This is a genomic window from Lentzea sp. NPDC058450, from assembly GCF_042721395.1.
GTDB lineage: Bacteria > Actinomycetota > Actinomycetes > Mycobacteriales > Pseudonocardiaceae > Lentzea.
This window is the reverse complement of record NZ_JBHXLO010000010.1, coordinates 1-57400: the sequence shown is the minus strand read 5'-3', so window position 1 is coordinate 57400 and position 57400 is coordinate 1. Positions and strand designations below refer to the sequence as shown.

Annotated in this window: 52 protein-coding genes, 2 tRNA genes and 1 riboswitch (1 of these 55 cut by a window edge); of the genes, 38 read left to right on the top strand and 16 right to left on the bottom strand. The window is 70.0% G+C overall.

Annotation, left to right across the window (positions count from 1 at the left end; translation table 11 throughout):
• The 3 genes in view from ACFWNN_RS17700 to ACFWNN_RS17690 are tightly spaced (at most 22 nt apart) and all read left to right on the top strand, a layout consistent with a single transcriptional unit that may run on beyond the window.
• Positions 1–817: the 3' portion of a M48 family metallopeptidase gene (locus ACFWNN_RS17700; RefSeq protein WP_382440989.1), read on the top strand. The gene continues 206 nt to the left of window position 1, outside the view; only the last 817 of its 1023 coding nucleotides appear in the window; its start codon lies beyond the left edge, outside the window; it ends in the stop codon at positions 815–817.
• A 15-nt stretch (positions 818–832) separates the two neighbouring features.
• A complete protein-coding gene (locus ACFWNN_RS17695) occupies positions 833–1609 on the top strand; it encodes a S1 family peptidase (protein WP_382440988.1) in 777 nt (258 codons plus the stop codon).
• Between the two features lie 22 nt (positions 1610–1631).
• Entirely contained in the window at positions 1632–2354 is a 723-nt protein-coding gene (locus tag ACFWNN_RS17690; RefSeq protein WP_382440987.1) for a S1 family serine peptidase, read from the top strand.
• A gap of 480 nt (positions 2355–2834) precedes the next feature.
• On the opposite strand, the gene ACFWNN_RS17685 is transcribed toward ACFWNN_RS17690, so the two are convergent.
• Positions 2835–3443, bottom strand: a complete 609-nt coding sequence (locus ACFWNN_RS17685) for a LysE family translocator (protein WP_382440986.1) — start codon at positions 3441–3443, stop codon at positions 2835–2837.
• Positions 3444–3591: 148 nt separating this feature from the next.
• Between ACFWNN_RS17685 and ACFWNN_RS17680 the strand changes: the two genes are divergently transcribed.
• Positions 3592–4326 (top strand): serine protease, encoded by a 735-nt coding sequence (locus ACFWNN_RS17680; protein WP_382440985.1) that lies wholly within the window; start codon positions 3592–3594, stop codon positions 4324–4326.
• A gap of 13 nt (positions 4327–4339) precedes the next feature.
• Positions 4340–4798: a GNAT family N-acetyltransferase gene (locus ACFWNN_RS17675; RefSeq protein ID WP_382440984.1), complete on the top strand. Its 459-nt coding sequence runs from the start codon at positions 4340–4342 to the stop codon at positions 4796–4798.
• On the opposite strand, the gene ACFWNN_RS17670 is transcribed toward ACFWNN_RS17675, so the two are convergent.
• Entirely contained in the window at positions 4752–5945 is a 1194-nt protein-coding gene (locus ACFWNN_RS17670) for an 8-amino-7-oxononanoate synthase (RefSeq protein ID WP_382440983.1), read from the bottom strand. The genes ACFWNN_RS17675 and ACFWNN_RS17670 overlap by 47 nt on opposite strands.
• A 43-nt stretch (positions 5946–5988) precedes the next feature.
• Here ACFWNN_RS17670 and ACFWNN_RS17665 point away from each other — a divergent pair, with 43 nt between their 5' ends.
• Positions 5989–7050 carry a hypothetical protein gene (locus ACFWNN_RS17665; protein ID WP_382440982.1) on the top strand — a complete coding sequence of 354 codons (1062 nt, stop codon included), beginning with the start codon at positions 5989–5991 and terminating at the stop codon, positions 7048–7050.
• On the opposite strand, the gene ACFWNN_RS17660 is transcribed toward ACFWNN_RS17665, so the two are convergent.
• Positions 7034–7867: a zinc-binding alcohol dehydrogenase family protein gene (locus ACFWNN_RS17660; protein ID WP_382440981.1), complete on the bottom strand. Its 834-nt coding sequence runs from the start codon at positions 7865–7867 to the stop codon at positions 7034–7036. The two genes, ACFWNN_RS17665 and ACFWNN_RS17660, sit on opposite strands and share 17 nt — an antisense overlap.
• An 81-nt stretch (positions 7868–7948) precedes the next feature.
• Between ACFWNN_RS17660 and ACFWNN_RS17655 the strand changes: the two genes are divergently transcribed.
• From ACFWNN_RS17655 to ACFWNN_RS17585, 15 genes are all read left to right on the top strand, one after another.
• The gene (locus ACFWNN_RS17655) at positions 7949–8455 is read left to right on the top strand and encodes a helix-turn-helix domain-containing protein (protein ID WP_382440980.1); all 507 of its coding nucleotides are present in this window, start codon (positions 7949–7951) and stop codon (positions 8453–8455) included.
• A 7-nt stretch (positions 8456–8462) separates the two neighbouring features.
• Positions 8463–9425: a threonine aldolase family protein gene (locus ACFWNN_RS17650; RefSeq protein WP_382440979.1), complete on the top strand. Its 963-nt coding sequence runs from the start codon at positions 8463–8465 to the stop codon at positions 9423–9425.
• Positions 9426–9453: 28 nt separating this feature from the next.
• A riboswitch (cobalamin riboswitch) is annotated at positions 9454–9588 on the top strand.
• 35 nt (positions 9589–9623) lie between these two features.
• A complete protein-coding gene (locus tag ACFWNN_RS17645) occupies positions 9624–11534 on the top strand; it encodes a putative cobaltochelatase (RefSeq protein ID WP_382440978.1) in 1911 nt (636 codons plus the stop codon).
• A 13-nt stretch (positions 11535–11547) separates the two neighbouring features.
• Positions 11548–12162, top strand: a complete 615-nt coding sequence (gene cobO, locus ACFWNN_RS17640) for a cob(I)yrinic acid a,c-diamide adenosyltransferase (RefSeq protein ID WP_382440977.1) — start codon at positions 11548–11550, stop codon at positions 12160–12162.
• 457 nt (positions 12163–12619) lie between these two features.
• Positions 12620–13996: a cobyrinate a,c-diamide synthase gene (locus ACFWNN_RS17635; RefSeq protein WP_382440976.1), complete on the top strand. Its 1377-nt coding sequence runs from the start codon at positions 12620–12622 to the stop codon at positions 13994–13996.
• A gap of 30 nt (positions 13997–14026) precedes the next feature.
• Positions 14027–15046: an SAM-dependent methyltransferase gene (locus tag ACFWNN_RS17630; RefSeq protein ID WP_382440975.1), complete on the top strand. Its 1020-nt coding sequence runs from the start codon at positions 14027–14029 to the stop codon at positions 15044–15046.
• Complete coding sequence (locus tag ACFWNN_RS17625; RefSeq protein ID WP_382440974.1) at positions 15046–15867, top strand: hypothetical protein; 822 nt, start codon at positions 15046–15048, stop codon at positions 15865–15867. The genes ACFWNN_RS17630 and ACFWNN_RS17625 overlap by 1 nt, the downstream gene beginning before the upstream one ends.
• Complete coding sequence (locus ACFWNN_RS17620; protein ID WP_382440973.1) at positions 15864–17120, top strand: cobalamin biosynthesis protein; 1257 nt, start codon at positions 15864–15866, stop codon at positions 17118–17120. The genes ACFWNN_RS17625 and ACFWNN_RS17620 overlap by 4 nt, the downstream gene beginning before the upstream one ends.
• Positions 17121–17221: 101 nt before the next feature.
• On the top strand, positions 17222–18589 hold the full coding sequence (locus ACFWNN_RS17615) for a M36 family metallopeptidase (protein WP_382440972.1): 1368 nt from the start codon (positions 17222–17224) through the stop codon (positions 18587–18589).
• Positions 18590–18711: 122 nt separating this feature from the next.
• Positions 18712–19488 (top strand): S1 family peptidase, encoded by a 777-nt coding sequence (locus tag ACFWNN_RS17610; protein WP_382440971.1) that lies wholly within the window; start codon positions 18712–18714, stop codon positions 19486–19488.
• Between the two features lie 51 nt (positions 19489–19539).
• The gene (locus ACFWNN_RS17605; RefSeq protein ID WP_382440970.1) at positions 19540–20253 is read left to right on the top strand and encodes a PIG-L deacetylase family protein; all 714 of its coding nucleotides are present in this window, start codon (positions 19540–19542) and stop codon (positions 20251–20253) included.
• 51 nt (positions 20254–20304) lie between these two features.
• On the top strand, positions 20305–21513 hold the full coding sequence (cobA, locus tag ACFWNN_RS17600; RefSeq protein ID WP_382440969.1) for a uroporphyrinogen-III C-methyltransferase: 1209 nt from the start codon (positions 20305–20307) through the stop codon (positions 21511–21513).
• An 82-nt stretch (positions 21514–21595) separates the two neighbouring features.
• Positions 21596–22507 carry a ricin-type beta-trefoil lectin domain protein gene (locus tag ACFWNN_RS17595; protein WP_382440968.1) on the top strand — a complete coding sequence of 304 codons (912 nt, stop codon included), beginning with the start codon at positions 21596–21598 and terminating at the stop codon, positions 22505–22507.
• A 225-nt stretch (positions 22508–22732) separates the two neighbouring features.
• Positions 22733–24463: an ABC transporter ATP-binding protein gene (locus tag ACFWNN_RS17590; protein WP_382441150.1), complete on the top strand. Its 1731-nt coding sequence runs from the start codon at positions 22733–22735 to the stop codon at positions 24461–24463.
• Positions 24460–26283, top strand: coding sequence for an ABC transporter ATP-binding protein (locus ACFWNN_RS17585; RefSeq protein ID WP_382440967.1), 1824 nt, complete (start codon positions 24460–24462; stop codon positions 26281–26283). The genes ACFWNN_RS17590 and ACFWNN_RS17585 overlap by 4 nt, the downstream gene beginning before the upstream one ends.
• A 241-nt stretch (positions 26284–26524) precedes the next feature.
• Here the strand turns inward: ACFWNN_RS17585 and ACFWNN_RS17580 are convergent, their stop codons facing one another.
• From ACFWNN_RS17580 to yaaA, 4 genes are all read right to left on the bottom strand, one after another.
• The gene (locus ACFWNN_RS17580; RefSeq protein WP_382440966.1) at positions 26525–27397 is read right to left on the bottom strand and encodes an MFS transporter; all 873 of its coding nucleotides are present in this window, start codon (positions 27395–27397) and stop codon (positions 26525–26527) included.
• Positions 27398–27478: 81 nt separating this feature from the next.
• The gene (locus ACFWNN_RS17575) at positions 27479–29029 is read right to left on the bottom strand and encodes a DEAD/DEAH box helicase (protein WP_382440965.1); all 1551 of its coding nucleotides are present in this window, start codon (positions 29027–29029) and stop codon (positions 27479–27481) included.
• Between the two features lie 231 nt (positions 29030–29260).
• Positions 29261–30232 (bottom strand): serine protein kinase RIO, encoded by a 972-nt coding sequence (locus tag ACFWNN_RS17570; RefSeq protein WP_382441149.1) that lies wholly within the window; start codon positions 30230–30232, stop codon positions 29261–29263.
• Positions 30233–30442: 210 nt separating this feature from the next.
• Positions 30443–31171 (bottom strand): peroxide stress protein YaaA, encoded by a 729-nt coding sequence (gene yaaA, locus ACFWNN_RS17565; protein ID WP_382440964.1) that lies wholly within the window; start codon positions 31169–31171, stop codon positions 30443–30445.
• Between the two features lie 58 nt (positions 31172–31229).
• Between yaaA and ACFWNN_RS17560 the strand changes: the two genes are divergently transcribed.
• The 3 genes from ACFWNN_RS17560 to ACFWNN_RS17550 all read left to right on the top strand — a co-directional run bounded on the left by ACFWNN_RS17560 (position 31230) and on the right by ACFWNN_RS17550 (position 32735).
• Positions 31230–32564 (top strand): hypothetical protein, encoded by a 1335-nt coding sequence (locus ACFWNN_RS17560; protein WP_382440963.1) that lies wholly within the window; start codon positions 31230–31232, stop codon positions 32562–32564.
• Positions 32565–32580: 16 nt separating this feature from the next.
• Positions 32581–32653: transfer RNA gene (locus ACFWNN_RS17555), tRNA-Gln, on the top strand.
• A 9-nt stretch (positions 32654–32662) separates the two neighbouring features.
• Positions 32663–32735, top strand: a tRNA-Lys gene (locus tag ACFWNN_RS17550).
• Positions 32736–32921: 186 nt separating this feature from the next.
• Here ACFWNN_RS17550 and ACFWNN_RS17545 read toward each other — a convergent pair.
• Complete coding sequence (locus ACFWNN_RS17545) at positions 32922–33677, bottom strand: SAM-dependent methyltransferase (protein ID WP_382440962.1); 756 nt, start codon at positions 33675–33677, stop codon at positions 32922–32924.
• Between the two features lie 86 nt (positions 33678–33763).
• Between ACFWNN_RS17545 and ACFWNN_RS17540 the strand changes: the two genes are divergently transcribed.
• Positions 33764–34726 (top strand): GNAT family N-acetyltransferase, encoded by a 963-nt coding sequence (locus ACFWNN_RS17540; RefSeq protein WP_382440961.1) that lies wholly within the window; start codon positions 33764–33766, stop codon positions 34724–34726.
• Between the two features lie 31 nt (positions 34727–34757).
• Here ACFWNN_RS17540 and ACFWNN_RS17535 read toward each other — a convergent pair whose 3' ends face one another.
• Positions 34758–35114: a VOC family protein gene (locus tag ACFWNN_RS17535; protein WP_382440960.1), complete on the bottom strand. Its 357-nt coding sequence runs from the start codon at positions 35112–35114 to the stop codon at positions 34758–34760.
• A gap of 135 nt (positions 35115–35249) precedes the next feature.
• On the opposite strand from ACFWNN_RS17535, the gene ACFWNN_RS17530 reads away from it, so the two are divergent.
• Entirely contained in the window at positions 35250–36995 is a 1746-nt protein-coding gene (locus ACFWNN_RS17530; protein WP_382440959.1) for a proline--tRNA ligase, read from the top strand.
• A gap of 72 nt (positions 36996–37067) precedes the next feature.
• On the opposite strand, the gene ACFWNN_RS17525 is transcribed toward ACFWNN_RS17530, so the two are convergent.
• Together ACFWNN_RS17525 and ACFWNN_RS17520 are read right to left on the bottom strand one after the other, a co-directional pair.
• The gene (locus ACFWNN_RS17525) at positions 37068–39611 is read right to left on the bottom strand and encodes a BTAD domain-containing putative transcriptional regulator (protein WP_382440958.1); all 2544 of its coding nucleotides are present in this window, start codon (positions 39609–39611) and stop codon (positions 37068–37070) included.
• A 44-nt stretch (positions 39612–39655) separates the two neighbouring features.
• A complete protein-coding gene (locus tag ACFWNN_RS17520; RefSeq protein ID WP_382440957.1) occupies positions 39656–39901 on the bottom strand; it encodes a hypothetical protein in 246 nt (81 codons plus the stop codon).
• Between the two features lie 705 nt (positions 39902–40606).
• Between ACFWNN_RS17520 and ACFWNN_RS17515 the strand changes: the two genes are divergently transcribed.
• On the top strand, positions 40607–43594 hold the full coding sequence (locus tag ACFWNN_RS17515; protein WP_382440956.1) for a BTAD domain-containing putative transcriptional regulator: 2988 nt from the start codon (positions 40607–40609) through the stop codon (positions 43592–43594).
• Between the two features lie 353 nt (positions 43595–43947).
• Here the strand turns inward: ACFWNN_RS17515 and ACFWNN_RS17510 are convergent, their stop codons facing one another.
• Positions 43948–44946, bottom strand: a complete 999-nt coding sequence (locus ACFWNN_RS17510; RefSeq protein ID WP_382440955.1) for a hypothetical protein — start codon at positions 44944–44946, stop codon at positions 43948–43950.
• Between the two features lie 119 nt (positions 44947–45065).
• On the opposite strand from ACFWNN_RS17510, the gene ACFWNN_RS17505 reads away from it, so the two are divergent.
• A complete protein-coding gene (locus ACFWNN_RS17505) occupies positions 45066–46025 on the top strand; it encodes an ABC transporter permease (protein WP_382440954.1) in 960 nt (319 codons plus the stop codon).
• On the opposite strand, the gene ACFWNN_RS17500 is transcribed toward ACFWNN_RS17505, so the two are convergent.
• Positions 45921–46328, bottom strand: coding sequence for a YjbQ family protein (locus ACFWNN_RS17500; protein WP_382440953.1), 408 nt, complete (start codon positions 46326–46328; stop codon positions 45921–45923). The genes ACFWNN_RS17505 and ACFWNN_RS17500 overlap by 105 nt on opposite strands.
• A gap of 4 nt (positions 46329–46332) precedes the next feature.
• Positions 46333–46890 (bottom strand): sugar O-acetyltransferase, encoded by a 558-nt coding sequence (locus ACFWNN_RS17495; protein ID WP_382440952.1) that lies wholly within the window; start codon positions 46888–46890, stop codon positions 46333–46335.
• Positions 46891–46912: 22 nt separating this feature from the next.
• Here ACFWNN_RS17495 and ACFWNN_RS17490 point away from each other — a divergent pair, with 22 nt between their 5' ends.
• From ACFWNN_RS17490 to ACFWNN_RS17475, 4 genes are read left to right on the top strand one after another with little or no spacing between them, the layout of a single operon-like run.
• Entirely contained in the window at positions 46913–47860 is a 948-nt protein-coding gene (locus tag ACFWNN_RS17490; RefSeq protein ID WP_382440951.1) for a glycosyltransferase, read from the top strand.
• A gap of 11 nt (positions 47861–47871) precedes the next feature.
• Positions 47872–48378 (top strand): DUF4442 domain-containing protein, encoded by a 507-nt coding sequence (locus tag ACFWNN_RS17485; RefSeq protein WP_382440950.1) that lies wholly within the window; start codon positions 47872–47874, stop codon positions 48376–48378.
• A complete protein-coding gene (locus tag ACFWNN_RS17480; protein ID WP_382440949.1) occupies positions 48330–49283 on the top strand; it encodes an aminotransferase class V-fold PLP-dependent enzyme in 954 nt (317 codons plus the stop codon). The genes ACFWNN_RS17485 and ACFWNN_RS17480 overlap by 49 nt, the downstream gene beginning before the upstream one ends.
• A 55-nt stretch (positions 49284–49338) precedes the next feature.
• On the top strand, positions 49339–50076 hold the full coding sequence (locus ACFWNN_RS17475) for a hypothetical protein (RefSeq protein ID WP_382440948.1): 738 nt from the start codon (positions 49339–49341) through the stop codon (positions 50074–50076).
• Positions 50077–50115: 39 nt separating this feature from the next.
• On the opposite strand, the gene ACFWNN_RS17470 is transcribed toward ACFWNN_RS17475, so the two are convergent.
• Positions 50116–50544 (bottom strand): ferritin-like domain-containing protein, encoded by a 429-nt coding sequence (locus ACFWNN_RS17470; protein WP_382440947.1) that lies wholly within the window; start codon positions 50542–50544, stop codon positions 50116–50118.
• Positions 50541–50984, bottom strand: coding sequence for a hypothetical protein (locus ACFWNN_RS17465; protein ID WP_382440946.1), 444 nt, complete (start codon positions 50982–50984; stop codon positions 50541–50543). Before ACFWNN_RS17465 ends, ACFWNN_RS17470 begins: the two co-directional genes overlap by 4 nt.
• Positions 50985–51113: 129 nt before the next feature.
• Between ACFWNN_RS17465 and rimP the strand changes: the two genes are divergently transcribed.
• From rimP to rbfA, 6 genes are all read left to right on the top strand, one after another.
• Positions 51114–51638, top strand: coding sequence for a ribosome maturation factor RimP (gene rimP, locus ACFWNN_RS17460; RefSeq protein ID WP_382440945.1), 525 nt, complete (start codon positions 51114–51116; stop codon positions 51636–51638).
• Positions 51635–52648: a transcription termination factor NusA gene (gene nusA, locus ACFWNN_RS17455; protein WP_382440944.1), complete on the top strand. Its 1014-nt coding sequence runs from the start codon at positions 51635–51637 to the stop codon at positions 52646–52648. Before rimP ends, nusA begins: the two co-directional genes overlap by 4 nt.
• A 39-nt stretch (positions 52649–52687) precedes the next feature.
• Positions 52688–53014, top strand: coding sequence for a YlxR family protein (locus ACFWNN_RS17450; RefSeq protein ID WP_382440943.1), 327 nt, complete (start codon positions 52688–52690; stop codon positions 53012–53014).
• Positions 53015–53101: 87 nt separating this feature from the next.
• Positions 53102–56293: a translation initiation factor IF-2 gene (infB, locus tag ACFWNN_RS17445; RefSeq protein WP_382440942.1), complete on the top strand. Its 3192-nt coding sequence runs from the start codon at positions 53102–53104 to the stop codon at positions 56291–56293.
• A 72-nt stretch (positions 56294–56365) separates the two neighbouring features.
• Positions 56366–56662 (top strand): DUF503 domain-containing protein, encoded by a 297-nt coding sequence (locus ACFWNN_RS17440; RefSeq protein WP_382440941.1) that lies wholly within the window; start codon positions 56366–56368, stop codon positions 56660–56662.
• A 13-nt stretch (positions 56663–56675) separates the two neighbouring features.
• A complete protein-coding gene (gene rbfA / locus ACFWNN_RS17435; protein WP_382440940.1) occupies positions 56676–57131 on the top strand; it encodes a 30S ribosome-binding factor RbfA in 456 nt (151 codons plus the stop codon).
• Positions 57132–57400: the final 269 nt, after the last annotated feature.

The following is a 57400-nucleotide window of genomic DNA, read 5'->3' as shown; positions in this document are numbered from 1 at the left end:
GCAGTACCCGACGCTCGACCGCATCCGCAACGAGGTGGCGGCGACGTTCGACCTCGCCGAGGTGCCCGAGCTCTTCGTCGAGCGCAACGCGCAGGCGTACGGCTACACCTACGGCATCGACAAGCCGTTCATCGTGATCAGCACCGGCGCGGTCGACCTGCTCGACAACGAGTCGCTGCGCTTCCTGATCGGTCACGAGATGGGCCACGCGATGTCGGGCCACGCGCTGTACAACACGCTGTTGCGCCGGCTCATCGACCTGACCACGTCGTTCGCGTGGGTGCCCGCGGGCGCCATCGCGATGCGCGCGGTCATCGCGGCGTTGCGCGAGTGGCAGCGCAAGACCGAGCTCTCCTGCGACCGGGCGGGCCTGCTGGCCTGCCAGGACCCGCAGGCCGCGCTGCGCACGCACCTCGCGCTCGCGGGCGACCTCGGCGGCCAGGTCGACATCGCGTCGTTCCTCGCTCAGGCGAAGGAGTACGAGGAGGTCGAGGACATCCGCGACAGCCTCCTCAAGCTCCTGCACACCGAGCACCGCACGCACCCGCTGGTCGTGGTGCGGGCGGCCGAGCTGCAGCGCTGGTCGGCGAGCGAGGAGTACCGCGAGATCCTCACCGGCACGTACCCGCGCCGCGAGGACGACCGGCCGACGACGAACCTGACCGACGACATCAAGGGCGCCGCCAAGTCGTACAAGGAGTCCATGAACAACTCCGCCGACCCGCTGATCAAGACGATCAACGACATCGGCGAGTCGGTCATGGGCGCCGCCGGCAAGCTCTGGAGCAAGGTTGCTCCGAACGGCTCAGCGGAGTAGCTACCATCTGGAGTCATGAGACGACTCCTGGTGTTGGTTCTCTCCGCTCTGCTCGCTTCAACGGGCACCGCCGCCGCCGACGAGCAGGTCGTCGGCGGCGAGCGGGCGTCCATCAAGGCCAACCCGTGGGCCGTCTACCTCACCGACGACCGCGACCTGCAGTTCTGCGGCGGCACGATCGTCGCCCCGCGCAAGGTCCTCACCGCGGCCCACTGCGCGATCGGCCGGGCACCGCGCGAGGTCCAGGTGATCGCGGGCCGCGAGGACAAGCTGGACCGCCAGTCCGGCGTGGAAGCCAAGGTCACCGACATCTGGATCCACAAGCAGTACGTCTCCGCGGACGAGGGCGAGGACGTGGCCGTCCTGACCCTCAAGGACGACCTGCCGTACACCCCGCTCCCACTAGCCGAACTGACGGATCGCGCCCTCTACCAGCCGGGCACCGACCTCCGGGCCCTCGGCTGGGGCCGCACCACCGAGAACGGCAAGACCTCCCGCTACCTCATGCAGGCCACCGTCCCGGTCCTCCCCGACAGCTACTGCGTGGACACCTACCCGCAGTTCCAGCGGACCGACATGTTCTGCGCGGGCTACGAGGGCGGCAGGATCGACACCTGCCAGGGCGACTCGGGCGGCCCGATCGTGGCCGACGGCAAACTCGTCGGCGTCACCTCCTGGGGCGAAGGCTGCGCCCGCAAGAACAAGCCGGGCGTATACGTCCGCATCGCCCGCTACGCCAAGGACCTTCACTCGGTGGTGGACGCTTCCCCGCCTGGAGTTGTAGCGCCCTGACCACCCCGGTACTCCTGAACCCATGCGACTGCCGGCGGTTCTGCTCCTGCTGCTGATCACGGCGACCCCGGCACAAGCCACCCCGAGAATCGTCGGCGGCGAAGTCGTGACCACCACGACCGAAGCCCCCTGGACGGTGGCCCTGACAACGGAGTCGGGCCACCAGTTCTGCGGCGGCGCACTCCTCGCCCCCGACCAGGTCGCCACAGCGGCCCACTGCGTCCAGGGCCGGGAGCCCGCCTCGATCAGGGTCGTGGCCGGACGACTGGACCTGACCACGGCCACAGGCTCGACCACCACGGGCAAGTCCTACCAACTGGCCGAGGGCTACCTGACCCCGTCACGAGGCAAGGACGTGGCCCTCCTGACCCTGACCGCCCCGCTCCCACATCAGGCACTCCCGCTGGCCGAGCCAACCGTGTACATGCCGGGAACCGTGGGCACCGTCTACGGCTGGGGCCGCCAGTCGGAGATCGACCAGAACAAGAGCCCGCTGCTGCACAAGGCCTCCGTCCCGATCTGGCCGGACCACCAGTGCGCCGCGACCTACGCCCGCTACGACCCGGAAGCCATGTTCTGCGCGGGCTACCCCGACGGAGGCATCGACGCCTGCGTGGACGACTCCGGCGGCCCGTTCGTGGTGAACGGCAGGCTGGCAGGCATCGTCTCGTGGGGCATCGGCTGCGCCCGCCCGAACGCACCGGGCGTCTACACCCGCATCACGACGTACCTGACCCCGAACTGACCCGCGCGCAGGCTGACGCAAGGGTCCCCTCGCACTCAAGCTCCCCCGCGACCCAACGTACCGACGAGGTCTGACAGTCCGACGAAACCGCAGTCGTCAACGCAAGCCGACCACCGTCTTGGCCCGGCGCGCGGTGCCAACCGGACAGCCGTCAACGCACCCCAACCACCTACGAAGCCTGGCAAGCGAAGCCGAAGGCGAGCCCGAACGGGCTGATGCCCGCCACAGAGCCGGTTCCACCGCTCAAGGCGATTGGGGCTTGACTTTGGGTGCGAGGTGCTAGCTTCTCGAGCTCGGCCGGGCGCTTTTCAGCCCGGCCTTTCCGGCCGACCAGCGCCTCGCAAGGGCCCCGAAGTCAAGCCCCAATCGCACACCCCAGGTCTTTCGTCGAGACCCGCGCAAGCACCCTCGCAACGGAAGACGAAGTGTGGAACGCGACCAACCCCGCTGGAACGCGACCAGCCCGCCAGAACTACAGAACTACAGAACCAACCCGACCGACATCGTCAAGAACGCCGCAGCACAAACCGCATCCAGCGCGGTGGAAACCCCAGGCCGCTTCAACCGCCCGGCCACCGAAGAAGCCGCCAGCACGATCATCAGCTCCCACACAGCCGCCAGCCCGAGAAACACAACAGCGAGCAGAGCGAGCTGCGCCACCGGTTCACCCGATCCGATGAACTGTGGCAGGAACGCCAACGAGAACAGGATCATCTTCGGGTTCGTGATGTTGGTCAGGAACCCCTGCCGGAACGGCCGCGCACCAGCGACCTCCTCAGGCTCCTCACCGCCACGCCGAATCAGCCCGCGCGCAATGGAAACCGCCAGGTAGAGCAGATACCCGGCGCCGACCCACCGCAGCGCCGTCAACACCATCGGATACCGGGCGAGCACCACCCCGAGCCCCGAGATCACGACCAGCACCTGCACAGCCGCCGCGGAGTGAATCCCACCCAAAGCCAGCAGCCCCGCGCGCGTCCCCGACCGCAGTGACGTGCGCAGGAGCAGGAACGCGTCCACGCCGGGGGTCACGATGACGACCGCGCACGCGATGAGGAAGGCCGGAACCTGGCCGAAGTCGAACAACACCGTACATACCCCCGTGATCTACGCCACTGACCGCAAAATCTCCGGCCAGATGGAAACTTAGCACGAGAATCTCCGGTTTTGACGCCGTCCTAGCGCGATCGCTACCGTTGGTGACCGATCGTCCACCTGGCGCAACGAGGAGTGGTCCGTGAGGGGTAAGCGGCTTGCCGTGCTGGTAGCGGTGATCGCGCTGGTCAGCGGCGGTACGACGGCCGATGCGATCGTTGGGGGGACACCCGCGCGGGTGGCGGACACCCCGTGGGTTGTGGCGATCACCACCACGGACGGTCAGCTGATCTGCGGCGGCGCGCTCGTCGCCCCGGACAAGGTCATGACGGCCGCTCACTGCGTGACCCTCAAGGGCGTGCTCGGCAAGAACCAGCGTCCGCCGGAGCAGCTCAGGGTGGTCGCGGGCCGCACGGACCTGCGCGACAAGGCCGAGGGCGTCGACGCGGCCGTGTCGGCGGTGTGGCGGCACCCGGACTACGTCGAGGTCACCAAGGGTGACGACGTGGCGGTGCTGACGCTCGCGCAGCCGGTGCCTTACCGGACGATCGCGCTCGGCGAGGTCGGGGACGACGGCGTGGTGCTCGGCTGGGGGCGCACGGCGGAGAACGTCCCGCCGGCCATGTCGCTGCGCAAGGTGACGGTGCCGATCCTGTCCGACTCCGAGTGCCTGCTCAAGGAACCCGACTACCGGCCGGGCGCGATGCTGTGCGCCGGGCGGGGTGGCCGGGACGCGTGCACCGGCGACTCGGGCGGGCCGCTCGTGGTGCGCGGCCGGCTCGCGGGCGTTGTGTCGTTCGGCCGCGGCTGCGCACGGCCCGATGAACCTGGTGTCTACACCCGGCTCGCGAACTACCGGCAGACGCTGGGCTTCTGATATCCACGACCAGGTGCGAACCACACAGTTTCCCGCCACCCTGCGGCGGCAGTGGGGCCTCGACCTGAGCCCCGACCAGCTCTACGCGATCCTGCGACTGCGGCAGGACGTCTTCGTCGTGGAGCAGAACTGCGTCTACGCCGACGTCGACGGCCGCGACCTCCACCAGGGCACCCGGCACTTCTGGCTGGAAGCCGAGGGCTCGCACGAGCCGCTCGCGTACCTGCGGCTGCTCGAGGATCCCGACGGCACGCTCCGGATCGGCCGCGTCGCCACCGCGCGCATGGCCCGCGGCCGCGGCTACAGCCGCCGGCTCATGCAGGCGGCGATCGCGGACATCGGCAGCACACCGGCGGTGCTCGACGCGCAGACGTACGTCGCCGACTTCTACGCGTCGTTCGGGTTCGTGGCCGAAGGGGCCGAGTTCATCGAGGACGGGATTCCACACCTGCGGATGCGGCGCTCTCCCTGATCACGCGCACCGCGCGCTCGATGTCGGCCTCGGTCAGATCGGCGCGCGCGGTGAGCCGCAGCCTGCTGACCTGGTCCGGCACCGACGGCGGCCGGAAGCAGCCGACGACCACGCCGCTCGTGCGGCACGTCTCGGCCCACCGGAACGCCTGCTCCGGCCCCGGCGCCCGCACGCTCACCACGGCCGCGGTCGGCGTGCTGACCTGGAACCCGGCCTCCTTCAGGCGGTTGCTCAGGTCGTGCGCCACGGTCAGCGCGCGCTCGGGACGGTCCGGCTCCTCGCGCAGGATCCTGATCGCCGCGAGGGCCGCCGCCGCGCTGCTCGGCGCGAGCCCGGTGTCGAAGATGAACGGCCGCGCGGTGTCGATCAGGTGCCTGATCACCCGGCTCGGGCCGAGCACCGCGCCGCCCATCGCGCCCAGCGACTTGCTCAGCGTCAGCGTCGTGATCACGTCCGGCTGCTTGATGAGACCCGCCTCGGCCACCGCGCCGCGGCCGCCGGGACCGACCACGCCCAGGCCGTGCGCGTCGTCCACCACCAGCGCCGCACCGGTCTCGCGGCACACGGCGTGCAGTTCGTTCAACGGGGCGATGTCGCCGTCGACGCTGAAGACCGAGTCCGTGACGACGATCGCGCGCCGCTTACCTCGGGTCTCCAGCGCGTGCCGGACCTTGCCGACGTCGCAGTGGTCCGCGACGACGACGTCGGCCTTCGACAGCCGCGTGCCGTCGATCAGGGACGCGTGGATGTGCTGGTCGGCGACGATCGCCGTGCCGGGGCCGGACAACGCCGTGACCGCGGCGAGGTTCGCCATGTAGCCGCTGCTGAACACCAGCGCGGACTGCGAGCCGCAGAAGTTCGCGAGCTCGAACTCCAGCTCGGCGTGCAGCTCGGTCGAGCCCGTGACCAGGCGCGATCCGGTGGAACCGGCACCCCACTTCAGCGTGGCGGCAGCGGCGGCACCGGCGACGCGCTTGTCCTTGGCGAGCCCGAGGTAGTCGTTGCTCGCGAGGTCGAGGTCCGTCGAGTCCGACGTGCGCGGCCGCAACCGCCGGGTCAGACCGGCCTTGGCTCGCGCTTCAGAGCGGACGTCGATCCAGTCGAACGTCGACTCACCAGGACTGGAAATCGCCTCAGTTGTGCTCACGGTCACCGCCTGAGTCTCCCATCTGCCCGCTAGCGTGCCGCTCGTGGACCTGTTCACCTTCACGCGCGCCGAACTCACCTCTCCGGTGCAGTTCCTCGGCGGGCGCTGGGTGGTGTCCGACTACGACGACGTGCGCGCCGTGCTGGCCGATCCCGTCACCTACCTGCCCGACAACGCGCTGACCGCCGTGACACCGGTGGCTCCGGCGGCGCTGCGGTCCCTGGTCCGCGCGCGCTTCTCGCTCCCGCCGACGCTCGCGAACAACGGGTCGGAGTCCCACGCTGACCTGCGGCGACTCGTGGCGTCGTTCTTCACGGCCGCGCGCGTTGCCGCTGCGGAGCCTCGCATTCACGAACTGGTTTTGGAACGGTTGGGTGGTACGGATCTCGTGCGGGACCTGGCCTGGGACCTGCCCGCGATCGTCCTGATGGAGCTGCTCGGCCTGCCCAACGTCGACATACCGACTTTGAAGCGCTGGAGCTCGGGGTCGCTGGAGTTCTTCTGGGGCGACATCACCCGCGACCGCCAGCTGGAGCTGGTCGGCGACGTCGGCGACTTCCACCAGTGGCTGATCAAGCGCTACCACGCCCGCGACGGCGAGCTGTTCTGCGCGCTGGCCGACGCCGGTGTGTCCGCGGAGGACTCCGCCGGTCTCTGCTACTTCCTGCTGATCGCCGGCCAGGAGACCACGACCCAGCTGCTCTCGACGGCGTTGCGCCGGGCGTTGCAGGACCGCGAGCTGTGGGCGCGGCTGCCCGAGCCGGGCGTCGCGGAGGCGTTCGTCGAGGACGTGCTGCGGACCGAGACGCCCGTGGTGACGTGGCGGCGGCTGACCGCGCGGGAGGTCGTGCTGTCCGGTGTGCGCGTTCCGGCCGGTGCGGAGCTCGTGTTGTTGTTGAGCGGTAAGGAAACCGACCCGCGCCATCTGGCGTTCGGCTACGGCCGCCACTTCTGCCTCGGCGCCGGCCTGGCCCGCCTGGAGGCCGCCGTGACCCTGCGGACGGTGGCTCGGCACGAGCCGTCGTTGCACCTGGTAGGGCCGAGGCCGGAGTGGCTGAACCTGCTGTCGTTCCGCGCGCCGAAGTCGGTCACGGTCGCGCGATGAGCTTGCCCCGCGTGGTGCGGGCTTCGAGCGCCTCGTGTGCCGCCGCGATCTCGTCCAGCCGGTAGACCTCGCCGAGGGACGGCCGGAGACCGAGCTTCAGCACCTCCTCCGGGGTCGTGTCGCGGGGGAGGCCCAGGACCGCGACGCCCTTGCGGAAGATGTCGCTCGCCGTCACGTCCAACGGCTCGCCACTGGCGTACCCGAACACGACCATGCGCCCGACACCGTCCTTGAGCAGCTCGAACGCGCGTCTCCCGACCTCGCCGCCGATCGACTCGAACACGACGTCGACCGGCTCCAGGTCGTCCCAGTCGTAGCCGAGACCGCCCTTGCTGGACGCGGCGAGCACGGTCGCGCCCGCCCGTTCCGCGAGTTGGACGAGCAGGGTGCCGACGCCGCCGGCCGCCGCCTCGACCAGCACCCGGTCGCCCGGCCGGATCCTCGCCGCCCTGGCCGCCGCGACCGCGGTGGTGCCCTGGAGCAGCAACGCCAGCGCCTCGTGGTCGCTCACGTCGTCGGGCACGTCGATCGGGTGCTCGATGACGGCCTTCGTGGCGTAGGCGCCGTCGCGTGGCACACCCATCACGCGGCGGCCTTCCGCTGTGGTACCAACGACTTCCGAGCCGAGCACCGCGGGCAGGCTCGGTCCCGGGTACCACGGGAAGAGCTCCCTGCCCTTGCCCCGGCGGATCACGGTCTCGCCGTAGTTGAGGCCGATCGCGGTGACGTCGACGAGCGTCTCGCCGACGGGGTCCGGCACCTCCTCGACCCGCAACACCCCGGGCCCGCCGAACTCGTGGAACCGCACTGCCTTCATCTCGCATCCCCTCGATAAGCGGACCGCCGGTCCGGTTGCTAATATACGGACCATCAGTCCGCTTGTGTCAAGGGAGAGCTCGTGGAACGTGCCGACGCCGCCCGCAACCGGGCCGCGATCCTCGCCGCCGCCACGCGGTTGATCGGTGAACGCGGCATCGACGCCGTGTCGGTCGACGACGTGGCGATCGCCGCCGGGGTCGGCAAGGGCACCGTGTTCCGCCGGTTCGGGGACAAGGCGGGCCTGGTCGGCGCCGTGGTGGACGAGACGGCCGCCTCGTGGATCCAGACCGCTTCGTTGGAGTGCCGCTCCGCCGGAGAGTTCGCCGGCACGCTCTTCGACCACGTGCTGGCGTCGTTGCCGCTGGTCATCGCCGTGGAACGGACGACGGTCCGCAGCTGCGAGGGCAACTTCGCGATCACGGTCGAGCGCCTGGCCCGGCTGGTCGGCTCGACGTTCAAAGCGCACACCGTGCTGGCAGTGCTGCGGGGTGAGCACATCGAGTTCCTGCTGGCCCAGGGCATGACGGCGGCGGAGATCCGGGTGGGGGTCATTTCGCTCGCCGACACGCTGGCGGCTGAGGTTTGATGCTGGGGTGTTGAACCGACAGCTCTCCGGAGTCCGCAAGAAGACGTTGCTGGAGTCGCTCGGCCCGGTGCCGGACGTCGACCCCGACCGCTACGGCGACGGCGGCCCGGTGGGCGCGCTGGAGGAGCGGGTCGCCGCGTTGCTGGGCACCGAGGCCGCGCTGTTCGTGCCGACCGGCACGATGGCGCAGCAGATCGCGTTGCGCTGCTGGGCGGACCGCACGCACAACCCGATCGTCGCGATGCACCCGCGAGCGCACCCGTTGAACCACGAGGACGACGCGCTGACCGTGCTGTCCGGGCTGCGGCCGATCAAGGTGCGCAACGACGACGTCGGCACGTGCCCCGAGCCGTTCGGGACGCTGCTGCTGGAGGTGCCGGACCGTGAGGCCGGGTTCGTCCTGCCGACCTGGGACGAGCTCGTGGCGGTGGTAGAGGCGGCCCGCGAACGGGACGCGGTCGTGCACCTCGACGGCGCGCGGCTGTGGGAGAGCACCTTCGGGCTGGGCAGGTCGTTGCCCGAGATCGCCGGCCTCTTCGACTCGGTCTACGTCTCGTTCTACAAGTCCCTCGAAGGCATTTCGGGCGCGGCGCTGGCGGGGAGCCACGACTTCGTCGAGCAGGCACGGGTCTGGCGGCACCGGTACGGCGGCATGGTGTTCCAGCAGTGGCCCGCCGCGTTGTCCGCGTTGCACGGCCTGGACACGGTGTTGCCTCGCCTGGGTTCGTACGTCGCGCACGCCAAGGTCGTCGCCGCCGCGATGGACCAGCCCGAACCTCACACGCACCAGTTCGCGCTGCATCTGCCCGGCGACCCGGCCAGGCTGAAGGAGGTGGGCGGGAAGTTCCTCGGCGGGTTCTGGCCGGACGGACCGCTCGCCAAGACCGAGGTGACCGTGGCCGGGCCCGCGCTGGAGTGGACGGCGGACGAGGTCAAGGCGGCGTGGACCGAGTTTCTGGAGTCGATCTAGCGACGTCGCTCACCTGGCTGTTGGACCCGGCCTTGCGAAATGCGACGATGCCGGGGCTGTGAGGGGAGTGCGAGGAAGCCGGTGTGACTCCGGCGCCGTCCCGCGACTGTGACCGGTTTTGGACGCCGGAAGTCAGGAACTCGTCCCCCTCTTCACCTGACCGCGGGCGTGGACACCCGAGGAAGGACTTCGCCGAGCATGTTCCCGTTTTCGGCTGTCGTCGGCCATGACGACCTCCGGCTCGCCCTGCTGCTGAACGCCGTGCACCCCGGCATCGGCGGCGTGCTCGTCCGAGGTGAGAAGGGGACCGCGAAGTCGACCATCGTGCGCGCCCTCGCCGCGTTGCTGCCCGAGCTCGACATCTCGGCCGGCTGCCGGTTCGGCTGCGCGCCGGGGACCGCCGACTGCCCCGACGCGCCCCACGACGGGGTGGAGCGACGGCCAGCGCGGCTGGTCGAACTGCCCGTCGGCGCGACCGAGGACCGGCTCGTCGGGTCGCTCGACCTGGAGAAGGCGCTGACCGAGGGCGTCCGGGCGTTCCAGCCCGGACTGCTGGCGGCCGCGCACCGGGGCGTGCTCTACGTCGACGAGGTCAACCTGCTGCACGACCACCTGGTCGACCTGCTGCTCGACGCCGCCGCGATGGGGCGCGCGCACGTCGAACGCGAGGGCGTGTCGGTGTCGCACCCGTCGCAGTTCCTGCTGGTCGGCACGATGAACCCCGAGGAGGGCGAGCTGCGGCCGCAGCTGCTCGACCGGTTCGGGCTGACCGTCGCGGTGAAGGCCGCGCGCGACGTGGCCGTGCGCACCGAGGTGATCCGCCGCCGGCTCGCCTACGAGGCCGACCCGGCCGGGTTCGCCGCGCGGTGGGCCGACGAGGACTCGCAGCTGAAGCAGCAGATCACCGACGCCCGGTCGCGGTTGGCCGGAGTGTCCCTTCCGGACGGTGAGCTGCGCCGGATCGCCGCCGTCTGCGCGGCTTTCGAGGTCGACGGCATGCGCGCGGACCTCGTGGTCGCCCGTGCCGCGATCGCCCACGCGGCGTGGCGGGGCGCCGGCGCCGTCGAGGAGACAGACGTCGAGACCGCCGTCCGGCTCGCGTTGCCGCACCGGCGCCGCCGCGACCCGTTCGACGAGCCCGGCATCGAGGAGCAGCAGCTCGAGGACGCGATGAAGCAGGCCGCCGAGCACGCTTCCGATCCTTCCGGCGACGAGGGCCCGGACGACGACGGTCCCGGCGGTGGCGAGCTGCCCGAACCCCAGGAAGGCCCGAAGGGCAACGGGAACGCACCGGCCGACCGTCCGGCACCGGAGCCCGCGCCCGCTTTCAAGGCGCGGCTGCTGGAGGTCCCCGGGGTCGGGGAAGGCGCGCCGGGCAAGCGTTCCCGCGCCCGTGCCCGCACCGGCCGGATCGTCCGCTCGTCCACAGTGGACGGAAACGGCCTGCACCTGGTCGACACGCTGGCGAACGCCGCGCCGCACCAGGCCGCGCGCGGCCGCACCGGTCCCGGGTTGGTGTTGACCGCCGCCGATCTGCGCAAGGCCGTGCGGGAGGGCAAGGAGTCGAACCTGGTGCTGTTCGTCGTCGACGTCTCCGGCTCGATGGCCGCGCAGAAGCGGATGTCGGCGGTGAGCGGCGCGGTGATCTCGTTGCTGCGCGACGCCTACCAGCGCCGGGACAAGGTGGGCGTGGTGACGTTCCGCGGGCAGACCGCCGAGGTCGCCCTGCCCCCGACGACGTCCGTCGACGCCGCGGCGACCCGGCTGAAGAAGATGCGCACCGGCGGCCGCACGCCGTTGGCCGACGGGCTTTTGAAGGCGCACCGCGTGCTGGAGATCGAACGGCTGCGGGACCCGCGGAAGCGGCCTCTGGTCGTGCTGCTGACGGACGGCCGGGCGACGTCGTCCGGCCTCGGCGGCGACCCGACCAAGGACGCCCTGAAGGCCGCCGGCCTGCTGGAGCAGACCGCCGTCGTGGTCGTCGACTGCGAACAGGGCCACGTGCGCCTGGGCCTGGCGGCGAAGATCGCGGACGCGCTGCAGGGCACCTGCGTGCGGCTCGACCAGCTGTCCGCCGACCACCTCGCCGGCGTCGTCCGGGCCGCGTGAAGGAGAAACCCCAGTGCCCCAAGGACAACCCACCGAGGTCCCGAAAGACGGCCTGACCACCCGGCAGCGCCGCAACCGCCCGTTGCTGATGCTGCACACCGGCGAGATGAAGGGGAAGTCGACGTCGGCGTTCGGCATGGCGCTGCGCGGCTGGAACCAGGGCTGGGACATCGGCGTGTTCCAGTTCGTGAAGTCCGCCAAGTGGAAGGTGGGCGAGGAGTCCGCGTTCAAGGCGCTCGGCCGGCTGCACGACGAGACCGGCGAGGGCGGCGCCGTCGAGTGGCACAAGATGGGCGAGGGCTGGTCCTGGACCCGCAAGCAGGGCACCGAGGACGACCACGCCTCCGCCGCCCGTGAGGGCTGGGCGGAGATCGCCCGCAGGCTGGCGTCGGAACGGCACGGGTTCTACGTGCTGGACGAGTTCACCTACCCGCTGCACTGGGGGTGGATCGACGTGGACGAGGTGGTGGACGCGCTGGTCAGCCGCCCCGGCCACCAGCACGTGGTGATCACCGGCCGGTACGCGCCGCAGCGGTTGGCCGACGCGGCGGACCTCGTGGTGGAGATGACGAAGGTCAAGCACCCGATGGACGCCGGGCAGAAGGGGCAGCGGGGGATCGAGTGGTGAGTGGGCTGTTCGCGAGGCTGGCTTCTGGGCGGTGTGGGGGCCGGGCTGTGAGTGGACCGTTCACGGCCTTCGCTTCCGAGCAGCGCGGGAGTTGGGTGGCGAACGGTCCGTTCACGGACCTGGCTTCCCAACAGCGCGGGAGCCGGATGGTGAGTGGACCGTTCGCGGACTTGGCTTCCGACTGGCGTGCGAGTCGGGTGGTGAGCGGTCCGTTCACGGACTTGGCTTCCCAACAGCGCGGGAGCCGGATGGTGAGTGGACCGTTCGCGGACTTGGCTTCCGACTGGCGTGCGAGTCGGGTGGTGAGCGGTCCGTTCACGGACTTGGCTTCCCAACAGCGCGGGAGCCGGATGGTGAGTGGACCGTTCGCGGACTTGGCTTCCGACCGGCGTGAGAGTCGAGTGGTGAGCGGTCCGTTCACCACCGCCCCGGCTTGCGGGCAGCGGGGTGCGCCGTGGTGAACCGGCTCGTCATCGCCGCCCCCGCGTCCGGCAGCGGCAAGACCACCGTCGCGACCGGGCTCATGGCCGCGTTGCGCCGCAACGGCTCGCGGGTCGCGCCGTTCAAGGTCGGCCCCGACTACATCGACCCCGGCTACCACTCCCTCGCGACCGGCCGCCCCGGCCGCAACCTCGACCCGGTCATGGTCGGCGAACACCGCATCCCGAGTCTGTTCGCGCACGGCGCCAAGGGCACCGACATCGCCGTGGTCGAGGGCGTGATGGGGTTGTTCGACGGCCGCATCGACACCGCCGGCATCGGCTCGACCGCGCACGTCGCCAAGCTGATCAACGCCCCCGTGCTGTTCGTCGTGGACGCGCGCGGGCAGAGCCGGTCGCTGGCCGCGTTGCTGCACGGGTTCCGCGGCTACGACCCGACGGTCCGGCTCGGCGGCGTGATCCTCAACCAGGTCGGGTCGGAACGGCACGAGCAGGTGCTGCGGTCGGCGTGCGACGAGGTGGGCCTCGACGTGCTCGGGGTGCTGCCGCGCGATCCGCAGTTCTCCTTGCCCTCACGGCACTTGGGGCTCGTGACGGCGGCCGAGCACGGTGCGGAGGCCGTCGCCGCGGTGGACGCGATCGCCGCCGCCGTGGCCAAGCACGTGGATCTCGACGCTGTCCGCCGGCTCGCGTCCTCGGTGCCCGCGATGGCCGTGGCGCAGTGGGAACCGCAGGTCGAACGCATCCCGGACGAGCCCGTGGTCGCGGTCGCCGGTGGTGCCGCGTTCACGTTCGGGTACGCCGAGCACGTCGAGGTGCTGAAGGCGGCGGGCGCGGCCGTGGCGGTGCTCGATCCGCTGCACGACGAGGAACTGCCGGAGGGCACGGCCGGGCTGGTGTTGCCGGGTGGGTTTCCGGAGCAGCACGCGGAAGCCCTGTCGGCCAACGCGAAGTTGCGCGCGGCGGTCGCTCGGTTCGCTCGATCGGGTGCGCCGGTGCACGCCGAGTGCGGAGGGTTGCTGTACCTCGCGCGGTCGCTCGACGGGCACCCGATGTGCGGCGTGCTCGACGCCGAGGGGTTCATGACACCGAAGTTGACCTTGGGTTATCGGGACGCGGTGGCGTCCGCGGGCTCGCCGCTGCACACCCCCGGCAGCCGCGTGACCGGCCACGAGTTCCACCGCACGCAGCTGTCCACACCGCACTCGGACCCGCCCGCGTGGCACTGGCGCGGCGTCGACTCACGGCCTGTCGCCGAGGGTTTCGCGGTGGGCGGCGTGCACGCGTCGTACCTCCACACGCACCCGGCCGGTGATCCGGAAGCGGTGGCCCGGTTCGTGCGGGCCTGCCACCCGTTCGTGGCCGGAGTGGCAGACGGTACGGTCAACGCTTAAGCCTCTCCCCAAACCCCCTGTGGAGCTGTCGTGACGACGACCGGTCGGGTCTCCTTCGTCGGCGCCGGTCCCGGTGCCGCCGACCTCATCACTCTCCGCGGCGCGCGCCGCATCGCGGAGGCCGACGTCGTCATCTGGGCTCCGAGCGCCGTGGACGTCGAGTGCGTTCGCGAGCACGCGCGTGCCGACGCGGACCTGGTCGACTTCTCGCGCGTCACGCAGGAGGAGATCACCGACCTGTACCGCCGCGCCGCCGCGTCGCGCCAGGTCGTCGTGCGTCTGCACGCCGGTGACGCCGCGACCGGCGGGGGAGTGCAGGACCAGCACGACCTGTGCGTGCGCCTCGGCCTCGAGGTCGAGGTCGTGCCGGGCGTGTCCGTCGTCGCCGCCGCGGCCGCGAAGATCGGCCGCGAGCTCACCGCGACCGAGGCGTCCTCGACCGTGCTGATCTCGCCGGACAGCAGCGAGCGCGTCCAGGAGTTCGCCGCGTTGCAGACGACGATGGCCGCCACGGTCTCGGGCGCGCGCACCGGCCAGTTCGTGGAGAAGCTGCTGGAGGGCGGCTACACCGAGGACACCCCGGTCGTCGTCGCGTACAAGGTGAGCCAGGCCGACGAGGTCGTCGTGCACACCACGGTCGGCGCGCTGGAGTCGGTCGTGAAGCAGCACAAGCTGTACCGCCCCACGCTCTTCCTGGTCGGCGCGGCCGTGAAGGCCCCGACCCGCCGCGTCTCGGCCACGGCCACCGCGTCCGTCGAGGAACCGCTGCGCGCCGCCCGCCCGACCCGCTGGTCGCGCCGCGCCGCCTCCCGCATCGCGACGCGCGTGGACGAGCCCATCCCCGCCACCGCCACCCCGGCCGCCGAGTCGAACCCGGCGTGGACGGCGGTCGAGGAAATACAGCAGTCCGTCCGCAAGCCCGCGGAAGAGCCGGCCCCGAAGCCGAAGCTGACCGTCGTCGCGGCCGAGAAGCCGAAGCCGCCGACCGTCAACGCCTCCACGGCACGCCCCAAGAAGCCGGTCCGCAAGCCCAAGCGGTCAGCTAACTGATGTCGCTCGACAAGCTGCAGACGGCAGCCGCCCGCCCCGCCGAGATCGTCGACGCTGCGGACGGCCTCCGCCCCGCGCTCAACGTGTGCCGGGCCCACTCGACCGTCATCGTGAAACTCGCCGACGGCATCGGCCCGGCCGAGATCGGCGCGGGCCTGGCGGGCTGGCGCCGGAGCCTGACCGTGCAGGACGGCGACGAGCTGATCCCGATCGACCCGCGCGACGCCGTCACCCGCCGCTGGACCGCCCCGACCGCCGTGCTGTGCCTGGCGGACAACGAGTTCCTCCAGTCCCGCGACGGCTGGGCACTGCCCGACGACTCGTTCGCCACCCGGACCCACGTGCTCGGCGCCGAGGTCCGCGCCTTCGTGCTGGCCCGCCTCGCCCCACGCCCCGGCGTGCTGGTGTGGGACGTCCTGGCGGGCTCCGGCGCGGTGGGCGTGGAGTGCGCCCGGCTGGGCGCCGCCGTGATCGCCGTCGAACCGGACCCGGTGCAGTGCGTGCGCATCATCGCGAACGCCTCGGCACACGGCGTCGACGTCCGGGTCGAGGAGTCGGAACTGGACGCACCCTCCCTGCCGAAGCCGGACGCGGTGTTCGTGGGGCGCGGCGACCTGAGCGCGGTGAAGGCCTCCGCCGCCGCCTCGGCGAAGCGGGTCGTGGTGGCGACGGAGAGCGTGGACGAGATCGTGCCCGCGCGGGACGCGCTGGCGGCGGCCGGGTACGAGGTGGAGGGCGTCCACTGGACCGCGTCGCGCCTGCTGGACTCGGGCTTCGCTCCGGCCGTCCCGGTGACGCTCTTGTGGGGCACGAAGAAGTGATCGGAGTGTTCGCGGGTCCCGCCCAGCGCGGTGACGCCGCCGACCTGGCCGGCCTCCTCGGCGCCGACGCCGTCGTCCCCGACGGGCCGGTCAAGCCCGCCGTGCGCAGCCTCTGGCCCCGCCTCGGCGCCGTCGTCCTCTTCCTCGACGCCGCCACCGCCGTCCGCCTGGTCGCGCCCCTCCTGCGCGACAAGCGGTCCGACCCCGCCGTGGTCTGCGTCGACCAGCACTTCGTCGTCGGACTGGCCGGTGACGCCGACGTCTTCACGCGGCACGTCGCCGACCTGCTCAACCGCACCGCCGTGGTGACGACCGGGCCGTCCATCGACTCCATGCTGGACGAACTCGTCGAGCAGCTCGACGCCACCGCAGACGGCGACGTCGCGGGGTGCACCGCCGCCATCGAGGCCGGCGAGAAGGTCGTGCTGCGCAACCCGTTGAACTTCCCGTTGCCCGCGCTGCCGCCCAACGTCGTGCCGGGTGGTGAGGACGCGACCTGGGTGATCGTCGTCGACGACCGGGCCGGGGCGAGCAAGGAGCACGTGCTGCGGATCGTGCCGCGCACGCTCGTCGTCGGAGTCGGCTCGACGCGGGGCGCGTCGGCCACCAGCGTGGGGGCGGCACTGTCCGAACTGGACGCCACCGGTGGCCTGGACCTGAGGGCCATCAAGGCGTTCGCGACGGCGGACAACAAGGCGGACGAACCCGGCATCGTGGACGCCGTGGAGGACTGGGGTTTCTGGCACGGGGACACCGCCGAGCTGCTGACGTTCCCGACCGAGGAGCTCGCGGAGATCGACGTGCCGAACCCGAGCTCGGTCGTGCGCAACTCGATGGGCACCGCGAGCGTCGCCGAGGCGGCCGCGATCAAGGGCGCGCGGAGTCTCGGGCACGGCGGGCCGGTGGAGCTGGCGGCCGAGAAGTTCAAGCGGGACAACGTGACCGTCGCCGCGGCGCGGGTGCTGCCACGCGGCCGGCTCGCGCTCGTCGGGCTCGGGCCGGGGCCCGCGGAGCAACGGACACCCCGTGCGGAAGCGGAGATCCGGCGCGCCGCGTACGTCGTCGGGACGAAGGACGCGATCGACGCGGTGAGCCCGCTTCTGCGCGCCGGCACGGAAGTTCGGCACGACGGCGCGTGCGATTTGGCCGCTCAGGGGGCGGCCGTCGCGTTCGTCGCATTCGGAACCGGGCCAACGCTGGACATTACGGTCGAAGCCGACGTAATTGTTGTTCCCGGAGTCTGGGAAAGCTGACGTTTTTCCTTCTTTAGTAGGGTCAGCAACGAAGTTTTCTTGATTAGCGTCGCCATGCACACGGCCCACCCTGCACCGGGCCCGAAGCACTGGAGACCGGCATGAGAGCCCGTCGTCTTGTTGCTGTCGCCTGCACCGCCGGCGTCGCACTGTCCCTGCTGACGATCAACGCCCAGGCCGCCGCGCCCAAGGAAGGCCTGCGCCTGCTGGCCGTCCGCGACTCGCTGACCGCCACGCACACCTGGTACGAGCAGACGTTCGACGGGAAACCCGTGCTGGGCGCCTACTACGTCGAGCACGTCGACAAGGCGACCGGCGCGAAGACCGTCGACGACGGCCGGCTGCAGGTCGGCGCCATCGACGTCACGCCCGCCATCACCGCGGAGGACGCCAAGGCCAAGACCGCCACGCCGGAGGCCGCGAACCTCAAGGTGCTGCCCGGCACCGGGCTCGTCTACGAGGTGATCTCCGACCACGGCAAGGGTTCCGAACGCACCCTCGTGCACGCGGAGTCCGGCGCGGTCGTGAAGACCGAGAGCCTGGTCAAGCACGCCAACGGCACTGGCAAGGTGTTCAGCCCGAACCCCGTGTCGTCGCAGCAGAACCAGAACCTCAAGGACAACAACGACGCCGACTCGGCCGTGCCCGCCGCCGCGTACAAGTCGGTCACGCTGTCCAACCTGGACGGTTCCGGCTACCTCAAGGGCAACTACGCCCAGCTGACCGGCGCCAAGAGCAAGCTGGCGTACAACAAGAACAACCAGTTCAACTACACCCGCGCGAACGACCTCTTCGAACAGGTCAACGCCTACTGGGGCGTGACCGAGGCGCAGAAGTACATCCAGAGCCTCGGCTTCACGAACATCAACAACGAGTCTCAGAAGATCACCACGCTCGGCCTCACCGAGGACAACTCGTTCTACGACCCGAGCAAGGACCAGATCACGTTCGGCACCGGCGGTGTCGACGACGCCGAGGACGTCGAGGTCGTCTGGCACGAGCTCGGCCACGCCATCCAGGACGCCCAGGTGCCGGGCTTCGGCTCGTCGCTCGACGGCGGCTCGATCGGCGAGGGCTTCGGCGACTGGTGGGCGTTGATCATGTCCTCTCGCGACGCGAAGGACACGGCCACGACGCCGTTGGCGTGCATCATGGACTGGGACGCCACGGCGTACACGACCGATACGCCGCACTGCCTGCGCCGCACCGACACGAACCTGACGGTCAGCCAGCGCCAGAACGAGGTCCACTTCGACGGCCAGATCTGGTCGCGCGCCCTGTTCGACGTCTACAAGGCGTTCGGCCGGGACAAGGCGGCGAAGATCGTGCTGGAGGCGCAGTTCTCCTACACGCCGTCGACCACGTTCTCCCAGGCCGCCGCCGCGACGGTCGCCACCGCCAAGAAGCTCTACGGCGACGCGGACGCCGCCACGGTCAAGGCCGCGTTCACGGCCCGCGGCATCGCCTGAGTCAACGGTGAAGTCGGACATGTCCGACTAATGGCGGTTACGCCGCCGAATCTCCGACCCTGACGCTGTGTGTGCCGTGCTTCACACCCTGCACACACAGCGTCAAGGGAAGGACTGGCACCATGGCGAAAACCCTGCGTCGCCTGATCGTGTCCATCGCGGTGACCGCGTTCGCGAGCATCTTCTTCGTCGCTCCTCCTGCCAACGCGTCCGACGTGTCGCCGATGATCGTCGGCGGCACGCGGGCGAGCACCGCTACCTACCCGTGGGTCGTCTACCTGGCGTCGACCTCGGGTTCGCAGTTCTGCGGCGGAACGCTGGTGAAGGCCAACAAGGTCGTCACCGCCGCGCACTGCGTCTCCGGTCGTTCCGCGTCCAGCACGCGCGTCGTGCACGGACGTGACGACAAGCAGAGCACCGCGGGCACGGTCGCGAGCGTCACCCGCATCTGGGTGCACCCGAGCTACCGCTCCGCGACGGCCGGCTTCGACGTGGCCGTGCTGACGCTCGACCGCAACATCAACTCGGCCACCCTGCCGCTCGCCACGACGGCCGACACCGCGCTCTACGCGGCCGGCAACTCCGCGCTGATCCTCGGCTGGGGCACCACCTCCTCGGGTGGTTCCGCGTCGCGCTACCTGCTCAAGGCCAACGTGCCGCTGACGTCCGACGCGACCTGCCGCACGGCGTACCCGCAGTACAGCAACAGCTCCATGGTGTGCGCGGGCTTCCCGCAGGGCGGCACCGACACCTGCCAGGGCGACTCCGGTGGCCCGCTGGTCTACGGCGGCAAGCTCATCGGTGACACCTCGTGGGGCCGCGGCTGCGCCGGTGCCGGCTACCCCGGCGTGTACGGCCGGATCGCCACGTACAACACGGTGATCACGGCTCAGCTGTAAGCAGTCGTTCGTCAGTTGCAGGGTGCGTGCTGCTGCGCGCACCCTGCACGCATGTCTGATCTGGAACCTGTGCCCGAAGACTGGGCGAGCGCGCTGGTCGTCGTCGCTCATCCCGATGACATGGAGTACGGCGGTGCGGGCGCGATCGCGCGGTGGACAGCCCAAGGCAAGAAGATCGCGTACGTGCTCGCGTGCCGTGGCGAGAACGGCATCGACTCGATGGAACCGGCTGCCTGCGCGCCGTTGCGGGTCGAGGAGCAGATCGCGTCGTGCGCGGCCGTCGGCGTGACCGACGTCGAGTTCCTGGACCACCCGGACGGCACGATCGAGTACGGCGTCCCGTTGCGGCGCGACATCGCGTCCGCCATCCGCCGTCACAAGCCCGAGTTCGTGATCACCGGGAACTACCGCGAGACCTGGCCCGGCGGTGGCCTGAACATGGCCGACCACATCGCCGTAGGCCGCGCCACCGTCGACGCCGTGCGCGACGCGGGCAACCGGTGGATCTTCCCGGAGCTGGGGCTGGAGAAGTGGGAAGGCGTGCGGTACGTGGCGGCGGCGTCCTCGCCGTTGTCGACGCACGCCGTGGACATCACCGACTCGTTCGACGCCTCCGTGGCGTCTCTGCGCGCGCACAAGGCTTATCTGGAGGCGTTGAGCGGCGACATGGCCGACCCCGAGCCGTTCCTCCGTTCGATGGCCGAGAACGTCGGCAAGCGGTTCGGCGGCGTCCTGGCCACCTCTTTCGAGCTGCTCGCGCTGTGACCATGTTCCCTTCGGCTGGACACGGCGGGTCCGGTGTGGATGCTTCTACGCATGCCCTTTGAACAGCACTACCTGGCCGGCCTCGATCTCCGGGGCCGGCGCGTCCTCGTGGTCGGCGGTGGCACGGTCGCGCAGCGCCGCCTGCCCCGCCTGATCGCGTCCGGCGCCGCCGTCGAGCTCGTGTCGCCGTCCGTCACCCCCTCCGTCCAGGGCATGGTCGACGCGGGGGAGCTGACCTGGCACGAGAGGCTGTTCGAGGCGGGCGACGTCGAGGGTGCCTGGTACGTGCTGGCCTGCACGTCCGACGTCGAGGTGAACACGCAGATCAGTGAGGAAGCCCTGGCGCAGCGGGTGTTCTGCGTGCGCGCGGACATCGCCGTCGAGGGCACGGCCGTGACGCCGGCGAGCGGCATGCACGACGGCATGCTCATCGGCGTGCTGGCCGGTGGGGAGCACCGCCGGTCGGCGTCCGTGCGCGACGGGCTCGTGGCGGCGTTGCGCGACGGCCGCATCGCGGACCAGGCCGCACCGCCCGTGGGCGTGGCCCTGGTCGGCGGAGGCCCCGGCGACCCCGAGCTGATCACGGTGCAGGGCAAGCGTTTGCTGGCGCACGCGGACGTCGTGGTGGCCGACCGGCTGGCGCCGCGCGAGCTGCTCGAGGAGCTGCCCGCGCACGTCGAGGTGGTGGACGCGGCGAAGATCCCGTACGGGCGCGCGGCCACGCAGGAGTTCATCAACCAGACGCTGATCGACCGCGCCAAGGAGGGGAAGTTCGTCGTCCGGCTCAAGGGCGGCGACCCGTACGTCTTCGGGCGCGGCTTCGAGGAGCTGCTGGCGTGCGCGGAGGCCGGGATCCCGGTGACCGTGGTGCCGGGCGTGACGTCGGCGTTCGGTGTGCCCGCGTTGGCCGGAGTGCCTGTCACGCACCGAGGTGTGGCGCACGAGGTCGTCGTCGTCTCCGGGCACGTGGCGCCGGACGACCCGCGCTCGCTCGTGGACTGGTCCGCGATCGCGCGCCTCAACGGCACCGTCGTGCTGATGATGGCGGTCGAACGCGCCGGTGCGTTCGCCACGGCGTTGATGGAGGGGCGGCCGGGTTCCACGCCCGTCGCCGTCATCCAGGAGGGCAGCACGGCATCTCAGCGCGTTCTGAAGTCCACTTTGGACGCCCTGGGCGCCGACGTGAAGGCCCACGAGATTCGCCCGCCGGCGATCATCGTGGTCGGTCCGGTCACCGACATTGCTTCCGCAAATAGTTAGATAAGTTTCTTTACAAAAGCCGCACAACCGGTGGACTCTGCTCTCACGCCGCCTATGTCCACCGGTTTGTGCGGAGGCACGCATGAAACGCGCCCTGTCTTTGGCGGCAGGTATTTTGCTCGCGATGTCCGGTTTGTTCGCTTCATCACCCGCGATGGCGGCACCGGCCTCCCAGCAGGTCTTCTGGACGTTCTACGGCTGGTGGGACAACACGCCCCCCGGCGGTGACATCGCTTATCCGGGGCTGCACGACACGGCCGGCGGAAAGGGCACGTGGAACGACCCGATCACGTTCGCGACGTCCAGCAAAGAGGCCAAACCGGGCACGAAGATCTATTTCCCCCGGGTCAAGAAGTACTTCATCATGGAGGACTCGTGTTCCTCCTGTGAGCAGGACTGGAACGGCAACGGCCCCAACGGCGGCCCGAAGCTGTGGCACTTCGACGCGTGGGTCGGCGGCAAGGGCGGCAACGCCATGGCCGCGATCGACTGCGAGGACGCGCTGACGAACTACCACGACGACGGCAAGCCGGTGATGGAGGAGACGATCCTCAATCCGCCGTCGAACCTGGCCGTCGACTCGACGCCGATCTTCAACACCTCGACCGGCGAGTGCTACGGCGGCGCGAAGCCCAAGACCACCAACGGCGAGTACAAGAACGTCTCGACCGGCAAGTGCCTGCAGGGCGGAGCGTCCGGCGCACAGCTCACCACGGCCACCTGCACCGGTGCGGCGAACCAGCAGTTCAAGTTCCACGGCGCGTTCATGGAGCAGGGCTCGCCGCAGCTGTGCACCGCGCTCTCGTCCGGCAAGGTCGTCCTGAAGAAGTGCGACGGTGGGCCGGCTCAGCAGTGGTCGATCAACCCGAACAAGACCATTTCGGACATGCAGTACAACACCAAGTGCTATCGCGACGCGTCCGGCAAGGTGACGGCGGCGTCCTGTTCCGGCACCGCGGCGCAGTGGAACTTCAAGGCCGCGGCCAAGAAGTGACCCGCTGACCTGGGCTGAAGGCCGCTCTCCCGCTCCGGGAGGGCGGCCTTCGTCGTTGCTGCGGTCACCCAATTTAGTCACAAATCTTGACTATCAGGATTCTTGTCTATTTACTGGAGGGGCACCGAACTCGACCCGGAGGAGCTCCCCGTGTCCGCCCAGACCGTCGCGGCGCCCAGCCGCCCCGACCCCGGCGCGCCGTCCGCACGGCCGGGAGAGGACCGGGTGCTCACCCGGCTGCTGACCACGTACCTCCGACCGTACAAGCGAGAGCTGACCATCGTCGTCACGCTTCAGCTCATCGGCACGATCGCTTCGCTCTACCTGCCCAGTCTCAACGCCGACATCATCGACAACGGCGTCGCGAAGGGCGACACGTCCTACATCGTCGGGCTGGGCGGCTGGATGCTCGCCGTCTCGCTGGTGCAGATCGCGTGTTCGATTGTGGCGGTCCGGTACGGAACGCGCACCGCGATGGCGTTCGGGCGGGACGTGCGGTCGGGGGTGTTCCACCGGGTCGGGTCGTTCTCGGCGCAGGAGGTCGCGCGCTTCGGGGCGCCGTCGTTGATCACCCGCACCACCAACGACGTGCAGCAGGTCCAGGTGCTGGTCGTGATGCTGACGACGATGTTCGTCTCCGCGCCGATCATGTCCGTCGCGGGCGTGATCATGGCGTTGCGCGAGGACGTCGGGCTGTCGTGGCTGCTGCTGGTCTGCGTGCCGGTGCTGGCCGTCGCGGTCGCGATGATCACGGTGCGGATGGTGCCGTTGTTCCGCCGCCAGCAGGAGCGGGTCGACCACGTCAACCGGGTGCTGCGCGAACAGCTCACCGGCGTGCGCGTGGTGCGGGCGTTCGTGCGGGAGAAGTCCGAGACCCAGCGGTTCGCCGACGCCAACGCGCAGCTCACCGACATCGCCCTGCGGGCGGGACGGTTGCAGGCGATGATCTTCCCGACGGTCACGCTGATCTTCAACATCTCCAGCGTCGCGGTGCTGTGGTTCGGGGCGCACCGCGTGGCGGGCGGCGAGATGCAGGTCGGTGCGCTGACCGCGTTCCTCGCCTATCTGTTGCAGATCCTGATGTCCGTGATGATGGCGTCGTTCATCTCGACGATGGTGCCGCGCGCGGCCGTGAGCGCCGGTCGGATCATGGAGGTCGTCGAGACCGAACCGTCGGTGCACGCGCCCGTGTCGCCGGTGGCCGCTTCCTCGGGCCGTGGCGAGGTTTCCTTCGAGGGCGCGGAGTTCCGGTACCCCGGTGCCGACGCGTCCGTGCTGAAGCACGTGTCGTTCTCCGTCGGGGCCGGGCAGACCACGGCGATCATCGGCAGCACCGGGTCGGGCAAGACGACGTTGATGAGCCTGATCCCGCGGTTGATCGACGTGACGGCGGGGGAGGTGCGGGTCGGCGGCGTGGACGTGCGGGCCCAGGACCCCGAGGCGTTGCGGTCGAGGATCGGCCTCGTGCCGCAACAGTCCTACCTCTTCACCGGCACCGTGCGGTCGAACCTGCTGCACGGCGACCAGGACGCGGGCGAGGACCGGCTGTGGGCGGCGCTGGACATCGCGCAGGCGACCGACTTCGTGACCGCGATGGGCGGGCTGGACGCCAAGATCGCGCAGGGCGGCACGAACCTGTCGGGAGGCCAGCGGCAACGGCTCTCCATTGCCCGCGCGCTGGTGCGCAGGCCGGACGTCTACCTGTTCGACGACTCGTTCTCCGCGCTCGACCTCGCCACCGACGCGGCGTTGCGCGCGGCCCTGCGTCCCTACACGCGCGACGCGGCCGTGATCGTCGTGGCGCAGCGGGTGTCCACAGTGGCCGAAGCCGACCAGATCCTGGTGCTGGAGAACGGCGAGATCGTCGGCCGCGGCACGCACACCGAGCTGATGGCGAGCTGTCCCACGTACCTGGAGATCGTCCACTCCCAGCTCACGCCGGAGGAAGCGTCATGACCACCCGCGACCAGCGACCGGCGGGCCCCGCCGCCCGGTTCGGCGTGCAGGCCCCCGTGAGCAAGGCGTCGAACTTCGGCGCGTCCGGGCGGCGCCTCGTCGGCCTGATGAAGCCCGAGCGCGTCACGTTCGTCTTCGTCGTGGCGCTCGGCGTGCTCGGCATCGCGTTCACCGTGGTGGGGCCGAAGATCCTCGGCGACGCGACCGACATCATCTTCAACGGCCTGCGCGGCTCCGGCATCGACTTCGGCGCCCTGGCAGGGGTGCTGGGGTTCGCGCTGGCCCTGTTCGTGTTCTCGTCGCTGTTCAGCTGGTTGCAGGGACGGCTGCTGAACGGCGTCGTGCAGCGCGTGGTGTACCGGCTGCGCGAGAGCGTCGAGGAGAAGCTGCACCGCCTGCCGCTGAAGTACTTCGACGGCCAGCCGCGCGGCGAGCTGCTCTCCCGCGTCACCAACGACATCGACAACATCGCGACCACGATGCAGCAGACGATGAGCCAGCTGCTCACCGCCCTGCTCACGCTCGTCGGCGTGACTGTGATGATGTTCGTGATCTCACCGCTGCTGGCGGCGATCATGATGCTGGTCATCCCGCTCTCCGTCGTCCTGACCGGCGCGATCGGCAAGCGCGCGCAAAAGCAGTTCGTGGCGCAGTGGAAGCACACAGGCGAACTCAACGCGCACATCGAGGAAGCGTTCAGCGGCCACCAGCTCGTGACCGCGTTCGGGCGCCAGGCCGAGTCGGAGGCGGAGTTCCGCCGCCGCAACTCCCAGCTCTACGAGGCGGCGGCCGGCGCGCAGTTCGTCTCGGGCCTGATCATGCCGTCGATGATGTTCCTGTCGAACCTCAGCTACGTCGCCATCGCCGTGATCGGCGGCGTGCGCATCACGACCGGTTCGATGACCCTGGGCGAGGTCACGGCGTTCATCCAGTACTCGCGCCAGTTCACCCAGCCGCTCACCCAGGCCGCCTCGCTCTCGAACCTCCTCCAGTCCGGCGTGGCCTCCGCGGAACGCGTCTTCGAACTCCTCGACGCCCCCGAACAACTCCCGGACCCGGCCGACGCTGCCGCACCCCCGTGGCGCTGCGGCAAGGTCGAGTTCCAGAACGTCTCCTTCTCCTACGACCCCTCCAAGCCGTTGATCGAGAACCTGTCCCTGGTGGCCGAACCGGGCCAGATGATCGCCATCGTCGGCCCCACCGGCGCGGGCAAGACCACCCTGGTCAACCTGATCATGCGCTTCTACGAGCTGAGCGGCGGCCGCATCACCCTCGACGACGTCGACATCACCGCGCTGAGCCGCGCCGACCTGCGCTCGCAGGCCAGCATGGTGCTCCAGGAGACCTGGCTGTTCGGCGGCACCATCCGCGACAACATCGCCTACGGCAAACCAGGCGCCACCGAGGACGAGATCCTCGCCGCGGCCCGCGCGACCTACGTGGACCGCTTCGTCCGCTGCCTCCCCGACGGCTACGACACCGTGATCGACGAGGAGGGCTCGAACGTCTCGGCAGGCGAAAAACAGCTGCTCACCATCGCCCGCGCGTTCCTGTCCGACCCGACACTGCTGATCCTCGACGAGGCCACCAGCTCGGTCGACACCCGAACCGAGTCCTCGGTGCAGCACGCGATGGCGGCCCTGCGCTCCTCGCGCACGTCGTTCGTCATCGCGCACCGGTTGTCCACGATCCGCGACGCCGACCTGATCCTCGTCATGGAGGCGGGCCACATCGTCGAACAGGGCACCCACGACGAACTCCTGGCCAGGGAAGGCGCCTACCACCGCCTGTACTCAGCCCAGTTCGCCGCAAAGGTGTGAGACTCCCGGCGGGCCGCTGCGTGCAGCGCGGAGCGGCCCGCACAGGACGCGAGCAAATCGAAAGGCCCGCGAGAGGCCCCGCCCACCCAGGGGGCTGACCACCACACCCCAGCTCCTCAAATTTAGCGGCGCCGCAGCCGTGTCAACCCTCCGTTCGGCGATCTGTGGACAACCCGCCGCCGCCGCGCACCCCACACGGCAGTGTGGAACGGCCTCGCCACCGCGAACACCGCGGCGGTCATCAGGCCGTGGGCCATCGTCGCAATCCCAGCCACAACAACGGAATCGCCACCACAGTCGCCTCCACCGCGTGCCTCACTCTCGCGAGCAACCGTTCCGCGAGCAGCCCTCCCGCAACACCACCACATGCCAGCGTGGCGAGAAACGCCCCGAACCCGGCACCGCTGAGCCCCAGCCGTTGCCGGGCGAACAACACCAACGTCGCCATGGTCATCGCGATGCAGAGGTTCGTCGTAGCCGACACGACCGTGATGGTCCTCAACGCCTCGTGTTCGAGCAGCCATCGGAGGCCTTCACGGGCCTTGGGCCTCGTAACCGGCGCGTTGTGCGCGATGCGCATCTTGGTGACCAGCGCGGCCGCGATGGCGAACGTGAGCGCGTTGACCCAGAACGGTGCCGGGACCGCGAGGGCGAACAGCAGTCCGCCCAGTGGTGGTCCCACGAACTGCAACGCCACCGCCTGCGACGAGAACAGCCTGCCGTTCGCGCGCTCCAGCAGCTGATCGTCCACAGTGGCCTTGATGAGCGGCTGGCCCACCGCTTTCGGGATGGTCTCGGCCGCACCGATCAGAAACGCCATGCCGTACAGGAAGACGATGTGTGCACTGTGGAACACGGCCAGCACGGCCATGAGCGCACATTGCACCCAGAGTGCGGCAAGGAGGAGATGCCGGCCGTTGTGCCGGTCCGCTGCTGCTCCGGCCGAGAGGGAGAAGAGCAGCCAGGGGAGTGTGCCGAAGAAGCTGACCCCGGCGACGAGCTTCGGATCCTGCGTGAGAGTAGCGGCGAGTAATGGCAGGGCCGCGAGGAAGATCCCGTCTCCCAACGCCGAAATGGCGCTACCGCTCCACAACAGGTACCAGTTCCGCCCCATGACGCACCGTACTTGCCGCATACGGCTGAGGCCGCCTCCCCGGAGCGGGGAAGCGGCCTCAGCCGTTGATCAGGTCAAGCTTCAGTGCTGCGGTGCCCGGCGCGGACGACCCGCGCTGCTGCCCCGCTCCGTGCGGCCGAACGAACGACCACCCTCGGACCGCTCCGACCGGCGCGGTCCACCGCGGAACTCGCCGCCCTCGGACCGGCGACCCGAGCCACCGCGGTACTCGCCGCGGCCGCTGCCACCGGCGGCGGGGGCACCGAAGCGCCTGCCACCGCTGCCGCCTCGGCGGGCCGGCTTCTCGCGTTCGATGATCGGCTCGCCCGACGGCGTGCGTGCGCCGGTGATGCGGACCAGGTCGTCGTCGCCGGGGCGCACCTTCGTGCTCTCCGGACGGATGCCCGCTCGCGCGGCCATGCCCTGGACCGCGCGGCGCTGGTCGTGCGTGACGAGCGTGACGACCGTGCCGGACTGGCCCGCACGTGCGGTGCGGCCTGCGCGGTGCAGGTAGTCCTTCGGGTCGGCCGGCGGGTCGACGTGGACGACCAGTGAGACGTCGTCGACGTGGATGCCGCGGGCTGCGACGTCGGTGGCGATCAGGACCGGCGTGGTGCCCTCGCGGAACTCGCCGAGCACGCGGGTGCGGGCGCTCTGCGCCTTGCCGCCGTGCAGGGCGCCCGCGTGGACGCCGACCGAGCGGAGCTTCTTGGCCAGGCGGTCGACGTGGTGCTTGGTGCGCACGAACATGATCGTGCGGCCCTCGCGCGCGGCCACCTCGGTCACCACCGTCTGCTTGTCCTCCTGGGACACGAAGAGCAGGTGGTGCTCCATGGTCGTGACGCTCGCGGTGGGCGGGGCCACCGAGTGCGTCACCGGGTCGTGCAGGTACTGGCGGACCAGCTTGTCCACGTCGCCGTCGAGCGTGGCGCTGAACAGCAGGCGCTGGCCGTCCTGCGGGGTCAGGTCGAGGATCGCGCGGACCTGGGGCATGAAGCCCATGTCCGCCATCTGGTCGGCCTCGTCCAGCGCGGTGATCTCGACCTGGGACAGGTCGCAGGTCTCCTGGCGGACGTGGTCGGACAGCCGGCCCGGCGTGGCGATCAGCAGGTCGACGCCGCGGCGCAGGTGGTCGATCTGGCGCGGGAACGACGTGCCGCCGACGACGACGCGGCACCACAGGCCCAGCGCGCGGGCGTGCGGCATGAGCGCCGTCTCCACCTGCATCGCGAGCTCACGGGTGGGGACGAGGATGAGACCGCGCGGCTTGTGCGGCGCGGAACGGCCGCCGGCGAGGCGGGTCAGCATCGCGAGACCGAACGCCAGCGTCTTGCCGGAGCCGGTCTGGCCGCGGCCGAGGATGTCCTTGCCCGACATCGAGTCGGGCAGGGTGGCCGCCTGGATGGGGAACGGCTCGGTGATCTCGTTGGCAGCCAGCGAACGGATCAAAGCGTCGGAGAGGCCGAGCTCGGCGAACGAGGGCAGCGGGCCTTCCGGCAAGGTGCTCTCGACGTGCTCGGCGACGATCGGTTCCTCGACCCGCGCTTGCGGACGCGAGGAGTTGCCCTGGCGACCCGAGCGGCGCCGCGGTGACCTGCGGCTTTGTCCGCGCTCGGAACGACCTTCGGACATGGATGGCAAAACAAACCTCCGAGACATGGCACGTCTCAAGGCTGCCCCGCGCGAGTCGCGGTGCCAGTTCACAAGGACGAGCCCGGCGTGGTGGTCACGCCTGAATGAGTGGGTGGACGCACCGGTCAACGGCGGTCAAGCCTTCATCGGTGCTTTTACAGTCTAGCTGATCATCGACAACGCGTTGCGCGCCCGGCCGTGTTGTTGGACACTGCCGGGCGCGCGCGTCACTCACGCCATGCCCGCCACGTCCAGCAAGGCCGTGACCAGCGCGGACGGGTCTCCGATCTCCGGCGGAAGGCCCCTGGAGGCGAACCAGCCGCAGATGTTTCGAACATCGCGGTCGAGGAACTCCACGCCGCGAGGGTTCGCGACGAGGTCGACCACCTGCGGCAGGTCGATCATGACCAGCCTGCCGTCGTGCACCATCAGGTTGTACGCCGAGAGGTCGCCGTGCGTGATGCCCGCCTCGGACAACGTCATCAGCGCCGCGACGAGCTGACGCCACAGGTCGAGCAGCTCGTCCTCGTCGGGACGGGTCTGCGCGAGCCGCGGTGCCGCGGTGCCGTCGGCGTCCCCGATGAACTCCAGCAGCAGCTCGGTACCGCTGCGCTGCACCGGATACGGCACGGGCGCGCCGATCTGCCACAGCTTCGAGAGCGCGGCGAACTCCGCGACCGTCCACTGCTCCGCGATCAGGTTGCGCCCGAACGAGGTGCGGTTCGCGATCGCCCGCGTCTCACGGGACTTCTTCATGCGACGACCCTCCAGATACCCCGCGTCGCGGTGGAACATCCGGTGGTCGTTGCTGCGGTAGCGCTTGGCGGCGAGCAGGACGGACCTGTCGCCGATAGCGCGTTCCAGCAGGAAGACGTCCGCCTCCTTGCCGGTCTTCACGATGCCGAGCTCGCGGTCGACCGCGGCCAGTTCCGTGATGATCCAGCTCGGGTGCGGTTTGGGGCCCTGCTCGGCGTCGCCCCACGTGGACCAGCGGTCGCCGTCCTCGGGGGTGTCCGCCGCGCTGAGCTGGTCCTCGCGGACCCGTGCGACACGGGCCTTCTCGGCCTCGGTCATGCGGCCGCGACGCGTCGGTTCCCCGTCGTCGTCGGCCCGGTTGCTCCGGCTGTGCTTTCCCTTGCGACGCATGGTGTCGGTGTCGTCGAAGGACTTTTCGAAACGTTCGTAAAGATCGTGCTCGCGCACGGTGGGGTCTCCCAAGCGATGAAGGGTGACCGCCCCACTGGCGCTCTGCGATCAAACGGTGCTGATCAGGCGCGAAGGGCGGCTGGACGGGTCGCGAGTGCGGTGCCACGTCCAAAGACAGGCTCTGACATCACGCACCTCCTCGATCCAGCTCCGATGTCACGCTTCGGGGAGAAGCTTGCCGTGCGGGCGCGACGGCCCGCAACCGAATTAATCCGTGATCAGGTCCGCGGTCTTCTCGCCCGTCGGAACGAGCCTGAGCCCGGCCTTCTGCGCGAGCTTGACCAGGCCTTTCAGGTCCTTCGGCTCCGCCGCCGACCGGACGATGGCGCGCGCGAGCAGACCCTTGTGCGCCTTGTTGAAGTGGCTGACGACCTTGCCCTCGCTCGTGACCACCCGGACGACGGCGGCGTGCGGGATGCGGGCGAGGCTCGAGTACGCGCCGGAGCGCAGGTCGACGACGAACTCGTCGGCGCTCTTCAGCACGGGCTCCAGCGAGGACTTCCACAGCGTGCGCAGGCTGCCGTGGTCGGGCAGCGTCGTGCCGCCGGACAGCCGGTACGCGGGCACCGGGTCCCCGCCCTTGAGAGCTCCGAACAGCGCCGACGCGACCGCGAGCCGCTCGTAGGCCCGTTCCTTCTCGATCTTCTTCAGGGACGGGAAGTCGAGGTTGTCGTAGAGGACGCCGGTGTAGCGCAGCAGCGCGGGCGTGGTCTCGGACGTGCGCAGCTGCGCGTTGCGGTGCACCTCGTCGACCTGGCGCTCCGAGATGTCGAGCGCCTTGAGGCTTGCCGGGACGTCGCGGGCGAGGTCGGCCAGCGCCGACACGAGCTTGTCGCGGACCGGGTTGAGCTCGGGGAACGACAGTGCGTCGAGGTCGAGCGGCGCACCCTCGCCGCCGATCGCCTTGGTCTCCGACGGGGGAAGCAGCACCAGCACGCTGCAAGGGTAGGGCAGGGGCCGAAAACCGCTGGACCTGCGTGGTCTTCTGGGTGACGTGGACGCATTGGACCGCCTGCACCGCTCACTCGACGCCAGGCCACGCCCTGAGGACGTGGCCGTCCTGGTGCTGGAAGCACTCCCGTCGTCGACGCGCCGCGAGCGCGCCGTGATCAACGGTGTCGCGGCGCACGCGTCGCGCGGGCTGGGCTTCTCCGGGATGAGCGACGACTACTCCCGCCCGGTGGGAGCCGCGCGCCAGGTCGCCGCCACGCGCCGCCTGTTCGGCACCGGTGACCCGGTGGACACCGAGGACCCGTTGTCGGTGCTGGAGTTCGCCGCTCTGGTCGGCGCCGGCATCGGTTTCGACCCGGCGCACACCGACTTCCTGGCCGACCGGCTGAACCGCGCCGCCCGTGGCGAGGCCGGCATCGAGCTGTCGAAGCGGCAGTACAACCGCCGCTTCCGCGTGCTGCGCAGGCTGTCCGCGAAGGCCGGCCGCCTGGGCCGCACCCGGGACCTGCGCCGCGCGACGCTGCTCGGGGCCGCGGGCTTCGTCGACGTGATCGACCGGGACCGCTTTCGCGCGGACCCCGCCGCGGCCTGCTTCGTCGCCTACTTCACGGCCCGCCGCAAGTTGCGCCGCGAGTTCAGCCTGGCAGGCCGCGAGAACCCGTTCGACCAGGTGGCCGACGTCCTCTTCGAACGCTGCCGTGCCGCCGCGGGCACCGACTGGGCGATGATCGCTCTCGCGCACCCCGGCTGGGACGTCCTGCGGCACCTTTCCGCCGAACAGTTGGGCGAACTGCTCGGCCGGTGGTCGGCGGCGACCCGCTCGGCCGCGACGGTCCTGGCGGGCCTGTGGCGCACGTCCGGCGTCGACAGGTCGACGATGATCGTGCGTTCGGGCGTCGACTCGTCGACCTGGAACGCGTACGCGGGCGCCTACAACACGGCCCGCACCGCATGGATCGCCTGCCTGCACGCGGCGGGGCTCACGGCGCTGCTCGGGGACTCCTGGCCGGGCAAGGCGATGCGGCTGATGGCCGCGGACCTCACCTGGTGGCACGAGGAGATGGGCAACGGCGTGCACCCGGACACCGCGGTCTGGGCGAGCTTGCCGCTGCCGTGGGAGGTGCTCGACGGCACCGCCTCGTGCCCGCGCTCGCTCGTCGAGGCCGCGTGCCGCACCGCGGGCGTCGACCCGGAGCGTTCCGGTTGGACCGCGCCTCGCGAGCACGGCCTGATCGCGCGCTTCCGGCCCACCCCGGAGCTCGTGCACGGCGTGGCCGTGTCGGATCCGTTGTGGGCCATGGCGTTGCGGCGCGCGCGGGTGTTCAGCGGCAAGCCGGTGCGGGGCGAGGTATTGGGTGGACAGCCGCTCTCCGGTTGAGCAGGCTGTGGGGTGTTCGGTGGTAGCTCAGAGGTAGAGCGCCCGGCTCTGGGACCGGGTGGACGCCGGTTCGAGCCCGGCCCGCCGAACACCCCTTGGAACGCGTAGCTCAGTGGTGGAGCGCCCGGCTCTTGCTCCGGGTGGACGCCGGTTCGAGCCCGGCCGTGTTCCCTCGGCACGCCTGCGGGTGTGGCTCGGGGTGCCGCTTCTGCCGCGATGTGCGGCGGAGGCGGCACTTCTTGTTCCCGAGGTCCGCACCGGCTGGTGGAGGGGCCGCGCAGGCTTCGGCGGGCCGGCCCGGCGCGGGGCGGGAGACGCCGTTGGACAGCACGGCCGGGCCTCGCGCAGGCGGTGCCGTCAGGGCGCCTGCAGCGTCAGGTACGCGAGGCCCATCGTGCCGCGCCACCCGCGCAGGCGGTAGTTGCGCTGGGTGTCGGCCTTCGCCCTGATCTCGTCGGCGTGCTCGGAGTCGGGGTTGGCGCGCAGCCAGCGTTCCCACGCCAGGCCGTGACGGTTCTCGAAGACGTCCCACTCGTCCTGGTTCGCCTGTTCGGCGCCCAGCAAGCGGTAGCCGTGGTCGTGGGCCAGGTCCACCAGGTCCGCCAGCGAGCGGCAGTGGTCGCGCTCGACTGGCATCGCGGCTAGCTGGGCCTCGGTGGGTTCGCGTTCCCAGAAGCACTCGCCCAGCAGGAACCTGCCGCCGGGGCGCAGCAGTTCTCTCGCCGCCGTCAGCGCGTTCACCGTGTGGTGCACCGGGTCTCCGCCCCACGCCTGGCTGGAGCCGTTGACGATCACCACGTCCGCCTGCCTTCCGGGCGACCACTCGGCGACGTCCGCGACCTGGAGGTCGACCCGGGCTGTCAGGCCTCGCGCGTCGGCGTTGGCTTGGCCGTGTGCGATGTCCCTGGCGTTGCGGTCCACGCCGGTGCCGGTGGCGGTGGGCGCGGATTCCAAGGTGCGCAACAGGAATTCCGCCCAGCCGCAGGCGATGTCGAGCACGTGGGCGTCTTCCAGCGGCCCCAGTGAGTCGATCAGGCGGGCGGCGCGCTCTTCGGACAGCGGTCCGTGGAACGTCACGTCCTCGTACAGCGGGGTGATCTCCGGTGATGTCATCGACCACAGGATGGCCATGGCGGTGCCGCTGAGCAACGCGTTATTCGGTTGTTCGGGGGTGTCTCCCTTCCGTAGCTTCGACTGTCGTGGAACTCGAGTGGCGCCCGCTCACCACCGCGGACATCCCCGCGGTGACCGCGCTGTACGGCGCGGCCGAGGAGGTCGACGACACCGGCGAGTTGCTGTCCGAAGAGGACTTCGCCGAGTCGTTCGGCGAGACCGACCTGCCCGGTGGGTCGCTGGGCGTGTTCGCGGACGGGCGGCTGGCGGGGTACGGGCTCGTCGTCCTGCGCGACCAACCCGTTGGCACGCACCGCGTGCGGCTCGACGGCGTGGTGCGTCCCGAGTTCCGGCGCAGGGGCATCGGGCTGCCGTTGCTGGAACGTCTCGTCGCACTCGCCCGCGGGCTGCACGTCGCCCGCCACCCGGACATGCCGCTCGCCGTGTCCACCATGATCGAGAGCAGGTCCGAGGGGCACGTCGCCCTGGCCGAGAAGCTCGGCTTCCACGCGGACCGCCACTTCTCCGAACTGGAGGTGGCACTGGGCGAGTCACTCGCCCAGGTCCCGATCCCGGCCGGCTACGAGATCGTGCCGTTCTCCACGGCTCGTGACGAAGAGGTCCGCGTCGTCTGCAACGCCGCGTTCGCGCGGCACTGGGGTTCGGTGGACCGCAGCCCGCAGGAGTGGGCGGCGTCGTTCACCGGCAGCGAGCGGTTCCAGCCGCAGACCTCCTTCCTGGCGCTCCGTGGGAACGCCGTAGTCGGGTTCGTGCTCTCGCGGTACTACCCGGCCTTCGAGGAGGCGACCGGAATCCGCGAGCTGTGGATCGGGGACGTCGGCACGCTGGAGGAGCACCGCGGGCGTGGCGTGGCCTCCGCCCTGCTGAGCTGGACGCTGGCTCAGGGCAGGGCGCAGGGTTTCCACCGCGCGGGGCTCTCCGTGGACACGGCCAACCCGACCGGCGCGCTCGGCCTGTACGAACGAGCCGGCTTCGGGGTGGCGCGGACCTGGATCGACTACGGCAGGGCCGTCGATCTCCAGAAGTGACTCCCAGGCACGCCATCCCCGGCCATCACGTCTAGAGCTCTTCGCCCGGCTGGCCGACGCAGAACTGGTTGCCGTCCGGATCGGCCAGCACCGACCACACCAGGCCGGGAACGCTGTGCACGCCGACCTCGGTGGCGCCCAGCGCCTCCAGCCGGGCGACCTCCGCCAGGCGGTCCGGCACGTGCGAGTCGAAGTGGACTCTGTTCTTGCCCGGCGTCGCGTCCGGTACCTGCTGGATGCCCAGCGCGGGCCCGGAGCCGCTCGGGGCGAGCACGAGGAACTCGCCCCAGTCGTTCTGGATCGTGGTGCCCAGAGCCGCCGTCCAGAACTCCGCGAGCTTGCGCGCGTCGCCCGTGTCGATCGTGATCATGTCGATGGTGAGAGCCATGGGAGGGACGCTACCCAGAGGGTCTGACAATTCCGGGAAGCGCAGGTCAGAGGCTACGAGAAGCACCGCGCGCAACGCCAAAAAACGTCCAACCAGTACGCTGTTTCAACTGCCCGTGAACGAGGAGTACCCACCGTGATCACCAGGATGTCGTCGCTGTTCCTGCGCACCCTTCGCGAGGACCCGGCGGACGCCGAAGTGCCCAGCCACAAGCTGCTGGTGCGCGCCGGCTACGTCCGCCGCGTCGCGCCGGGCGGGTACACCTGGCTGCCGCTGGGCCTCAAGGTCCTGCGCAACATCGAGGCCGTCGTCCGCGAGGAGATGGACGCCTTCGGCGCGCAGGAGATCCAGTTCCCGGCGCTGCTGCCCAAGGAGCCCTACGAGGCGACCAACCGGTGGGAGGAGTACGGCCCCAACCTGTTCCGCCTCAAGGACCGCAAGGGCGCCGACTACCTGCTCGGACCCACGCACGAGGAGATGTTCACCCTCACCGTGAAGGGCGAGTACAGCTCCTACAAGGACTACCCCGTCACGCTGTACCAGATCCAGACCAAGTACCGCGACGAGGCGCGTCCCCGCGCGGGCATCCTGCGCGGCCGCGAGTTCCTCATGAAGGACTCGTACTCGTTCGACCTCACCGACGAGGGCCTCAGCGAGTCGTACCGGAACCACCGCGACGCCTACATCCGCATCTTCGACCGGCTCGGCCTGGAGTACGTGATCGTCTCCGCCACGTCCGGCGCGATGGGCGGCTCGGCGTCCGAGGAGTTCCTCGCGGTCGCGGAGACGGGCGAGGATACGTTCGTGCGCAGCACCGAGTCGGGTTACGCCGCGAACGTCGAGGCCGTGAAGACGCCCGTGCCCGCCGCGCAGCCGATCGACGACAAGCCCGCCGCGCAGGTGCACCACACGCCGAACACGCCCACCATCGAGACGCTGGTGGACTTCCTCAACGCCAACACCGACCGCAAGTTCACCGCGGCCGACACGTTGAAGAACGTCCTGGTCAAGACCCAGCAGCCCGGCCAGAAGGACTGGACGCTGCTCGCGGTGGCCGTCCCCGGTGACCGCGAGGTCGACTTCAAGCGCCTCGAAGCGGCGCTGGAGCCCGCCGAGGTCGCGATGCTCGAGGCGAGCGACTTCGCCAAGAACTCGTTCCTGGTCAAGGGGTACATCGGTCCGGGCGCCATCCAGGCCAACGGCATCCGCTTCCTCGCCGACCCCCGCGTCGTCACGGGCACGGCGTGGGTCACCGGCGCCGACAAGGCCGACCACCACGTCGTCGACCTGGTCGCGGGCCGCGACTTCACCCCCGACGGCGTCATCGACGTCGCCGAGGTCCGCGAGGGCGACCCCTCCCCGGACGGCCAGGGCGTGCTCGTCGCCGCGCGCGGCATCGAGATCGGCCACATCTTCCAGCTCGGCCGCAAGTACGCGGACGCGTTCACGCTCGACGCCCTCGGCCCGGACTCCAAGCCCGTCCGCATCACGATGGGCTCGTACGGCGTGGGCGTCTCGCGGCTCGTCGCGGTCATCGCCGAGCAGTCGCACGACGACCGCGGCCTGATCTGGCCCCGCAACGTCGCGCCCGCCGACGTCCACGTCGTGGTCGCCGGCAAGGACGAGACGCTGATGCAGGCCGGCGAGGACTTCGCGAAGCAGCTCAGCGACAAGGGCCTCGACGTCGTGCTGGACGACCGCAAGGCGAGCCCCGGCGTGAAGTTCGCGGACGCCGAGCTCGTCGGCATCCCGACGATCCTGGTCGTCGGCCGCGGTCTGAAGGACGGCGTCGTCGAGGTCAAGGACCGCAAGTCCGGCGAGCGCGCCGACGTGCCGGTCGCCGAGGTCGTCGACCACCTGGTGCAGGTCGTCCGCGGCTGATCAGAACGAACCGAACGCCGGGCAGCGCGCAAGGGGGTGGGCGCGCGGCCCGGCGTTCAGCGTTGCACCGGGCTAGCCCGCCCGGCGGTCGGTGAGGTCCAGGGCTGGTTCGTCGAACCACACCTGGGCCCGTTCGTGCTTCGCGGCCCGCAACGCACGGGGCAGCTGCTCGGCCACCACGTCGCGCACCAGCTGGTGCCGGAAGCCGTACTCGATCTCGCCCGTCTCGCTGTTGCGGCCCTGCCGGCGCAGGAAGTCGCGCTGTTCCAGCAGTTCCAGCGCCTTCGCGACCTCCAGCGCGTCCCGCCCGCCGGTCGCCGCCACGGCCCCGGGCGACACCAGGTCGGCCGTGACCGCGGCGTCCTGGAGCACCGCCTTCACCTCGAACGGCAGCGAGTCGAGCTGGGCCGTGAGCACGCCACGCACCGATGGCGGCAGGGGCAACGACGACCCGTTCTGCACGCACGACATCCGTGGGTCGGCCATCATCCGTGCGTACTCGGTGGCGAACAACGGGTTGCCGCCGACGCACGACATCAACGCCTGCCACAACTCGGCGGACAGCTCGCCGGTGGGCAGCAACGAGTCCAGCAGACTGCGCGTGCCGTTGTGCGACAACGGTTCCAGGCTGATCGTGGTCGCGTTGCGCTTCCCGCCGAACCACGACGGTCTGCGCTGCAGCAGCTCAGGCCGTGCGGTCGCGATCACCAGCAGCGGCACCGAACTGGCGTGCTCGCTCAGCTCCTCCATGAAGTCGAGCACCACGTCGTTCGCCCAGTGCACGTCCTCCAGCAGCACGACCAGCGGCGAGGACTCCGCGACCTCCTCCAGGAACCGCCGCCACGAGGGGAAGTCGGGCTGCACACCGGAAGAAGGTTCGGCCAGGCAGGCCAGGCTGGCGTGCAGCCGGTCGGCGAGCTCACCGACGCCGACCAGGGACGCCATCGCGGCCCGCAGGGTCTCGAACGACGAGAACCCGCTCACCACGTCCGCCAACGGCCCGTAGCCGTGGTCGTCGCCGAAAGCCGTCGCGGTACCGCGCAACACCGAACAGGACGAGGCCAGCTCGTTGACGAGACGCGTCTTGCCGACACCGGCCTCGCCGAGCACGGTCACGAAGTGCGGACGGTGCCGGGTGCGGACCTCTTCGAGAAGTCCTTGCAGCACGAGCAACTCACGTTCGCGCTCCACGAACGGCACGGCGGCCTGCGCACGACGGTCGACGCCCCGCGGCGACACGCACGACACCGCTTGCCAGCCACCGGACGGCGCGCCATCGGCCTCCCACGTCACGGAGACCGCGGCCTCACGAGTAGAGGTGCACGCACGCACCGCGCCAAGCGGTGCCAACGCCATCAGCTGACGGCACTTGTCCAACAACACGCCCGTGGCAGTCGGCGTGCCAACAGCAGGCGACCGTACGAGAGAGTCGCCGGTAGCCACACCGATCTGCACGTCCGCCACAGAAATCAGACGATCGCGAACGGCGAGAGCAGCACGCACGGCGCGGTCGGCGTCGTCCTCGGCGTTCTTGGGCACACCGAACATCGCCAGGAACACGGACCCGACGTTGCCGCCGACGACACCACCCAGCCGGGAGATCTCGGCGGCGACCACGGAAGCGACTTCCTGGTGCACGGCGTCGACGTCCTCGGGGTCGCCGTCACCCGCGGCGAGGCCGAGCTGCGCCGACACCATCACGACGCTGACGAGCTTGCGCTCCACCGTCGTCACGTCCCGGGCGTCCACCGTCACGACGGGTGCGGCGGGCGCGGGCGGCGGGGACGTGACCACGACGGGAGCGGGAGAGGTCTGGCCGACGGCGAGCAGGTGCCTGCGCTGCACCGACGGCGGAAGGTCCAGCACGGGGGCGTGGTCGAGGATCGCGCGCTCCAGCTCCTGGAGTTCGCGGCCCGGCTCGAGGCCGAGTCCTTCCACCAACGCCGCCCTGGTGCGGCGATAGGCGCTCAGCGCGTCCACCTGCCGGCCACACCGGTACAGCGCGAGCATCAACTGACCGTTGAGCCGTTCGCGATACGGCTCGACCTCGATCAACGACTCCAGTTCGCCGATGATCTCGTAGTGCCTGCCACAGGCGAGCTCCGCCTCGAAGCAGTTCTCCTGAGCCGACAGCCGCCAGTCCTTGATGGCGGTCAGCTCCGGCCAGTTGATCCCGGTCTCCACGAGATCCGCGAGCACCGGGCCGCGCCACAGGCTGAGTGCTTTGCGGAGCACCCTCGCCGCGGCAGGCCAGTTGCCGGCGGACAGTTCACCTCGTCCCTGTTCGGTCAGCTGCTGGAAGCGCGACAGGTCGAGGGAGTTCTGGTCCACGCGCAGCAGGTACCCCGGCGCGTGGGTCAACAGCAGTGCGGACCCCTCGGTGGTGCCGTGGGGAGTGAGAACGCCTCGCAACCCTGAGACGGCGTTCTGCAGCATCTTGCGCGCGGTGGGCGGGACGTCCCGCTGCCACAGCGCTTGGAGCAGCTTGCTCGTCGCCACCACTCGGTTGGCGTGCAGCAGGAGGAAACCCAGAGCCGCGCGCTGCTTGACCCCGCCCAGCGGGACGGGCAGGTCGTCGTCGAGGACTTCCAGTGAGCCCAGCAGGTGAAATCGCATGGTCCGGTCTCCAGTGGGGTGGGTGTCCGTACGGAGGGGAGAGATCAGCCCCAGGGGGTGTCGTCGCTCCGCGGGGTGCCACCGTGGGAAGGCAGCTTGATGGAGTGGTTCCAAGGTGTGTCGGTCGCGCCCCACGGGGTGTCGTTCTTCTGCACCCAGGGGGTGTCGATGACTCCTCTGTGCTGCCACGGGGTGTCGGTGGCCTGCGCGGTCCCGGTGAACAGCGCGAGCGCCAGGGTCGCCGGGACAGCGGCGAGAACCAGAGCGGCGGCGGTCGTCTTGCGGATCATGTCGGCCTCCTCGTGCTTGGTAGGACCTAAGACTTCGAGTTGTGCTTCGTCGCCATATCGGCGGCGACTGAGAACGAAGTTAGGAGCGCTGCCCATCGCGGCTCTATCACGCACCCGCCGCGTATCAATCGGTCGTGATGGCGGTGCGGCGGACGCCAAATGAGACGGCTCGGAGGCTGAGTCACCAGTCAGTGCGCAGCTGTTACTACGCAGGGTGGTTGGTAATCACAGAAATTAGGTGCGGTGTACCGCAATGGTTAGATTCGTTTAGCGAACCGAACGAACGTCCTGCGCCGCACGGAGTAGTCCTTTGAGCTGGCAGGCCGTTTGGCGGCACGCCGTACGGTCTTTGTGAAGTGAGTCTTCGCATCAGGGAATTCTCACGTTCGCGTACTGGCTGATCTGCCTCGATGCTCTAGGTCTGATCATCTCCAAATGAGATGCCTGTTGAGATCGGTATCATTGTGATGGATTGTGTCGCGATGCACAAGAAGGATCTTGACAGGTTTCCTCCCTGAGGCTAGTTTCGGAGCGTTCAAGTGCTAGACGTGAGGTTGCTTCATATTTTAGTCCACTCCTGGGTGAATGTCCTTCAAGTGCTTTTCTTCGCGGCTTCAAGAAATTGATTCGACAAAGGTGAGAACGACCGGGGAGCGCGAGGTGCGGGGGCATTGCGAAAAATAGAGGCGCGAGGGGGCGTCCGTCATGAGTTCAGCCCCTGATGAGGAACTGATCTTCAAACTGCTCGGCCCGATCGAGGTGATCGGGGCAGAGGAGCAGGTGCAGGTGCCGCCGGGACGTCAGCTGACGATCCTGGGCGCGTTGCTGCTCGAAGCGAACCGCGTCGTCAGCATGGACCAGTTGATCGACCTCGTCTGGGAGCACACCCCGCCGTCGACCGCGCGAGCGCAGATCCAGATCTGCGTGTCCGCGCTCCGGCGGGAGTTCTCGAGGGTCGACGTCGACGCGCAGATCGAGACCCGGCAGCCCGGCTACCTGCTGAGAGTGGCCGCGGACAAGATCGACACCTTCCTCTTCGAACGCCGCGTGGCCGACTCCGACACCGCCGTCCGGCAGGGCCGCATGGACGAGGCGGCGGCGGTGCTGCGCGCGGCACTCGCGTTGTGGCGCGGTCCCGCGCTGGGAGGCGCCGGGGCCACGTTGCAGAACAAAGCGCTGCGCCTCGACGAGAAACGCCTGTCGGTGTTGGAGAACTGCATCGACATCGAGTTGTTGCTGGGCCGGCATCACGCTCTCGTCGGTGAATTGCAGAGCATGGTGACCGAACACCCTCTGCGCGAACGGCCACGTGGCCAGCTCATGCTCGCGCTCTACCGCTCCGGCCGGCAGTCGGAAGCGCTCGACGTTTACCGCACCGGCCGCGACCTGTTCATCGAGCACCTCGGTCTCGAACCGAGTGACCAACTGCGCAAACTCGAGACCGCGATCCTGACCGACGACGAGGTGCTGCGCCTCGACCAGGAGAAGTCCGCCCCGGTCACCGTGCAGAACGTCGTCTCACCGCACCAGCTCCCGGCCACCATCTCGGACTTCATCGGCCGCCAGGACGTCGTGGCACGTGCTGAGAGCGTTCTCACAGGTGAGCGCCTGACGATGCCGGTGGTGAACATCTCCGGCAAGGCGGGCATCGGCAAGAGCGCTCTCGCGGTGCACGTGGCCCATCGCGTCGCGACCGAGACCTATCCGGACGGCCAGTTGTACTGCGACCTCCGGGGCACGCAGGCCCAGCCGGCCACACCCGCCGAGGTGCTCGGCCGGTTCCTGTCAGCGCTGGGCGCCGTCGGCTCGACCCTGCCCGACAGCGTCGACGAGCGGGCGGACATGTACCGCAGCATGCTCGCCAGCCGCCGCGTGCTGGTCGTCCTCGACGACGCGGGCAGCGAGTCCCAGGTACACCAGCTGCTGCCGGGCTCGCCCACGTGCGGTGTCGTCGTCACGAGCCGTACGCGGTTGACGGGTCTCGCCGGATCTCATTTGGTGGACGTCGACTTCATGGACTCCGATGACGCTTCCGAGTTGCTGGGGCGCATCATCGGCACGCAACGGCTGCAGAGCGAACCGGTCGCCGCGGCCGCGCTGGTGGACGTCGTGGGAGGGCTCCCACTGGCGTTGCGGATCATCGGCGCGCGCCTCGCGGCCCGCCCGCACTGGACGCTCGCCTCGATGGTCGGCCGCCTCGCCGACGAGCGGTACCGCCTCGACGAGCTCGTGCACGGCGACATGGTCGTGCGCGCCAGCCTCTCGCTCACCTACGACGGCCTGGAGCAGGACACCTGCCGGGTGATGCGGCTGATGTCGTTGCTGGAGGCGGAGAGCCTGCCGGTCTGGACGGCCTCCGCGCTCACGGACGACGAGCGCCACCGCGGCTTCGACCTGCTGGAGCGCCTGGTCGACGCGCAGCTGCTGGACGTCGTCGGCAGCGACGTCACGGGCCTGCCGCGATACCGCTTCCACGACCTGATCCGCCTGTACGCCAAGGAACAGCTCGCGGCGCACGAGGCTCCGGACGTGCAGCTCGCGTCCGTCGAACGCGTCGCCGGCGGCTGGCTCGCCATGGCCGAGCAGGCGCACCAGCGGCTCTACGGCGGTGACTTCACGGTCCTGCACGGCTCGGGGCGACGCTGGCAGCCGAGCACGCCGTACGTCGACAAGGTGCTGCAGGACCCGTTGGGCTGGCTGGAAAGCGAACGCCAGAACATCTGCGCGGCCGTCGTGCAGGCCGCCGACGCGGGCCTGGACGAGCTGAGCTGGGACCTCGCGATGACGCTCGTGACGTTGTTCGAGACCCGCAGCTACCTCGACGACTGGCAGCACACCCACGAACGCGCGCTCGACGCCGTGCGCCAGGCGGGCAACAAGCGCGGCACCGCGGCCCTGCTGTGCTCGCTCGGGTCGCTGCACCACAGCCAGCGCCGGATGGACGCCTCCCGCGCCGCCCTCGAACCGGCGCTGGAGCTCTTCACCGAGCTGGACGACACCCACGGCCTCGCGCTCGTCCGCCGCAACCTCGGTCTCCTCGAGTACAACGAGGGCAGGCCGGAGCTCGCGCTGCGGATCTTCGAGCAGTCGCTCACCGGCTTCAAGCGCGTCGGCGACGTCGTCGGCCAGGCCTACGTGGTCTCCCAGCTCGCCCAGCTGTCACTCGACCGGGGCGAACACGACCTCGCCGTCGGCCAGCTGCGCGGCGCGCTCGCGATGTGCCGGGAGATCTCCAGCCCGCGGGTCGAGGCCCAGGTGCTGTACCGGCTCGGCAGCGCGATGCTCGTGCAGGGCCGCTACGAGCAGGCGCAGCAGCTCATCACGTCCGTGCTCGGCATGGTGCAACGCTCCGGCGACACCGTGGGGGAGAGCTACGCGCTGCACTCGCTGGGCCTGATCCACGGCCGGATGCGCATGTTCGCCGAGGCCGGACGGCTGCTGCGGCGCGCGATCCGGCTGTGCGAGGAGAACCTCGACCGGGTCGGGGCCGCGCGCATCCGCCTCGACCTCGCGCAGCTCGTGTCGCAGCGCGGGGAGACGTTCCACGCGATCGCCATCGTGGAGCAGGCCATGATGACGTTCCAGGAGCTGCGGCTCGAGCTGTGGGAGCGCAAGGCGCTGGCCGTGCTGGAGAAGATCACCATCGAGAACCCGCTGCCCGCCGCCGTCACGTCGAACGGCGGCGCGCGGTAGAAGCGCCTGGCACATGCAGGAGGCAGCGCTGCCTCCTGCCTTGAACGCACAGTGGGCGGATTTGAGTCCGCTGTCCAGGCAGATCGCACCTGTGCGCGTCGTGAGTGGGCAGCTGCGTTGGGGGCACGCCGCCATCACGTTCAACGGCGGCGCGCGGTAGGCCAGGCGCGTCGTGCCGTTGGTGAGCTTGCGGTTGACGTCGGTCCGGCGGGTGCGTGCGGCGGTATCGGTGATCGTGCATCACGTCGTCGGCAGGTCGGCTGCGCGGCCGTGAAACGCGAACGCCCCGGCGTGCGTTGGTGCAGAACCCGCTGCCCGCCGCCGTCACGTCCAACGGCGGCGCGCGGTAGGGGTCAGGAGGTCGGCGTCAGGGAGTCGACCATCTTCTGCAGCTCGGACTCCTTGGGCAACGGCGGGTTGGCGCCGCCACCGCCGCCCTCCAGGTCGCCGTTGATGGCCAGCACGTGCAGCTTGTTGCTGCCGTTGAGGACGACGACCTTGACCATGCCCTTGCTCGCCAGGCACTTGTTGCCGGTCTGCGTGATGGTGGCGTCGACCTGCACGCCCTCGACGACGACCTTCGCGCCGTCCTTCTGGGTGTGCTGGATCTTCACCGGCTTGGGCTCGGTGAGCGTCACCTTCGGGTCGATGCCCGACGAGTAGAACTGGGTGGCGACGGCCTTGGTGAAGTCGGTGGCGGCCTTGTTGATGTCGCTCTTGGGGAGCAGCGTGCCGCCGTTGGTGCCCTTGGTGAACGGCTTGCCCTCGCAGGTGTAGTCGCCGTAGGTGGTGATGCCGGACAGTGAGATGCCCTCGAAGCCCTCCACCGGGATCTTGGCGTCCGCGATGATGTCCCAGTTCTTCGGGACGACGTAGTTGTAGCCGAGCGGCGTCTCGACGCACTGCTGGCCGTCGCCCTTGGCACAGGCGCTGTCGGTCGGCTGCGCGGAGGTGCTGGTCGGAGCAGGGCTCGACGTCGGTGCCGCGGTGCCGCCGCCGCCCCGGGACAGCACGAACCACGTGACGCCGCCGCCGAGCAGGACCACCAGGAAGACCACGCCCACGACGAGCCACAGCGTCTTCTTGCCCTTGTTCGGGGGCTTGTCGTCGAAGCCGCCGTACACGCCCAGGCCGCCGTACCCGCCGCCGTAGCCCTGCTGCGGGAAGCCGCCCTGCTGGGGGAAACCACCGGTCTGCGGGTAGCCGCCGGTCTGGTACCCGCCGCTGCCGTAGTCGCCCTGCTGCTGGCCGCCGGCCTGGTAGCCACCGCTCTGGTGGTCACCCTGTTGCTGCTGGCCCCAGCCCTGCTGGTCGTTCCAGCCGCCCTGTCCGCCGCCACCTGGGTAAGTCACGGGGAAACGGTACCTGGTGGGTCTGACAGGGGGTTAATTCATCACTCGTTGACTTCGAGTCGCCGGCGGGCGTACCGTCCTGTCGTAATTCAACGAGTGATGAACTTTGGAGGCAGATGATGCGCACCGCGCTGGTCACCGCCGTCGCAGGCGCGGTGGTGGCGTTTCTCCTGGGACTGCTGACGTTCGGCGTGCAGGCCACCGCGCACCCGCACGACGTGCCGCTCGCCGTGGTGGCGCCTCCGCCGATCGCGCAGCGAGTCGCGCAGGCCGATTCCGCCGAGGTCCAGCTGAAGGTCGTCGACGTCGGCGAGGCCCGGAAGCTCCTGCAGGACAAGGAGGTCTACGGCGTGCTGGAGATCGTGCCCGGTCAGGCGACGATCCGGCTCAACCCCGCCGTCAACCCGTCCGGCACGCAGGTCGCGCAGCAGGTGCTGACCGGCGTCGCGCAGGGCGCGGGGCTGCCGGTGAAGGTCGAGGCCCCGGCCGTGTCCGCCGCCGAACGGACCGCGCCGCTCGCCGCGTCCGCGCTGCTGTGGGTCGGCGGCATGGTGGCCGGGCTGCTCTTCGTGGTGCTGAAGGGCCGGCGGCTGCGGTGGCTGTCGGCGCTGACGACGGCCGTGCTGGTCACGGGCTCGACCGTCGGGCTCCTGGCGTGGTGGGGCGTCACGTTCGACGCGGCCGCGCTCGCGTTCCTGCTCGCCGTCGCCGTGTCGTTCGCGCTGCTGCAGGCCGGTCTCTTCCGGCACCTGGGCATCCGCGCGATGGGCGTCCTCGGCCTGCTCTACCTGATGGCGCCGGCCGTCGCGGGCCAGGTGCCCGAGCTGCTCAACCCGGCCTACCGCGCGGTCCTGTGGTCGTGGACGCCGTTCCGGTTCTCGACGGAAGGCCTGCGCAGCCTCATGTACGACGGGTCCGTCAGCACCGAGTGGTGGGTGTTCGGCGGTATCGCGCTCGTCGGGCTCGTGTTGTTGCTAGCCGGCAAGAAAGCTCAGACGGACGGTGCGGACGGGGTTGTCGACGTTCGTGTCGACGAGGCAGATGGACTGCCACGTGCCGAGCGTCAGCACACCGCCTAGCACGGGGATCGTCGCGTAAGGCGGCACGAGCGCGGGCATCACGTGGTCACGACCGTGGCCGGGGGTGCCGTGCCTGTGCCGCCACTTCACGTCGCGCGGCAGGATCCGTTCCAGCGCGGTCAGCAGGTCGTCGTCGCTGCCCGCGCCCGTCTCGATGATGGCGACGCCGGCCGTCGCGTGCGGCACCCACACGTGCAGCAGCCCGTCGCCGTCCTCGCTGTCGAGGAACCGCTGGCAGTCCCGGGTGAGGTCGTAGACCACTTCGTCGGAGCCTGTGCGGATCTGGATCTCCTCGCTGCGCATGACCTCAGATCTTACGAACGACCCGTGCGGGGTTGCCGACCGCGAGCACGTGAGCAGGCAGATCACGCGTCACGACACTGCCCGCGCCCACGACCGTGTTGTTGCCGATCGTCACACCGGGACACACGATCACGCCGCCGCCGAACCACACCTTGTCGCCGATGACGATCGGTGCGGTCGTCTCCCACCCCTCGATCCGTGCGTCGTGGTCCTCGATGGGGTGCAACGCGGTCAGCAACTGCACGTTGGGACCCATCATCACGTGGTCGCCGATGGTCACCGGACCGCAGTCGAGGATGACGCCGCCGTAGTTCATGAAGCTGTTCGCGCCGACACGGGTGTTGTAGCCGTACTCGATCTGCAGGCGCTGCATGAACGTCGAGTTCTCGCCGATCTCCGCCACGAACCCCTTGAGGATCGCGTACATGCCGTCGAGGTCCTCCGGGTCGTGCGCGTTGAACCGCGCCATCTCGCGCCAGCCGCGGCGCCGGTCCGCGTCGAGCTCGGGATCAGCCGGGAGGTAGCGCTCGCCGTTGATCATCTTCTCGCGGTTGGTTCCCATAGCGCTTCAGTATCGTCGCGGCATGCGCGTGCTCTTCGCCAGCATGGCCACGGTCGGCCACACGTTCCCGATGATCCCGTTGGCGCTCGCACTGCGCGACGCGGGCCATGAGGTGCACTTCGCCGTGGGCGACGACATGCACACGGAGCTGGACAGGTTGGGGTTGAAGCCTTTCCGTCCCGGCATGGTGTTCGGGGAGATCTACGCCGAGGACATCGCGCCGGAGCTCGAACGGGTGCTGCCCGACCTCGTGATCAGCGGCTGGGCGGTGCCGGAGGTGTTCGCCGAGGCGCGGCGGCGGGCGTTTCCCGTGCTGTGGCACGGGTTCGGGCGGATGTTCGTGGACGGCATCGGGCTCGCGCGGCCGGGGTCGGGGCGGCACCTCGACATCTGCCCGCCGTCGTTGCAGGACAAGGACTTCGTGCACGACCGGCTGCTGCTGCGGCCCGTCGCGCACCAGACGCTCGGCGAGATGCCTCGGCGCACGCACGAGAAGCTGATCTACCTCACGCTCGGGAGCGTCTTCGGCACGCGGGACGCGTTGCTGCCGGCCATCGCGGGCCTCGCCCGGCTCGACGCGCAGGTCGTCGTCGCGGCGCCCAAGGCGTGCCTCACGCACGTGCCGTCGAACGTGACGGTGCACCAGTGGTTGCCGCAGGTCGAGGTGATCAGGCAGGCAGACCTGGTCGTGCATCACGGCGGAAGCGGCACGATGCTCGCGGCATTGGCCGAGGGGGTCCCTCAGGTCGTGTTGCCGCAGGGGGCGGACCAGACCGGCAACGCCCATGCGCTCGTGGCGTCGGGTGCTGCGGTGTGGCCGTCGGCGGTGAGTGCCGACGCGGTCGCGGAGAGCGCACGGCTGGTGCTCGGTGCGGGGGAGTACGGCGAAGCCGCAGGTCAGGTGGCCCGGGAGATACGTCACATGCCGTCGCCGGAGGAAGTTGCGGACAGGCTGGCGGAGGTTGTGTAACACTGTTTTTTATGAAGGCAAGCCGCCTGCGCTTCGGGATGAACCTGTGGCCGCCGTTCCTGTTCGCCGGTATCCGCGTCGAGGAGATCTCGGCGGACTACCGGTATGCGCGCGTGCGGATGCGTCTGCGCCCGTGGAACCGCAACTTCTTCGGCACCCACTTCGGCGGCTCGCTGTTCGCGATGACCGACCCGTTCTGGGTGTTGCTGCTGTTCAACCAGCTCAGCGGCGAGCACGTGGTGTGGGACCAGGCGGGCGAGATCGAGTTCGTCGCGCCCGGCCGCGGCACGGTGTACGCCGAGTTCCGGCTGACCGACGAGCACGTCGCGCAGGTGCTGGAGCAGACCAGCGGCGGCGAGAAAGGCGTTGATCTGGTTCGAGACGGACGTCGTCGGGCAGGATGGGGCCGTGATCGCACGGGTGAGGAAGCAGGTCTACGCGCGGCGCAAGCGCGACAAGCAGCTCGCGCATGCGTGAGGCCTTCGGAGCGGTTTTCGACGTTCAGGACGGCTACCTGAACACGGCGTCCATCGGCGTGCCGCCGCGGCACGTCGCGGACGCGGTCGCGGCGTCGTTCGAACGGTGGCGGCGCGGCGAGGACACGTCGTCCACCTTCACCGAGGCCGTCGAGACCTCGCGCGCGGCGTTCGGGCAGCTGGTCGGCGTGCCCGCGACGTCGGTCGCCTGCGGTGCAACGGTTTCGCACTTCGTGTCGCTGGTGGCCGCCTCGCTGCCGGCCGGGTCGAAGGTGTTCGTCGACCCGATCGAGTTCACCAGCGTCGGGCTGCCGTTCGTCGCCGCCGGGCACGTGATCGCGTCCACTGTGGACGAGGCTGATCTCGTTGCCGCGAGCGTGGTGCAGAGCGCGGACGGCAGGATCGCCGACCTCGAGGCGCTGCGGGCGTCCGGGAAACCCGTGCTGCTGGACGTGTCGCAGGCCGCCGGGTGGATGCCGTTGTCGTTGGCGTGGGCCGATTTCGTCGTCGGCGTCGCGTACAAGTGGCTGATGGCGCCGCGCGGCGCGGCCTGGATGGCCGTGCGGCCCGACCGCGCCGAGTCGCTGAAGCCGTTGGCCGCCAACTGGTACAGCACCGGCGAGAACTACGGCACCGAGCTGGTGCTCCGTTCGGACGCACGGCGGTTCGACCTCTCGCCCGCGTGGATCTCCCACGTCGGCGCCGCGGTCGCGCTCCCATGGGTGGCCTCTGTGGACCTCGGCGCCGTCCGCGCGCACTGCGTCGGGCTGACGGATCGGCTTCTCACCGGTCTGGGACTCCAGCCGAACGGCTCCGCGATCGTCTCAGTTGCCGGACCACCCGTCCAGGGAGTGGTTTCGTCGGTTCGCGCAGGTCGCACACGGTATGCGTGTCACCTTTACAACACGATCGAGGACGTTGATCGGGTGCTCGAAGCGCTCGCGTGACCGCCGTCCGTTACCGTGGGTCCTTGTGTCGGAACCACGCCAGTCACCTGAAGAGGTGACCCAGAACCTGCCTCGCTTCCCACCGAGGCCCACCGACACCGCGCCGTTGTACCCGGCCGACGAGCTCGTGAAGCTCCAGTCGATCATGGACAACCGCCAGCCGGGGCAGCAGTACGGGCCCCCGCAGCCGCCCCCTCCCCAGCGCAGGTCGACCTGGGTGGGCAAGGCGCTGGCGCTCGTAGGTGTCGCGGTGGTGTCCGGGTTCGTGTGGTGGGTGTTGCAGCCGTCGGACCCCATCGACCAACCGGTCGGGCAACCGCAGAAGACCGCGGGGGAGTTCGAGTTCACCACCGTGCCGGAGCTCCCGGAACCGGTGAAGGACAGCGACTGCGCCGCCCACGCGACGGGCCAGACGCAGGCGTTCTTCAAGACCACGCCGTGCCTCCAGCTGACGCGGGCCTTCTACACGGTCACGCTGCCGGACGGCCGCACCGTCTACTCGTCGGTGTCCGTGGTCAAGATGAAGAGCACCGAGGAGGCCAGGGCGTTGCGCGAGCTGACCCAGAAGGACGGCACCGGCAACGTCAAGGACCTGGTGCTGGACAAGGCCATCACCGTGCCGTCGCTGACCACGCTGGGCAACGGCGGGTACGCCTCGGAGCAGCAGGCGCAGACGGTCGTGATCGTCGAGTCGGACTCGCCGTCCAAGGGCACGGACGCGATCGCGCACAACAGGGAGATGAAGAAGATCTCCAACGACGCGATCAGGCTCGCGTCGTCGTTCGCGAGCTAGGCGTCCGGGCCCGCCGCGACGGCGGGCCCTCACCTCACTTCAGCCCGAGGCCACGCCGGGGAGCGTGATGGACGCCGGGGTCGTCCCCGCCGCCTTGCGCCACCGGGTGGCCCGCACGGCCGCCGTCGTCAGCGCCTCCAGGGCCGACGTCCGCAGCGCGGGCTCGTCGGTCCGGTCCAGCACCCCGCGCCACGCGGCGCACGTGTCCTGCTCGACCGCGACCAGCGCCGCGAGCGCCGACGGGCCGTCCGACACGGGCGCCGGCGGCAGGTACGCGGCGGCGGGCGGGTTCGGGACCGAGCCGTGGTCGCGCAGCCAGCGTTCGGTGGTGTCGCGCCGGGCCCGGTGCAGGTTCGCGCCCTCGGCGACGGCCGCCGCCTGGGCCTCCAGGAACGCCGACACCATGCCGTAGGTCCACAACGCCGCGTGCTCGGTGCCGAGCGCGGTCTGGACGGAGTCGACGCTCATCCGAGCACCTCCCGCAACGAGGCGCAGCCCGCCGCCACCGAACCGACCATGCCCGCCCGGTACGTCGGCAGCGACGCGACGGCCGCCGAGGCCTCGCGCACGGCCTCGTCCAGCGCCGTCCGCAGGGCCGCCAGCGGGTCCGGGGGCGTGGGAGGCGTCGTGGGGGCCGGCGGGGCCGTGGAGGACAGCGGCGGGCGTTCGCGGTCCACCTCGGCCTGCAACAGTGAGGCGTGGGTCTCGCGGGCCTTCGCGATCTCGGCCGCGGCGGGCACCGTCGTCAGCGTCTGCGCCAGCTTCGCGTCCGCGCGCGCCTGCGCCGCGAGGGCCGAGAGCGGGTCCGGCGGAGGCGGTGGCGGAGGTTCTGTGGTGCACGCAACGGCGAGCGGTGCGGCGGCCACCGCGAGCAGCACACGGCGGCGGCTGACCGATTCGGAGATCACGCGAACCCATATTGCCAGCAGCCGTGCGGGTCGGTGGGAGCCGGGCGAACGAGATAGTCTGGTCGTCCACGGCCGCCGGAGTCAGCGTCGGCCGGGGTTTTCATGCGTTCGAACTGAAGGAGACACCACGTGTCCAGCCCGCCGCGCGGAGAGCTTTCCGCGCAGCTAGCACCCGTTGTGCGGGAAGCGCTCGAAGCCGCGGGCTTCGACCTCGACGCGCTCGACGTGAATCAGGCTGGGCGCCGCCGTCTGGTCAAGGTCGTCGTGGACGGTGAGGACGGCATCGGGCTCGACGAGGTCGCCGAGGCGAGCCGCGTGGTCTCCGCCGCGCTCGACGAGCACGACCACATCATCAACGGGCCGTACACCCTCGAGGTCACCTCGCCGGGTGTCGACCGCCCCCTGACGCGCCCGCGCCACTGGAAGCGCGCTCATCTGCGTCTCGTGAAGGTCAAGCAGCCGGAGAAGGCCGAGTGGTTCGGCCGGGTCGGCGAGTGCGACGAGACCGGGGTCGAGCTGCTGCACAAGGACGAGCTGCGACGCGTGGAGTACCGCCACATCGAACGCGCGGTCATGGAGATCGAGTTCAAGCAGCCGCCGGTCGAGGAACTGGCTCGGCTCACTCGGAAAGCACCGAAGGAGGAGCCGAGGTGAACGTCGACATCGCCGCCCTGAGGGCGATCGAACGTGAAAAGGACATCCCCTTCGAGACGGTTCTTGAGGCGATCGAGTCAGCGCTGCTGACCGCCTACAAGCACACCGAAGGGCACGCCACGCACTCGCGCGTGGAGATCGACCGCAAGACCGGCGTCGTGCGCGTGCTCGCGCAGGACCTGGGTCCTGACGGTGCGGTCCAGGAGGAGTGGGACGACACTCCGGAAGGCTTCGGCCGGATCGCGGCCACGACGGCGCGTCAGGTCATCCTGCAGCGCCTGCGCGACGCCGAGCACGAGCGCACCTTCGGCGAGTTCGCCGCCAAGGAGGGCGAGATCATCGCGGGTGTCGTCCAGCGCGACGCCCGCGCGAACGCCCGCGGCATGGTCGTCGTGCAGGTGGGCGACACCGAGGGCGTGCTGCCGCCGGCCGAGCAGGTGCCGGGCGAGCAGTACAACCACGGCGAGCGCATCAAGTGCTACGTCGTGAGCGTCTCGCGGGGCGCGCGCGGCCCGCAGATCGCCCTGTCCCGGACGCACCCGAACCTCGTGCGGCGGCTGTTCGCCCTCGAGGTCCCGGAGATCGCGGACGGCACCGTGGAGATCCCCGCGGTGGCACGTGAGGCAGGTCACCGTTCGAAGATCGCGGTGAAATCAACGGTTGCCGGAGTGAACGCCAAGGGTGCCTGCATCGGCCCCATGGGAGCCCGTGTGCGCAACGTCATGCACGAGCTCGGTGGCGAGAAGATCGACATCATCGACCACTCCGACGACCCGGCCACTTTCGTCGGGAATGCTTTGTCACCAGCGAAGGTTGTCTCGGTGCGGGTGCTCGACGAACGCGCCAAGACCGCTCGCGTCGTGGTGCCCGACTTCCAGCTCTCGCTGGCGATCGGCAAGGAGGGCCAGAACGCCCGCCTGGCCGCCCGTCTGACGGGCTGGCGCATCGACATCCGCAGCGATGCGGAGGCTCCGGCGGCCGGTGCGGTCACATCCGGTTCGGCTGAATGAGCTCCAGGGGATAGAATTATCAACGGTTCAGCGTCAGGCGTGGTTTCCCAGCACATCGGCCCTGTTCGTACGTGCATAGGATGCCGCGCACGGACGCTGCCGTCTGAGCTGCTGCGTGTGGTCGCGGTGGACGGTTCGGTGGTTCCGGACGTCCGTCGGCGACTTCCTGGTCGGGGTGCTTGGTTGCATTTCGATCTCGAATGTCTCCGCAACGCCGAGCGGCGACGGGCGTTCTCACGGGCCCTCCGGGTCCAGGGAGCACTCGACGTCGCTTCGCTGCGCGAGCACGTGGAGCAGCAAGGGGAATTGGCCACGGGACAGCCCCGAGGCCGACAAGCAACGAGGAAGCAGGTCGACCCGTCATGAGTCAGCCGTGAAGCTGAAGACATGAACGCGCGACGTTAAGACGAGGTCGATGGGACTTGCCCGCCGGCCTCACGACCAAGGAGAGCAGTGGCAGGCAAGGCCCGCGTGCACGAGCTCGCGAAAGAGCTCGGTGTATCGAGCAAGGAAATTCTGAACAAGCTCGCCGAACAGGGTGAGTACGTCAAGACCGCGTCGTCCACCGTCGAGGCCCCCGTGGCCCGGCGGCTTCGTGACGCCTACGAAGCCAAGTCCTCGAAGCCGGCTCCCAAGCCGTCCGCTCCGAAGCCGAAGGCTCCCGCTCCCGCCGCGCCGTCCGCTCCCGCGGGCGCCACGCCGGCGGCTACCGACAACAAGCCCGCAGGACCCAAGGCCATGCCCGGCCCGCGTCCGGCGGCTCCGGGTCCGCGCCCGCCCGCACCGAAGCCCGCTCCGGCAGCTCCTGCCGCGCAGGCCCCGGCTCCGGCGGCGCCCGCACCCCAGCAGCAGGCCCCGGCCGCTCCCGCGGCACCCGCCGCGCAGGCTCCGGCGGCCCCGAAGGCTGCCCCGGCTCCCGGCGCCAAGCCGGGTGGCGGTCCGCGTCCGGGCCCGCGCCCGGCTCCGCAGCAGCAGCCGCAGTCCCAGCCCCAGCAGCCGCAGGCTCCCGCCGCGGCCGCCGGTGGTCAGCAGTCCCCGTCCGTGGTCCCGCCGCGCCCGCAGTCTCCCAAGCCTGCCGGCCCGCGCGCGCCGCGTCCGGGCAACAACCCCTTCGGCGTCGGTGGCGGCAACGCTCCCTCGCCGCGTCCCGGACCCCGTCCTGGCCCGCGTCCCGAGCAGGGCGGCGACCGCCCCGCCGGTGGCCCGAAGCCCGGCGACCCGCGTCCGGCGAACCCCCGTCCCGGTGGTGCGCCCGGTCAGGGTGGTCCGCGTCCGGCCGCCGCTCAGGGTGGCGGTCGTCCCGGCCCCGGCCAGGGCGGTCCTCGTCCGGCTCCCGGTCAGGGCGGTCCCCGTCCCAACCCGGGCAACATGCCCCCGCGGCCGAACCCCGGCATGATGCCGGGCCGTCCGGCCGGTAACCGTCCTGGTCCCGGCGGCGGCGGTGGCCGTCCCGGTGGCGGTGGCGGTGGCGGCGGTCGTCCCGGTGGGGGCGGCGGCGGTGGCGGCTTCCGCGGCGGCGGTGGCGGCGGCGGAGGCGGTGGCTTCCGCGGCGGTGGCGGCGGTGGCGGTGGCGGTGGCTTCCGTCCCGGTGGCGGCGGTGGCGGAGGCGGCGGCTTCCGTCCCGGCGGTGGTGGCGGTGCCGGTGGCGGCGCCCCGGCCGGTGGTGGCGGCGGTTTCCGCGGTCGTCCCGGTGGCGGTGGCGGCGGTGCTGGTCGCGGCGGTACCGCGGGTGCATTCGGTCGTCCGGGTGGTCCGGCGCGTCGTGGACGCAAGTCCAAGCGGCAGAAGCGCCAGGAGTACATGGACAACATGCAGGCGCCTTCGGTCGGTGGCGTCCGCCTGCCCAAGGGCAGTGGCGAGACGATCCGCCTGCCGCGCGGTGCCTCGCTGACCGACTTCGCCGACAAGATCAACGCCAACCCGGCGTCGCTCGTGCAGGTGCTCTTCCACCTGGGCGAGATGGTCACGGCGACCCAGTCGGTGTCCGACGAGATCCTGGAGCTGCTCGGCTCCGAGATGAACTACGTCGTGCAGGTCGTGTCCCCCGAGGAGGAGGACCGCGAGCTGCTCGAGACGTTCGACATCACCTACGGCGAGGACGCCGGTGACGAGGACGACCTGCAGGTTCGCCCGCCGGTCGTGACCGTCATGGGTCACGTCGACCACGGTAAGACGCGCCTCCTCGACACCATCCGCAAGGCGAAGGTGCACGAGGGCGAGGCCGGTGGCATCACCCAGCACATCGGTGCCTACCAGGTGGAGACCGAGCTCGAGGGCAACCCGCGGCTCATCACCTTCATCGACACCCCCGGTCACGAGGCGTTCACCGCCATGCGTGCCCGTGGTGCGAACTCGACCGACATCGCGGTCATCGTCGTCGCCGCTGACGACGGCGTGATGCCGCAGACGGTCGAGGCGATCAACCACGCCCAGGCCGCTCAGGCGCCGATCGTGGTCGCGGTCAACAAGATCGACAAGGAAGGCGCCAACCCGGCCAAGATCCGTCAGCAGCTGACGGAGTACGGCCTGGTCGCCGAGGAGTACGGCGGCGACACGATGTTCGTCGACATCTCCGCGAAGCAGGGCATCAACATCGACGGTCTCCTCGAGGCCATCCTGTTGACCGCCGACGCTTCGCTGGACCTCCGGGCCAACCCGGCCATGGAGGCCCAGGGTGTCGCGATCGAGGCGCACCTCGACCGCGGTCGCGGTCCGGTCGCCACGGTGCTGGTCCAGCGAGGCACGCTCCGCGTCGGCGACTCGATCGTCGCGGGCGACGCCTACGGCCGCGTCCGCCGCATGGTGGACGAGCACGGCGACGACGTGCACGACGCGACCCCGTCGCGTCCGGTGCAGGTCATCGGTCTGACGTCGGTGCCGCGCGCCGGTGACTCGTTCCTCGTCGTCGACGAGGACCGCGTCGCCCGCCAGATCGCCGAACGTCGCCAGGCCCGTACTCGCAACGCGCAGAACGCTGCGAAGCGCAAGCGCGTCAGCCTCGAGGACCTGGACGCCGCACTCAAGGAAACCAGCCAGCTCACCTTGATCATCAAGGGTGACAACTCGGGTACCGTCGAGGCCCTCGAGGACGCGCTCATGAAGATCGAGGTCGGCGACGACGTCGAGCTGCGCGTGGTCCACCGCGGTGTCGGTGGCATCACCGAAGGCGACATCAACCTCGCCGTGGCCTCCTCCGCCATCGTCCTGGGCTTCAACGTCCGGGCCGAGGGCAAGGCGACCGAGCTCGCGAACCGCGAGGGCATCGACGTCCGGTACTACACGGTCATCTACCAGGCGATCGACGAGATCGAGGCGGCCCTCAAGGGTCTCCTCAAGCCGGAGTACGAAGAGGTCCAGCTCGGCCGCGCCGAGATCCGCGACGTCTTCAAGTCCTCCAAGGTCGGCACGATCGCGGGTTGCATGGTCCTGTCGGGCGAGATCCGCCGCAACGCGCGTGCTCGCCTGCTCCGTGACGGCAAGGTGATCGCGGAGAACCTCCCGATCAGCTCGCTCAAGCGGTTCAAGGACGACGCCACCGAGGTCCGCGAAGGTTTCGAGTGTGGTCTCACGCTCGGCAACTACAGCGACCTCAAGCTGGAAGACGTCATCGAGACCTACGAAATGCGCGAGAAGCCGCGCGCCTAGTCGGTCGATGAGGGGGTGCGGAGCCGCTTTAACCAGTGGCTTCGCACCCCTTTCTTCTGGAGGATCAAGCCCATGTACGTGGGGGCTCTGGAACTGGACGTGTTGCTTGGTGACGTCCACTCGCTGAAGGAGAAGCGCTCGCTGGTGCGGCCCGTCGTGGCCGAGCTGCGCCGTCGCTTCGAAGTAGCCGCCGCCGAGGCCGGTCATCAGGACCTGCACCGGCGCGCGCTGATCGGTGTCGCGGCCGTCGCCGGCGACGCTTCGCATGTCAGGGACGTGCTGGCCGACTGTGAACGACTGGTCGCCGGACGACCCGAACTGGAACTGCTCTCCGCCCGGACGCGTCTCGTCGGGCCGGAGGACGACTAGGAAGGGGAGGCTCGTGGCCGACACGGCACGTGCCCGCAAGCTCGCCAAGCGGATCTCGCAGATCGTCGCTTCGGCTCTGGAGCACGAGGTCAAGGACCCGCGTCTGGCGCGCGTCACCATCACCGACACCAAGGTGACCGGCGACCTGCACGACGCGACCGTGTACTACACCGTCCTGGGCGAGCGGCTCGACACCGAGCCCGACTTCGCCGGGGCGGCTGCGGCGCTGGAGAAGGCCAAGGGTGTGCTGCGTTCGATGGTGGGCGCGCAGACCGGGGTCCGGTTCACGCCCACGTTGACGTTCATGACGGACACCGTGCCGGATGCGGCTCGGAAGATGGACGAGTTGCTGGCCAAGGCTCAGGCTGCTGATGCCGAGGTGGCTCGGATCGCGGCTGGGGCTTCTCCTGCTGGGGAGGCTGATCCTTACAAGGCGCCGCGTGAGGACGAGGACTCGGACGAGGACTGACGGTCCTTGGTGGACTGATTTGGGCGGGCACGTACTTTGCGTGTCCGCCCAGTTTTGTTTGCCGGTGCCGGTTCCGTTGGCCGGTTCCTGTTCCAGCGGGGTTGGTCGCGTTTGTTGGTCGGGCTGCGGTTGCGAGAGTTGGTTGCGCGGGTCTCGACGAAAGACCCTGGGCGTTGCGATTGGGGCTTGACTTCGGGGCCCTTGCGAGGCGCTCATCGGCCGGAAAAGGCCGGGCTGAAAAGCGCCCGGCCGATCCGCGAGGGGTAGCA

Bases quoted from the DNA above. Each gene is read 5' to 3' on its own strand.
- ACFWNN_RS17520 (WP_382440957.1), bottom strand. From the start codon at position 39,901: ATGATCCGCAAGACGACCGCCGCCGCTCTGGTTCTCGCCGCTGTCCCG.
- ACFWNN_RS17585 (WP_382440967.1), top strand. From the start codon at position 24,460: ATGACCACCCGCGACCAGCGACCGGCGGGCCCCGCCGCCCGGTTCGGC.
- ACFWNN_RS17470 (WP_382440947.1), bottom strand. From the start codon at position 50,544: ATGAGCGTCGACTCCGTCCAGACCGCGCTCGGCACCGAGCACGCGGCG.
- ACFWNN_RS17545 (WP_382440962.1), bottom strand. From the start codon at position 33,677: ATGACATCACCGGAGATCACCCCGCTGTACGAGGACGTGACGTTCCAC.
- ACFWNN_RS17575 (WP_382440965.1), bottom strand. From the start codon at position 29,029: ATGTCCGAAGGTCGTTCCGAGCGCGGACAAAGCCGCAGGTCACCGCGG.
- ACFWNN_RS17525 (WP_382440958.1), bottom strand. From the start codon at position 39,611: ATGCGATTTCACCTGCTGGGCTCACTGGAAGTCCTCGACGACGACCTG.
- ACFWNN_RS17490 (WP_382440951.1), top strand. From the start codon at position 46,913: ATGCGCGTGCTCTTCGCCAGCATGGCCACGGTCGGCCACACGTTCCCG.
- ACFWNN_RS17660 (WP_382440981.1), bottom strand. From the start codon at position 7,867: ATGAAGGCAGTGCGGTTCCACGAGTTCGGCGGGCCCGGGGTGTTGCGG.
- ACFWNN_RS17535 (WP_382440960.1), bottom strand. From the start codon at position 35,114: ATGGCTCTCACCATCGACATGATCACGATCGACACGGGCGACGCGCGC.
- ACFWNN_RS17645 (WP_382440978.1), top strand. From the start codon at position 9,624: ATGTTCCCGTTTTCGGCTGTCGTCGGCCATGACGACCTCCGGCTCGCC.
- cobA (WP_382440969.1), top strand. From the start codon at position 20,305: ATGCCCTTTGAACAGCACTACCTGGCCGGCCTCGATCTCCGGGGCCGG.
- ACFWNN_RS17485 (WP_382440950.1), top strand. From the start codon at position 47,872: ATGAAGGCAAGCCGCCTGCGCTTCGGGATGAACCTGTGGCCGCCGTTC.
- ACFWNN_RS17690 (WP_382440987.1), top strand. From the start codon at position 1,632: ATGCGACTGCCGGCGGTTCTGCTCCTGCTGCTGATCACGGCGACCCCG.
- ACFWNN_RS17615 (WP_382440972.1), top strand. From the start codon at position 17,222: ATGAGAGCCCGTCGTCTTGTTGCTGTCGCCTGCACCGCCGGCGTCGCA.
- ACFWNN_RS17515 (WP_382440956.1), top strand. From the start codon at position 40,607: ATGAGTTCAGCCCCTGATGAGGAACTGATCTTCAAACTGCTCGGCCCG.
- ACFWNN_RS17610 (WP_382440971.1), top strand. From the start codon at position 18,712: ATGGCGAAAACCCTGCGTCGCCTGATCGTGTCCATCGCGGTGACCGCG.
- ACFWNN_RS17505 (WP_382440954.1), top strand. From the start codon at position 45,066: ATGCGCACCGCGCTGGTCACCGCCGTCGCAGGCGCGGTGGTGGCGTTT.
- ACFWNN_RS17625 (WP_382440974.1), top strand. From the start codon at position 15,046: ATGTCGCTCGACAAGCTGCAGACGGCAGCCGCCCGCCCCGCCGAGATC.
- ACFWNN_RS17695 (WP_382440988.1), top strand. From the start codon at position 833: ATGAGACGACTCCTGGTGTTGGTTCTCTCCGCTCTGCTCGCTTCAACG.
- ACFWNN_RS17480 (WP_382440949.1), top strand. From the start codon at position 48,330: ATGCGTGAGGCCTTCGGAGCGGTTTTCGACGTTCAGGACGGCTACCTG.
- ACFWNN_RS17580 (WP_382440966.1), bottom strand. From the start codon at position 27,397: ATGGGGCGGAACTGGTACCTGTTGTGGAGCGGTAGCGCCATTTCGGCG.
- ACFWNN_RS17500 (WP_382440953.1), bottom strand. From the start codon at position 46,328: ATGCGCAGCGAGGAGATCCAGATCCGCACAGGCTCCGACGAAGTGGTC.
- ACFWNN_RS17595 (WP_382440968.1), top strand. From the start codon at position 21,596: ATGAAACGCGCCCTGTCTTTGGCGGCAGGTATTTTGCTCGCGATGTCC.
- ACFWNN_RS17440 (WP_382440941.1), top strand. From the start codon at position 56,366: ATGTACGTGGGGGCTCTGGAACTGGACGTGTTGCTTGGTGACGTCCAC.
- ACFWNN_RS17495 (WP_382440952.1), bottom strand. From the start codon at position 46,890: ATGGGAACCAACCGCGAGAAGATGATCAACGGCGAGCGCTACCTCCCG.
- ACFWNN_RS17605 (WP_382440970.1), top strand. From the start codon at position 19,540: ATGTCTGATCTGGAACCTGTGCCCGAAGACTGGGCGAGCGCGCTGGTC.